At 72.2% G+C, this 56,175-nt stretch carries 50 protein-coding genes and 4 pseudogenes (2 of these 54 cut by a window edge); 26 read left to right on the top strand and 28 right to left on the bottom strand.

Translation table 11 applies throughout. From position 1 onward, the window contains the following. On the bottom strand, window positions 1-1,890 hold the 5' portion of the coding sequence (locus ABZX75_RS10410) for a collagenase (protein WP_355409731.1). It extends 501 nt beyond the left edge of the window; only the first 1,890 of its 2,391 coding nucleotides appear in the window; the start codon lies at window positions 1,888-1,890; its stop codon lies off the left edge, out of view. 186 nt (window positions 1,891-2,076) lie between these two features. Between ABZX75_RS10410 and ABZX75_RS10405 the strand changes: the two genes are divergently transcribed. After that, window positions 2,077-3,456, top strand: coding sequence for an aminopeptidase P family protein (locus ABZX75_RS10405; protein ID WP_355409730.1), 1,380 nt, complete (start codon window positions 2,077-2,079; stop codon window positions 3,454-3,456). A gap of 218 nt (window positions 3,457-3,674) precedes the next feature. On the opposite strand, the gene ABZX75_RS10400 is transcribed toward ABZX75_RS10405, so the two are convergent. Both ABZX75_RS10400 and ABZX75_RS10395 read right to left on the bottom strand, forming a co-directional pair. After that, window positions 3,675-4,073: a RidA family protein gene (locus ABZX75_RS10400; protein ID WP_355409729.1), complete on the bottom strand. Its 399-nt coding sequence runs from the start codon at window positions 4,071-4,073 to the stop codon at window positions 3,675-3,677. Beyond that, window positions 4,070-5,203: an acyl-CoA dehydrogenase family protein gene (locus ABZX75_RS10395; RefSeq protein ID WP_355409728.1), complete on the bottom strand. Its 1,134-nt coding sequence runs from the start codon at window positions 5,201-5,203 to the stop codon at window positions 4,070-4,072. The genes ABZX75_RS10400 and ABZX75_RS10395 overlap by 4 nt, the downstream gene beginning before the upstream one ends. A 166-nt stretch (window positions 5,204-5,369) precedes the next feature. Here ABZX75_RS10395 and ABZX75_RS10390 point away from each other — a divergent pair, with 166 nt between their 5' ends. The 3 genes from ABZX75_RS10390 (at window position 5,370) to ABZX75_RS10380 (ending at window position 8,760) form a co-directional block, all read left to right on the top strand. Next, complete coding sequence (locus ABZX75_RS10390) at window positions 5,370-6,992, top strand: AMP-binding protein (RefSeq protein ID WP_355409727.1); 1,623 nt, start codon at window positions 5,370-5,372, stop codon at window positions 6,990-6,992. 4 nt (window positions 6,993-6,996) lie between these two features. Continuing rightward, on the top strand, window positions 6,997-7,797 hold the full coding sequence (locus ABZX75_RS10385; protein ID WP_355409726.1) for a PaaX family transcriptional regulator C-terminal domain-containing protein: 801 nt from the start codon (window positions 6,997-6,999) through the stop codon (window positions 7,795-7,797). A 123-nt stretch (window positions 7,798-7,920) separates the two neighbouring features. Further along, the gene (locus ABZX75_RS10380; RefSeq protein WP_355409725.1) at window positions 7,921-8,760 is read left to right on the top strand and encodes a GNAT family N-acetyltransferase; all 840 of its coding nucleotides are present in this window, start codon (window positions 7,921-7,923) and stop codon (window positions 8,758-8,760) included. 61 nt (window positions 8,761-8,821) lie between these two features. Here the strand turns inward: ABZX75_RS10380 and ABZX75_RS10375 are convergent, their stop codons facing one another. The 9 genes from ABZX75_RS10375 to ABZX75_RS10335 all read right to left on the bottom strand — a co-directional run bounded on the left by ABZX75_RS10375 (window position 8,822) and on the right by ABZX75_RS10335 (window position 21,341). Further along, window positions 8,822-11,179, bottom strand: coding sequence for a bifunctional salicylyl-CoA 5-hydroxylase/oxidoreductase (locus tag ABZX75_RS10375; RefSeq protein ID WP_355409724.1), 2,358 nt, complete (start codon window positions 11,177-11,179; stop codon window positions 8,822-8,824). A 4-nt stretch (window positions 11,180-11,183) separates the two neighbouring features. Then, complete coding sequence (locus ABZX75_RS10370; protein WP_355409723.1) at window positions 11,184-12,011, bottom strand: enoyl-CoA hydratase family protein; 828 nt, start codon at window positions 12,009-12,011, stop codon at window positions 11,184-11,186. Between the two features lie 149 nt (window positions 12,012-12,160). After that, window positions 12,161-13,180, bottom strand: coding sequence for an ornithine carbamoyltransferase (gene argF / locus ABZX75_RS10365; RefSeq protein WP_355409722.1), 1,020 nt, complete (start codon window positions 13,178-13,180; stop codon window positions 12,161-12,163). A 158-nt stretch (window positions 13,181-13,338) separates the two neighbouring features. After that, window positions 13,339-14,565, bottom strand: coding sequence for an arginine deiminase (locus ABZX75_RS10360; protein ID WP_355409721.1), 1,227 nt, complete (start codon window positions 14,563-14,565; stop codon window positions 13,339-13,341). 56 nt (window positions 14,566-14,621) lie between these two features. Beyond that, window positions 14,622-15,089: a hypothetical protein gene (locus tag ABZX75_RS10355; RefSeq protein WP_355409720.1), complete on the bottom strand. Its 468-nt coding sequence runs from the start codon at window positions 15,087-15,089 to the stop codon at window positions 14,622-14,624. A 208-nt stretch (window positions 15,090-15,297) separates the two neighbouring features. Then, the gene (locus ABZX75_RS10350; RefSeq protein ID WP_355409719.1) at window positions 15,298-17,859 is read right to left on the bottom strand and encodes a polynucleotide kinase-phosphatase; all 2,562 of its coding nucleotides are present in this window, start codon (window positions 17,857-17,859) and stop codon (window positions 15,298-15,300) included. Then, on the bottom strand, window positions 17,856-19,385 hold the full coding sequence (locus tag ABZX75_RS10345; protein WP_355409718.1) for a 3' terminal RNA ribose 2'-O-methyltransferase Hen1: 1,530 nt from the start codon (window positions 19,383-19,385) through the stop codon (window positions 17,856-17,858). Before ABZX75_RS10345 ends, ABZX75_RS10350 begins: the two co-directional genes overlap by 4 nt. 38 nt (window positions 19,386-19,423) lie before the next feature. Further along, window positions 19,424-20,407 (bottom strand): homocysteine S-methyltransferase, encoded by a 984-nt coding sequence (gene mmuM / locus ABZX75_RS10340; RefSeq protein ID WP_355409717.1) that lies wholly within the window; start codon window positions 20,405-20,407, stop codon window positions 19,424-19,426. A gap of 10 nt (window positions 20,408-20,417) precedes the next feature. Beyond that, a complete protein-coding gene (locus ABZX75_RS10335) occupies window positions 20,418-21,341 on the bottom strand; it encodes an LLM class F420-dependent oxidoreductase (protein ID WP_355409716.1) in 924 nt (307 codons plus the stop codon). 289 nt (window positions 21,342-21,630) lie between these two features. Here ABZX75_RS10335 and ABZX75_RS10330 point away from each other — a divergent pair, with 289 nt between their 5' ends. After that, the gene (locus ABZX75_RS10330; protein WP_355409843.1) at window positions 21,631-21,825 is read left to right on the top strand and encodes a hypothetical protein; all 195 of its coding nucleotides are present in this window, start codon (window positions 21,631-21,633) and stop codon (window positions 21,823-21,825) included. 84 nt (window positions 21,826-21,909) lie between these two features. Here ABZX75_RS10330 and ABZX75_RS10325 read toward each other — a convergent pair whose 3' ends face one another. The 4 genes from ABZX75_RS10325 to ABZX75_RS10310 all read right to left on the bottom strand — a co-directional run bounded on the left by ABZX75_RS10325 (window position 21,910) and on the right by ABZX75_RS10310 (window position 24,811). Next, window positions 21,910-22,395 (bottom strand): DUF6099 family protein, encoded by a 486-nt coding sequence (locus ABZX75_RS10325; protein WP_355409715.1) that lies wholly within the window; start codon window positions 22,393-22,395, stop codon window positions 21,910-21,912. Between the two features lie 121 nt (window positions 22,396-22,516). After that, window positions 22,517-22,858 carry a nucleotide pyrophosphohydrolase gene (locus tag ABZX75_RS10320; RefSeq protein ID WP_355409842.1) on the bottom strand — a complete coding sequence of 114 codons (342 nt, stop codon included), beginning with the start codon at window positions 22,856-22,858 and terminating at the stop codon, window positions 22,517-22,519. A gap of 89 nt (window positions 22,859-22,947) precedes the next feature. Beyond that, window positions 22,948-24,078 (bottom strand): ATP-binding protein, encoded by a 1,131-nt coding sequence (locus ABZX75_RS10315; protein WP_355409841.1) that lies wholly within the window; start codon window positions 24,076-24,078, stop codon window positions 22,948-22,950. A 337-nt stretch (window positions 24,079-24,415) separates the two neighbouring features. Further along, window positions 24,416-24,811 carry a cell division protein SepF gene (locus ABZX75_RS10310; protein ID WP_189739116.1) on the bottom strand — a complete coding sequence of 132 codons (396 nt, stop codon included), beginning with the start codon at window positions 24,809-24,811 and terminating at the stop codon, window positions 24,416-24,418. Window positions 24,812-24,968: 157 nt separating this feature from the next. Here ABZX75_RS10310 and ABZX75_RS10305 point away from each other — a divergent pair, with 157 nt between their 5' ends. The 5 genes from ABZX75_RS10305 (at window position 24,969) to meaB (ending at window position 31,917) form a co-directional block, all read left to right on the top strand. Continuing rightward, window positions 24,969-25,703 (top strand): DUF2470 domain-containing protein, encoded by a 735-nt coding sequence (locus ABZX75_RS10305; protein ID WP_355409714.1) that lies wholly within the window; start codon window positions 24,969-24,971, stop codon window positions 25,701-25,703. Between the two features lie 47 nt (window positions 25,704-25,750). Next, window positions 25,751-26,671, top strand: a complete 921-nt coding sequence (locus ABZX75_RS10300; protein WP_355409713.1) for an NADP-dependent oxidoreductase — start codon at window positions 25,751-25,753, stop codon at window positions 26,669-26,671. A 180-nt stretch (window positions 26,672-26,851) separates the two neighbouring features. Continuing rightward, on the top strand, window positions 26,852-28,711 hold the full coding sequence (locus tag ABZX75_RS10295; RefSeq protein ID WP_355409712.1) for a methylmalonyl-CoA mutase family protein: 1,860 nt from the start codon (window positions 26,852-26,854) through the stop codon (window positions 28,709-28,711). Beyond that, window positions 28,708-30,918, top strand: coding sequence for a methylmalonyl-CoA mutase (scpA, locus tag ABZX75_RS10290; protein ID WP_355409711.1), 2,211 nt, complete (start codon window positions 28,708-28,710; stop codon window positions 30,916-30,918). Before ABZX75_RS10295 ends, scpA begins: the two co-directional genes overlap by 4 nt. Before the next feature lie 15 nt (window positions 30,919-30,933). Next, window positions 30,934-31,917 carry a methylmalonyl Co-A mutase-associated GTPase MeaB gene (gene meaB / locus ABZX75_RS10285; RefSeq protein WP_355409710.1) on the top strand — a complete coding sequence of 328 codons (984 nt, stop codon included), beginning with the start codon at window positions 30,934-30,936 and terminating at the stop codon, window positions 31,915-31,917. A 184-nt stretch (window positions 31,918-32,101) separates the two neighbouring features. Here the strand turns inward: meaB and ABZX75_RS10280 are convergent, their stop codons facing one another. Then, entirely contained in the window at window positions 32,102-33,103 is a 1,002-nt protein-coding gene (locus ABZX75_RS10280) for an asparaginase (RefSeq protein ID WP_355409709.1), read from the bottom strand. Window positions 33,104-33,225: 122 nt separating this feature from the next. On the opposite strand from ABZX75_RS10280, the gene ABZX75_RS10275 reads away from it, so the two are divergent. Continuing rightward, window positions 33,226-33,681: an Lrp/AsnC family transcriptional regulator gene (locus ABZX75_RS10275; RefSeq protein ID WP_355409708.1), complete on the top strand. Its 456-nt coding sequence runs from the start codon at window positions 33,226-33,228 to the stop codon at window positions 33,679-33,681. Here ABZX75_RS10275 and ABZX75_RS10270 read toward each other — a convergent pair. Continuing rightward, entirely contained in the window at window positions 33,647-36,586 is a 2,940-nt protein-coding gene (locus ABZX75_RS10270) for an FAD-binding and (Fe-S)-binding domain-containing protein (protein WP_355409840.1), read from the bottom strand. The genes ABZX75_RS10275 and ABZX75_RS10270 overlap by 35 nt on opposite strands. Before the next feature lie 215 nt (window positions 36,587-36,801). Further along, window positions 36,802-36,996 carry a DUF2795 domain-containing protein gene (locus ABZX75_RS10265; protein ID WP_355409707.1) on the bottom strand — a complete coding sequence of 65 codons (195 nt, stop codon included), beginning with the start codon at window positions 36,994-36,996 and terminating at the stop codon, window positions 36,802-36,804. A 192-nt stretch (window positions 36,997-37,188) separates the two neighbouring features. Between ABZX75_RS10265 and ABZX75_RS10260 the strand changes: the two genes are divergently transcribed. The 8 genes from ABZX75_RS10260 (at window position 37,189) to ABZX75_RS10225 (ending at window position 44,306) form a co-directional block, all read left to right on the top strand. Then, window positions 37,189-37,677, top strand: a complete 489-nt coding sequence (locus tag ABZX75_RS10260) for an MSMEG_6728 family protein (protein ID WP_355409706.1) — start codon at window positions 37,189-37,191, stop codon at window positions 37,675-37,677. Between the two features lie 128 nt (window positions 37,678-37,805). Further along, window positions 37,806-39,008 (top strand): spore photoproduct lyase family protein, encoded by a 1,203-nt coding sequence (locus ABZX75_RS10255; protein ID WP_355409705.1) that lies wholly within the window; start codon window positions 37,806-37,808, stop codon window positions 39,006-39,008. Between the two features lie 369 nt (window positions 39,009-39,377). Next, a complete protein-coding gene (locus tag ABZX75_RS10250) occupies window positions 39,378-39,914 on the top strand; it encodes a hypothetical protein (RefSeq protein WP_355409704.1) in 537 nt (178 codons plus the stop codon). A 69-nt stretch (window positions 39,915-39,983) separates the two neighbouring features. After that, on the top strand, window positions 39,984-40,820 hold the full coding sequence (locus ABZX75_RS10245) for a DUF4097 family beta strand repeat-containing protein (RefSeq protein ID WP_355409703.1): 837 nt from the start codon (window positions 39,984-39,986) through the stop codon (window positions 40,818-40,820). Between the two features lie 137 nt (window positions 40,821-40,957). Next, window positions 40,958-41,935, top strand: coding sequence for an ATP-binding cassette domain-containing protein (locus ABZX75_RS10240; protein WP_355409702.1), 978 nt, complete (start codon window positions 40,958-40,960; stop codon window positions 41,933-41,935). After that, window positions 41,932-42,723 carry an ABC transporter permease gene (locus tag ABZX75_RS10235; RefSeq protein ID WP_355409701.1) on the top strand — a complete coding sequence of 264 codons (792 nt, stop codon included), beginning with the start codon at window positions 41,932-41,934 and terminating at the stop codon, window positions 42,721-42,723. The genes ABZX75_RS10240 and ABZX75_RS10235 overlap by 4 nt, the downstream gene beginning before the upstream one ends. Before the next feature lie 91 nt (window positions 42,724-42,814). Continuing rightward, complete coding sequence (locus tag ABZX75_RS10230) at window positions 42,815-44,086, top strand: cytochrome P450 (protein ID WP_355409700.1); 1,272 nt, start codon at window positions 42,815-42,817, stop codon at window positions 44,084-44,086. 4 nt (window positions 44,087-44,090) lie between these two features. Next, window positions 44,091-44,306, top strand: coding sequence for a ferredoxin (locus ABZX75_RS10225; protein WP_355409699.1), 216 nt, complete (start codon window positions 44,091-44,093; stop codon window positions 44,304-44,306). Between the two features lie 514 nt (window positions 44,307-44,820). Here the strand turns inward: ABZX75_RS10225 and ABZX75_RS10220 are convergent. Next, window positions 44,821-45,975, bottom strand: a complete 1,155-nt coding sequence (locus ABZX75_RS10220; RefSeq protein WP_355409698.1) for an aminotransferase class V-fold PLP-dependent enzyme — start codon at window positions 45,973-45,975, stop codon at window positions 44,821-44,823. A 413-nt stretch (window positions 45,976-46,388) separates the two neighbouring features. Here ABZX75_RS10220 and ABZX75_RS10215 point away from each other — a divergent pair. After that, window positions 46,389-46,579 (top strand): annotated as a pseudogene (locus tag ABZX75_RS10215) (MFS transporter); the annotation flags it as partial. A gap of 111 nt (window positions 46,580-46,690) precedes the next feature. On the opposite strand, the gene ABZX75_RS10210 reads toward ABZX75_RS10215, so the two are convergent. Together ABZX75_RS10210 and ABZX75_RS10205 are read right to left on the bottom strand one after the other, a co-directional pair. Then, window positions 46,691-47,230 (bottom strand): hypothetical protein, encoded by a 540-nt coding sequence (locus tag ABZX75_RS10210; RefSeq protein ID WP_355409697.1) that lies wholly within the window; start codon window positions 47,228-47,230, stop codon window positions 46,691-46,693. Beyond that, window positions 47,227-47,376, bottom strand: a complete 150-nt coding sequence (locus ABZX75_RS10205; RefSeq protein WP_355409696.1) for a hypothetical protein — start codon at window positions 47,374-47,376, stop codon at window positions 47,227-47,229. The genes ABZX75_RS10210 and ABZX75_RS10205 overlap by 4 nt, the downstream gene beginning before the upstream one ends. 114 nt (window positions 47,377-47,490) lie before the next feature. Between ABZX75_RS10205 and ABZX75_RS10200 the strand changes: the two genes are divergently transcribed. Further along, window positions 47,491-48,060 carry a TetR/AcrR family transcriptional regulator gene (locus tag ABZX75_RS10200; RefSeq protein ID WP_355409695.1) on the top strand — a complete coding sequence of 190 codons (570 nt, stop codon included), beginning with the start codon at window positions 47,491-47,493 and terminating at the stop codon, window positions 48,058-48,060. Between the two features lie 117 nt (window positions 48,061-48,177). Here ABZX75_RS10200 and ABZX75_RS10195 read toward each other — a convergent pair whose 3' ends face one another. From ABZX75_RS10195 to ABZX75_RS10185, 3 genes and pseudogenes are all read right to left on the bottom strand, one after another. Continuing rightward, the gene (locus ABZX75_RS10195) at window positions 48,178-48,912 is read right to left on the bottom strand and encodes a hypothetical protein (RefSeq protein ID WP_355409694.1); all 735 of its coding nucleotides are present in this window, start codon (window positions 48,910-48,912) and stop codon (window positions 48,178-48,180) included. A gap of 789 nt (window positions 48,913-49,701) precedes the next feature. Further along, window positions 49,702-49,926 (bottom strand): annotated as a pseudogene (locus ABZX75_RS10190) (MFS transporter); the annotation flags it as partial. Beyond that, entirely contained in the window at window positions 49,923-51,275 is a 1,353-nt protein-coding gene (locus tag ABZX75_RS10185; RefSeq protein WP_355409693.1) for an FAD-dependent oxidoreductase, read from the bottom strand. The pseudogene ABZX75_RS10190 and the gene ABZX75_RS10185, both read right to left, overlap by 4 nt. A 115-nt stretch (window positions 51,276-51,390) precedes the next feature. Between ABZX75_RS10185 and ABZX75_RS10180 the strand changes: the two genes are divergently transcribed. Both ABZX75_RS10180 and ABZX75_RS10175 read left to right on the top strand, forming a co-directional pair. After that, entirely contained in the window at window positions 51,391-51,756 is a 366-nt protein-coding gene (locus ABZX75_RS10180) for a metalloregulator ArsR/SmtB family transcription factor (protein WP_355409692.1), read from the top strand. Continuing rightward, window positions 51,753-51,926: pseudogene (locus ABZX75_RS10175) on the top strand (N-acetyltransferase); the annotation flags it as partial. The gene ABZX75_RS10180 and the pseudogene ABZX75_RS10175, both read left to right, overlap by 4 nt. Before the next feature lie 70 nt (window positions 51,927-51,996). On the opposite strand, the gene ABZX75_RS10170 reads toward ABZX75_RS10175, so the two are convergent. Beyond that, entirely contained in the window at window positions 51,997-52,287 is a 291-nt protein-coding gene (locus ABZX75_RS10170) for a hypothetical protein (RefSeq protein WP_355409691.1), read from the bottom strand. A 67-nt stretch (window positions 52,288-52,354) separates the two neighbouring features. Then, window positions 52,355-53,332, bottom strand: a complete 978-nt coding sequence (locus tag ABZX75_RS10165; RefSeq protein ID WP_355409690.1) for an alkylmercury lyase family protein — start codon at window positions 53,330-53,332, stop codon at window positions 52,355-52,357. A gap of 84 nt (window positions 53,333-53,416) precedes the next feature. Between ABZX75_RS10165 and ABZX75_RS10160 the strand changes: the two genes are divergently transcribed. Then, complete coding sequence (locus tag ABZX75_RS10160) at window positions 53,417-53,815, top strand: heavy metal-responsive transcriptional regulator (protein ID WP_355409689.1); 399 nt, start codon at window positions 53,417-53,419, stop codon at window positions 53,813-53,815. Window positions 53,816-53,846: 31 nt separating this feature from the next. On the opposite strand, the pseudogene ABZX75_RS10155 reads toward ABZX75_RS10160, so the two are convergent. Further along, a pseudogene (locus tag ABZX75_RS10155) lies at window positions 53,847-54,050 on the bottom strand (arsenic resistance protein); the annotation flags it as partial. A gap of 77 nt (window positions 54,051-54,127) precedes the next feature. Between ABZX75_RS10155 and ABZX75_RS10150 the strand changes: the two are divergent. After that, complete coding sequence (locus ABZX75_RS10150; protein ID WP_355409688.1) at window positions 54,128-55,618, top strand: hypothetical protein; 1,491 nt, start codon at window positions 54,128-54,130, stop codon at window positions 55,616-55,618. Beyond that, window positions 55,611-56,175 carry the 5' portion of a hypothetical protein gene (locus ABZX75_RS10145; protein WP_355409687.1) on the top strand. It continues 104 nt past the right edge of the window, so 565 of the gene's 669 nt are visible here — the first part of the coding sequence; it begins with the start codon at window positions 55,611-55,613; its stop codon lies beyond the right edge, outside the window. The genes ABZX75_RS10150 and ABZX75_RS10145 overlap by 8 nt, the downstream gene beginning before the upstream one ends.

Genomic DNA, 56,175 nt, shown 5'->3' with positions numbered 1-56,175 from the left:
CGCCGAGGGCTTCTCGGTCCACAGGAACTCGAAGAAGGTGCCCGCGTAGCTGTAGAAGCGGAAGCCGTCCCCGTCGTAGGTGGCGTTCAGCACCTGTTCGACGCTCATGCGCGGGCCGCCGCCGGCCGTGTCGTTGATGATGCTCTTGACCAGGGACTTGCGGACGGCGATGCCGTTGTCGCGGGTGGCGCCGTCGAAGAACTCGGCCGTGCCCTCGTCCATGGCGGTCGTACGGTCGCCCTCATACCAGGGGCCTTCGCCGAAGAAGCCGGGCACGGCGTAGCGGCCGTTGAGGTAGTGCGTGTACTCGTGGCGGAAGAGCTCCTCGAGGGTGAGGGAGGAGTCCTGCGGGACGCGGCGCTGGTAGGTGTAGAAGGTGGCGCCCTTCTCGATGTAGATGCCGCCGTTGTTGGTGTCGTAGCCGGTCAGGATCGGGTGGTAGTTCTCGTAGTCGGCGCGGGAGCCGTAGAGCACGATGTTCAGCGTGGAGTTGGGGTCGCCCGCGAGCGGCTGGTCGGTGCCGAGCACGCGGTGGAACTGCGCCTTGACCTGCTTGCCGGCGTAGTAGAGCTGGTCGACGGTGGCCCGGTCGAGGCCCGTGCGGACCTTGATGGCCCCGTTGTCGTAGGTGTAGGCGTAGGGGAAGATCTGCTTCTCGATGTCTTCCCTGCACACCCCGTACGGCTTGCAGGCCTCGTAGAAGTTGAGCCATGAGACGAGCTTGGCCCACTGCTCACTGCCGTTGCCGAAGGCGGACTTGACGGGCTCCAGCAGGGCGCCGAGGTCCGCGGTGATCGGGTCGCGCAGCCCCGCGACCTGGCCGAAGCGGCCGTACTCGCCGAGCGCGTCGCGCGCCACCCAGGAGTTGGCCGTGCCCTTGAGGTGCGTGTAGCCCGCGAAGGCCTTGAAGGTGGCGCGGTAGGAGGCGTCGGCGCTCACCGCGGCGTGGAAGGCGGCGTCCTGGTTGCCCGGGTAGATGCCCAGGTAGTTGACGGAGAGCGCGGCCAGCGCGGCGCCCGCCCATGCGGAGTCGAGGTGCGTGGCCGGGTGGGCCGGGTCCATGGTGGCCAGGACCTTCTTGATGAGGCCGGGCTGGTGCTGGCGCAGGCCCGGGGCGCTCGCGGCGTAGAGGGCCTCGCGCAGGGTGTTGGCGTTGGTCCGGGTGACGTCGAAGGTGCGGGCGGCGCTGCCGAAGTCGGCGATGGCCTGGCGCATGGCGTTCACGGTCGGGGCGTCGGTGACGTCGATCTCGGAGCGCGAGTGGTCGTGGTAGGCGACCGCGTGCAGGTAGGTGAACATCTCCTCCAGGTGGGAGGTGTTACGGCCGTCGTGGGCGGCGGCCACGCTGGATATCCGGCGCGAGACGGCCTGCACGTGGGCGTCGGACATGACGGGTGTCAGGCGGGCGTCCCAGGTCCAGATGAGGCCGCGCAGGCAGCCGTCGGCGAGCACGGCCGGGTCGGCGAGGAAGTCGGCGAACTGCTCCGGGGTGAGGTTCGTGATCCCGTCGAGGGTGCACGGGACGCCTGCGGCGACGCTCTGCGCGGTGGGCACGGCCTGGGCCGCCCGGCGGCTCTTCTCGCCGCGCTCGGCCGGGACCGCGGCGGCCGTGGCGGGTCCGGAGACCTCTCCCGAGGAGGCCTTCCCGCCGCCGGGCGCCGGGGCGGGGGCCGGGGTGTTGTCCTTCGCGGCGGCGAGGCGGTCGACCTCGTCGAACGGGTTCGGGGCGGGAGCCCCGGACGCGAAGGCGCCGGTCGTCGGACCGGCCGCCGCGGCGGTGAGGGCCCCCGAGTCGGCGGCCCGCGTGACGGCCTGTCCCGCGGTGGCGAGGAGGGTGACGGCGATGGCGGCGGAGAGGAGGGACGTACGCACAGCTCTGTGCTGGGACACCAAAGACTCCTGATCAAGAAGGGAGGTGGGGGAGATGGTGCGTGCGGCGATCGCGTGAACTGCCGTGCTTCACGCGGAGTTTGACGGGCGTTAACATCCCGCGATGTGAGCTGTAACATAGTAATGTGAAATTGCACTGACAAGACCTGTGCGCCCATCAGTTCGCATCCTCTTGAGGGAGCTCCCGTGACCGACACCCCCTCCCGGCTCCACACCGGCAGCCACGACCTGCCGGTGTCCCCGGAGTTGTCCCGCTTCATGGCGGAGAACTGGGCCGCGTCGCCCCTGCCCGACTCCACCCGCGCAGCGGCCTACGCGGTCACCCCCGCCCGCCGCGCCCGGCTCTCGGCGCGCTTCCCGGGCGAGCGGCTGATCATCCCCGCCGGAGAGCTCAAGGTCCGCTCCAACGACTGCGACCACCGCTTCCGCCCGCACAGCGCGTACGCCTGGCTGACGGGCCTGACCGGCGAGGACCAGGTGGGCCACGTCCTGGTCATGGAACCGTCGGGCCCGCACGCCCACGAGGCTGTGCTGTACCTGCGGCCGCGCTCGCCCCGGGCGGACGGCAACGAGGAGTTCTACCGGGACCGCCGCCACGGGGAGTTCTGGGTGGGCCGCAGGGCGGACCTGGCGGAAGCGGAGCGCCTCACCGGCATCCGCTGCGCGCCCCTGGACCGGCTGGGCTCGCCTACGGGCCGCAACGCCGCGTCCGACGCCGAACTGGCCCGCGCGCTCTCGGAGTTGCGCCTCGTGAAGGACGCCTGGGAGGTCGGACAGCTCCAGCTGGCGGTGGACCACACGACGGCGGGCTTCGAAGACGTCGTACGGTCACTGCCGCGGGCCCTGGCCCACCCGCGCGGGGAGCGGTGGATCGAGGGGGTCTTCGGGACGCGCGCACGGGCCGAGGGCAACGGCACCGGGTACGAGACGATCGCCGCGTCGGGCGCCCACGCGTGCGTCCTGCACTGGATCCGCAACGACGGCCGGCTGAACGGCGACGAGCTGCTGCTCCTGGACGCGGGCGTGGAGACGGACACCCTGTACACGGCGGACATCACCCGCACCCTCCCGCTGTCGGGCCGCTTCTCCCCCGTCCAGCGGCAGGTCTACGAACTGGTCCTGGCCGCACAGGAGGCCGGTATCGCGGCGCTGCGCCCGGGCGCGAGCTTCATGGACTTCCACCGGGCCGGAATGCGGGTGATCGCCGAGGGCCTGGCCGAGTGGGGCGTACTCAAGCACGCGGAGGGCGACCTGCACCGGCGCTACACCCTGTGCAGCAGCGGGCACATGCTGGGACTGGACGTCCACGACTGCGCGAAGGCCCGGGCCGGGACGTATCTGGACGGGGTCCTGGAGGAGGGCCAGGTCCTGACGGTCGAACCGGGCCTGTACCTCCAGCCGGACGACGAGACCCTGCCGCTGGAGCTGCGGGGGATCGGCGTCCGCATCGAGGACGACCTGGTCATCACGGCGGACGGCGCCCGCCTGATGTCGGGCGCGCTCCCCCGCACGGTGGCGGGCATCGAGGACTGGATGGCCGGCCTCCTGGACTCCGCGGGGCTGTAGCCGGGGCCGGATCCCGCTGCGGGGAGCCTCCCGGTCTCCGCCCGCACCCGCGCCTCAAACGCCGGCGGGGCGCAAAGACCGGGGCTCCGCCCCGAACCCCCGCGCGGGGTCTGGGGCGGAGCCCCGGCTCGGGGCGGGTCCGGCTCCGCGCCCCCGGCATCCCGCCCACGGCTCACCCCCACCGGCTCCGCGCAGCGGTACCACCCCCCGCCCGCCCCCTACGGCAGCACCGCGACCCCGTCCAGTTCCACCAGCGCCCGGTCGTCCCAGAGGCGGACCACCCCGATGACGGCCATCGCCGGATAGTCCCGCCCCGCCAACCGCCGCCACACCCGCCCCAGTTCCGCGGCATGCGTGCGGTACGACGCCACGTCCACCGCGTACACGGTGACCCTGGCCAGATCCCCGGGCGCACCGCCCGCCGCCGCGAGGGCCGCCAGCAGGTTGGTCAGCGCCCGCTCGAACTGCTCCGGCAGGCTCTCCCCCACCACCTTCCCCTCGGCGTCCAACGCGGTCTGGCCGGCCAGGAACACCAGCCGGGAGCCGGTGGCGGTGACCGCGTGCGAGAAACCCGTCGGCGGTGACAACTCCGCCGGGTTGATCCGGTCGAGGCTCATCGCGCGGCCACCTCCCCGTACAGCTCCTTCGCGATGATCGTGCGCTGCACCTCGCTCGCCCCCTCGTAGATCCTGGGCGCGCGGACCTCCCGGTAGAGGTGTTCCAGCAGGTGGCCCCGCTGGAGGGCGACGGCTCCGTGCAGTTGGACCGCGTGGTCCACCACGTACTGGGCCGTCTCGGTGGCGAGGAGTTTCGCCATCGCCGCCCGCCGGGGGACGTCCGGGGAGCCCCGGTCGTAGGCTCCGGCGGCCGCGTACACCAGCAGCCGCGCGGCCTCGGTGCGGGTGGCCATCTCCGCCACGCGGTGGGCCACGGCCTGGAGGTCGCCCAGCACGCCGCCGAAGGCGGTCCGGCCCGCCGTGTACGCCAGGGTCGCGTCCAGCGCGGCCCGGGCCATGCCCACCGCGAACGCGCCGACGCTGGGGCGGAAGAGGTTCAGGGTGTCCATCGCTACCCGGAATCCCCGCCCGGGCTCGCCCAGCAGGTCTTGCGGGCCGACGGGGACCCCGTCGAAGGCGAGGGAGCCGATGGGGTGCGGGGAGAGCATGTCCAGGGGCTCGCCCGTCAGGCCGGGGCGGTCCGCGGGGACCAGGAAGGCCGATACCCCCTTCGCGCCCGGCCCCTCACCCGTCCGGGCGAAGACGGTGTAGAAATCGGCCTCCGGGGCGTTGGAGATCCAGCATTTCTCTCCGCTGAGCCGCCAGCCGCCTCCTGGATCCGGATCGGGGTCGGCCGCCAGTGCCAGCGCCGCCGCGTCCGAGCCCGCCCCCGGCTCGCTCAGCGCGAAGGCCGCCACGGCCCGGCCCGCGCGCACGCCCGGCAGCCAGCGTTCCCGCTGGGCCGCGCTCCCCGCCCGTAGCACCGGGTACGCCCCCAGCCCTTGCAGGGCGAGCGCCGTCTCGGCCTCCGTGCATCCGTAGGCGAGGGATTCGCGCAGCAGGCACAGTTCCAGCGCGCCCGAGGTGAACACCCGCTCCAGCAGGCCCAGCTCTCCCAGTTCCGCCAGCAGCGGCCGGTTGACCCGGCCCGGCTCCCCCTTCTCGGCCAGCGGCCTCAGCCGCTGCCCCGACAGTGCGCGCAACTGCCCGCACCACTCCTCCTGGTCCGCCCCGAGCGCGAATCCGGTCATCCGAACATCCCCGCATCTATCGCGTCCTGTTGACTGCCGTCACCATCACGATACGCTCGTGTGGCCCCTCCCAGCGGTGGCTGGGAGAGACCGCACGGCCGGATCCACCCGCCCCCAGCTACCGCTGGGAGGCACCCCCGCCGGACTGCCGCCAGGGGGCGACGCCTTGGACCTCAAGCCTTCCGCTCATGTCGACACCTTTGCCCGCGACCACCTACCGCCCGCCGACGCCTGGCCGGAGCTCGTCTTCGAACTGCCCGAACTGGCCTATCCGGACCGCCTGAACTGCGGGGCCGAGCTCCTCGACGCCACGATCGCCCGGTTCGGTTCCGACCGCCCGGCCTTCCGCAGTGGCGCCGGCGAGGTGTGGACGTACGGCGGGCTGCGAGACCGCGTCGACCGCCTCGCCCACGTGCTCACTGTCGATCTCGGCGTCGTTCCCGGCAACCGGGTGCTCCTGCGCGGCCCCACCGGCCCCTGGCTCGCGGCCTGCTGGCTCGCGGTCATGAAGGCGGGCGCGGTGGCCGTCACCGTACTGGCCCAGCAGCGGGCGCAGGAGCTGGCCACGGTCTGCTCGATGGCTCGGGTACGGCACGCCCTGTGCCACGTGAGCGTGCTGGACGACCTCGCCAAGGCCGAGGTGCCGGGGCTGCGGATCACCGCGTACGGGGGCGAGGCACCGGACGATCTGCTGCGGCTCGCCGAGGCCCGGCCTGCGGCCGCCTTCCCCGCCGTCCGGACCTCCGCCGACGACGTCGCGCTCATCGCCTTCACCTCCGGGACCACCGGCCGCCCCAAAGGCTGCATGCACTTCCACCGCGACCTGCTGGCCGTCGCCGACACCTTCTCGCGCAGCGTCCTGCGCCCCCACCCCGACGACGTCTTCGCGGGCAGCCCGCCGCTCGGCTTCACCTTCGGCCTCGGCGGGCTGGTCGTCTTCCCGCTGCGGGCGGGCGCGTGTGCGCTGCTGCTGGAGGAGGCGGGGCCGCGCCGGCTGCTCCCCGCCCTCGCCGAGCACCGGGTGACCGTCCTGTTCACCGCGCCCACCGCCTACCGGGCGATGCTCGACGACCTGGGCCCGTACGACGTGGGCGCCTACGACCTCTCCGCGCTGCGCCGCTGCGTCTCGGCGGGCGAGAACCTGCCGGCCGCCACCTGGCGGGCCTGGTACGAGCGCACCGGTCTACGGATCATCAACGGCATCGGAGCCACCGAGCTGCTGCACATCTTCATCTCCGCCGCCGACGAGGACATCCGGCCCGGTACGACCGGCCGGGTGGTCCCCGGCTGGCAGGCCCGCGTGGTGGACCGGTCGGGCCGGCCGGTCGCCGACAACGAGCCGGGGCTGCTGGCCGTGCGCGGCCCGGTGGGATGCCGCTATCTGGCCGATCCGCGGCAGGGGGAGTACGTACAGGGCGGCTGGAACCTGACCGGTGACACCTACGTGCGCGATCCGGAGGGCTACTTCCGCTACGTCGCCCGCGCCGACGACATGATCGTCTCGGCGGGGTACAACATCGCCGGTCCGGAGGTCGAGGAGGCCCTGCTGCGTCATCCGGACGTGGTGGAGGCGGCGGTGGTGGGCCGCCCGGACGAGCGGCGCGGGCAGATCGTGGTGGCGTACACCGTCACCCGTCAGGGTGTGGTCCTGACGGAGGACACCCTGCGCACCTTCATGCGGGCCGAGCTGGCCCCGCACAAGTGCCCACGCGCCTTCGTCTTCCTCCCTTCGCTGCCCCGGACCGCGACGGGCAAACTGCAACGCTTCCGGCTGCGCGACCTAGAGTGAACCCGTGGTCGAGCAGCACACCCCGCGGTCCCTGATCGTCACCTTCTACGGCGCCTACGGGCGGGCCTTCGAGGGCCCCGTCCCGGTGTCCGCGCTGATCCGCCTGCTGGGCGCGGCCGGCGTGGACGCCCCCTCGGTCCGCTCGTCGGTGTCCCGGCTGAAGCAGCGCGGCTTCCTGCTGCCCGCGCGCACCGCGGGCGGAGCGGCGGCGTACGACCTCTCCGAGGAGGCGCGGCAGCTGCTGGAGGACGGCGACCGCAGGATCTACGGTGCCCGCGCCCCCGTCGGCGCGTGGCTGGTGGCGGTGTTCTCCGTCCCGGAGCAGGAGCGGCACAAGCGGCACCTGCTGCGCTCGCGGCTGGCCCGGCTCGGTTTCGGCACGGTGGCGCCGGGGGTGTGGATCGCCCCGGCCCTGCTGTACGAGGAGACCGCGCACACGCTGGAGCGCCTGCACTTGACGGCGTACGTGGAACTGTTCCGCGGCTCCCACCTCGGTTTCGCGCCGACGGCCGAGGCGGTGGCCCGCTGGTGGGACCTGGCGGCCCTGGCCAAACAGCACGAGGAGTTCCTCGATCTGCACGAACCCGGCCTGCGGGCCCTCCAGTCGGGCCCGGCCCCGTCGCCGGAGGAGGCCTATCGCGGCTACCTCCTCGCCCTGGACACCTGGCGCCGCCTCCCGTACGCCGACCCGGGCCTGCCCCGCGAGCTGCTCCCGGCGGACTGGCCGGGCGACCGCGCGGCGGCGGTCTTCACGGAACTCCACGCGCGGCTGCGGGATGTGGGCGCCCGGTTCGCCGGGGCGTGAGGCGCCGCCGGGCGGCGCTGTGACGGGCGGCGCTGCTAACGGGCGGCCGGGGCCGTGGCAGGAGCGGGGCTCGGCCCGCGTAAACCGGGTGCGCGTGGACGCCGCCCGAAGCGAGGATGGGCCATGACCTGGACCTTCACATCCGACCTGGCGGCCTATCTGGCCGCGGCGGGCCCGGCGGTGGCCGCGCAGCCCGTTTCCAATACCGTCCTGCTGACCACGGCCGACGCGCTGGGGCGGCGTGGGCCCCATGCCTTCGGTCGCGCCGATCCCTTCTTCGGCTGGTGGACCGGAGCCGACGGCGCCGTCGCCGGGGGCCTGCTGTGCACCCCTCCCTACCCGCTGCTGCTCGGGGCGCTGCCCGCGGAAGCGGTGCGGGCACTGGCCGCCGCGCTCTCCACCGAACCCCTGCTCGCCGTGATCAACGGCTTCAATGCCCGCCGGTCCGACGCGGACACGCTGGCGGAGGCCTGGCGGCGGCCGTTCCGGCTCGCCGAGGAGAACCGCCTGTACCGGCTCGCCGGCCTCGTCGCTCCGGATCCCGTCCCGGCCGGGCGGGTACGGCGCGCCGCCGAGGCCGATCTCCCGCTGCTGCTGGAGTGGATCGAGGCCTTCAACCGGGAGAGCGGCCAGCCGGGCGCCGCCTCCCCGGCCGCCCTGCGCGACCGGCTCTCCTACGGCGGGCTGCTGCTGTGGGAGCACGCCGGGCGCCCCGTCTCGCTGGCCTCCTTCTCGCGCCCGATCGGCTCGGCCGCCCGCGTCGGCCCCGTCTACACTCCGCCCGGGGAGCGCGGGCGCGGCTACGCCGCCGGGGTCACGCACGCGGCGAGCGAAGCGGCGTACGCGGCCGGGGCCTCGGAAGTCGTTCTCTTCACCGACCTGGCCAATCCCACCAGCAACGGCATCTACCTGCGCCTCGGCTACACCCCGGTCGAGGACCGCGTCGAGGTGGTCGCGGGGTGACCGGCCGGTGCCGGTGCCGGTGCCGCTGCCGTTGCCGGTGACCGCCGCGCTGCTGCCGGTGTCAGCCGCGGCCCGTCGGCGGTTTGCGGCTGCCCGCGCGGTAGGGGGCAGGCCAGGGGGCGGCCGGGCCTTCGTAGGACTGGTCGGCGGCCGCGTGCAGGGTCCAGTGGGGGTCGTACAGATGGGGGCGGCCGATGGCGCACAGGTCCGCGCGGCCGGCCAGGAGCAGGGAGTTGACGTCGTCCCAGGAGGAGATGGCGCCGACCGCGATGACGGGCACGCCCACGGCGCCGCGGATCCGGTCGGCGTAGGGGGTCTGGTACGAGCGTCCGTACTCGGGGGTCTCGTCCGCGACCACCTGCCCGGTCGAGACGTCGATGGCGTCCGCGCCGTGGGCGGCGAAGGCGGCGGCGATCTCCACCGAGTCCCGGGGCGAGGTGCCGCCCGGCGCCCAGTCGGTCGCCGAGAGGCGGACGGTCATCGGCCGGTCCTCGGGCCAGACGGCGCGGACCGCGTCGAAGACCTCCAGGGGGAAGCGCAGGCGGTTCTCCAGGGGGCCGCCGTAGGCGTCCGTACGGTGATTGGTCAGGGGGGAGAGGAACCCGGACAGCAAGTAGCCGTGGGCGCAGTGCAGTTCCAGCAGGTCGAAGCCGCAGTCGGCGGCGCGGACGGCGGCGGCCGCGAAATCGGATCGGACCGCGTCGAGGTCCGCCGGGGTCAGGGCGCGCGGAAGCGCCGAGACACCCGGCCGGTAGGGCAGCGCCGAGGCGGCCACCACCGGCCAGTTCCCCACCGGCAGCGGCTCGTCCATCCCCTCCCACATCACGCGCGTCGAGCCCTTGCGCCCCGAGTGGCCGAGCTGGACGCCGAGCGCGGTGCCGGGCGCGGAGGTGTGTACGAAGTCGACGATCCGGGTCCAGGCCGTCGCCTGCTCCCGCGTGTACAGGCCGGCGCAGCCGGGGGTGATCCTGCCCTCGGCGCTGACGCAGACCATCTCCGTCATCACCAGCCCGGCACCGCCGAGTGCCCGTGCGCCGAGGTGCACCAGGTGGAAGTCGCCGGGCACGCCCTCCTCGGCCGAGTACATGTCCATCGGGGAGACGACCACCCGGTTGCGCAGGGTCAGCCCGCGCAGCGTGAACGGCGTGAACATCGGCGGGGTCCGCACCTGTGACGGGCCCTCGTCGGGGCAGCCGAAGTCCCGTTCCACCGCCCGCGTGAACCGCTCGTCGCGCAGCCTCAGATTGTCGTGCGTGACCCGCCGGCTGCGGGTGAGCAGGTTGAAGGCGAACTGCCGGGCGGGCTGGCCGACGTATCCGGCGATCTCCTCGAACCACCGCATGCTGGCGGCCGCCGCCCGCTGGGTGCTCGCCACCGCCGGGCGCCGCAGCGCCTCGTACGCCGCGAGCGCGGCCGGTACGTCGGCCCGGGCGCGGGGGGTTTCGGCGCGCACGGCCTCGGTACGCACGGCCTCGGTACGCACGCCTTCGGTACGCACGGCTTCGGCGCGCTCGACCTCGGCGCGCACGGCTTCGGCGAGCGCGAGGGCGTCCTCCACCGCCAGTTTGGTGCCGGACCCGATGGAGAAGTGCGCGGTGTGCGCCGCGTCTCCGAGCAGGGCCACGTTCCCGTGTGACCACCGCTCGTTCACGACCGTGCGGAACTGTGTCCACGCCGAGCGGTTGCCCCGCAGCGGCCGGCCGCGCAGGGCCTCGCTGAAGATCTTGGCGCAGCGGGCCGCCGACTCCGTCTCGTCGCACAGGTCGAAGCCCGCCGCCCGCCACACCTCCTCCCGCATCTCCACGATGACCGTGGAGGCGCCCGCGGAGTACGGGTAGGCGTGCAGCTGCATCACCCCGTGCTCGGTCTCGGCGATCTCGAAGCGGAAGGCGTCGAAGGGGAAGTCGGCGGCCAGCCAGATGTACCGGCACCGCCCGCCCGTCACGGTCGGCCCGAAGTGTTCGGCCCCGCTCTGCCGGATGGCGCTGTGCACCCCGTCCGCCGCTACCACGAGGTCGTACTCGGCCGCGAGCGCCCGCACGTCCGGGGCCTCGGTACGCAGGCGCAGCCGGACGCCCAGCCCGGCGCAGCGCTCGTGCAGGATCTCCAGCATCCTGCGCCGCCCGATGGCCGCGAAGCCGTGGCCGCCGGAGGTCAGCAGGCGTCCCCGGTGCACGATGTCCACGTCGTCCCAGCGCACGAACTCCGCGCTCAGGGCCGCGTAGACGACGGCGTCCGCCTGCTCGATGCCGCCGAGGGTCTCGTCGGAGAGCACCACCCCGAAGCCGAAGGTGTCCTCGGGCGCGCCCCGCTCCCAGACCTCCACGGTGTGGCCCTGCCGGGCCAGCAGCGCGGCGGCGTACAGCCCTCCCGGCCCGCCGCCGACGACGGCGACCCGCAGTGCGCCGGCGACCGTCATGTCGCTACCTGCCCTTCCACTCCGGCGGCCGTTTCCCGGTGAAGGCCGCGTGGAATTCCGCGTAGTCCTCGCCGTTCATCAGCAGGGCCTGGGTGGCCGCGTCCAGCTCCACCGAGGCGGCCAGCGGCATGTCGAGTTCGGCGGTGAGCAGCGCCTTGGTCTGCGCGTAGGCCAGGGCCGGACCGGCGGCCAGGTGCGCCGCGAGCTCCGCGGCCCGTACGTGGGCCTTGCCCTCCTCGGTGACCTCGCTGAGCAGGCCGATCCGCTCGGCCTCGGGCGCCCGTACGGGCTCTCCCAGCATCAGCAGCCGGGTGGCGTGACCGAGGCCGACGACGCGGGGCAGCAGGTACGCGGCGCCCATGTCCCCGCCGGAGAGGCCGACGCGGGTGAAGAGGAAGGCGAAGCGGGCGCTGGGGTCGGCGATCCGGAAGTCGGCGGCGAGGGCGAGGACGGCCCCGGCTCCGGCGGCCATGCCGTGGACGGCCGCGATCACCGGGAAGGGGCATTCGCGGATGGCCCGCACCACCTGTCCGGTCATCCGGTTGAAGTCGAGGAGCTCGGCGGTGTCCATGGCGAGGGTGGCGCCGATGATCTCGTCCACGTCTCCGCCGGAGCAGAAGCCGCGCCCCTCGCCGCCGAGCACGAGGGCGCGTACGGAACGTTCCCGGGACAGTTCGGCGAGCAGGTCGCGCAGGTCGGCGTAGGCGCCGAAGGTGAGCGCGTTCAGCTTCTCGGGGCGGTCGAAGGTGACGGTGGCCACGCCGTCCTGCCGGGTCACCCGGAGGTGGCGCCACCGTTCGGTCGCTGATGTGGAACCGGTGAAGGGGCTCACGCCTCCGACGGTATCACCGGATCGTGACTACCGTCAGAGAAACGCGACACGCGACCTCACGGTGGCGTCACCGCACTCAGGCGAGGGTGCTCGCCCGGCCGGCGTATGACTATGCGCGAGTCCGTGGACGCGAAGGACCGCGCGCGTGGCTACGCGTGGCTCTGCCAGGGCTTGGCGAGCGTGGCGACGAGCACGGCCTTGATGGTGTGCAGCCGGTTCTCGGCCTCGTCGAAGACCACGGAGTGCTCCGACTCGAACACCTCGTCCGTCACCTCCAGCGATTCCAGCCCGTGCCGCTCGTGGATCTCCCGGCCCACCTTGGTGCCGAGGTCGTGGAAGGCCGGCAGGCAGTGCAGGAACTTCACGTCCGGCTTGCCCGTGGCGCGCAGCACGTCCATGGTGACGGCGTACGGGGCCAGGGCCTCGATCCGCTCGTCCCAGACCTCCTTGGGCTCACCCATGGAGACCCACACGTCGGTGGCGATGAAGTCGGCCTGGGCCACGCCCTCGGCGACCTCCTCGGTGAGCGTGATCCGGGCCCCGCTGGCGAGCGCGAGCTCGCGCGCCCGGGCGACCACGCTCTCGGCCGGCCAGTAGGCCTTGGGCGCGACGATCCGTACGTCCATGCCCAGCAGCGCGCCCGTCACCAGGTACGAGTTGCCCATGTTGAAGCGGGCGTCGCCGAGGTAGGCGAAGGCGATCCGGTCCAGCGGCTTGGTGCTGTGCTCGGTCATGGTGAGGACGTCGGCCAGCATCTGGGTGGGGTGCCAGTCGTCGGTGAGGCCGTTGAAGACGGGCACGCCGGAGTGGGCGGCGAGTTCCTCGACGGCGTCCTGGCTGTCACCCCGGTACTCGATCCCGTCGAACATCCGGCCGAGCACGCGGGCGGTGTCCTTGACCGACTCCTTGTGACCCATCTGCGAGCCGGCGGGGTCGAGGTAGGTGGTGCTCGCGCCCTGGTCCGCGGCGGCGACCTCGAAGGCGCAACGGGTGCGCGTCGAGGTCTTCTCGAAGATCAGCGCGATGTTCTTGCCCTGGAGGAGCCGCCGTTCGGTACCGGCCTTCTTGGTGGCCTTGAGCTCAGCGGCCAGCTCGATCAGGCCGAGGAACTCGGCGGCGGTGAAATCGAGCTCCTTGAGGAAACTGCGGCCGACGAGGTTGGTGGCCATGGGATCGCTCCAGCGTCACGGTGACAGGGGATGATGGAAGTATATACGATCTACTGCATTGCTATACAGGGGTTCCTGGACCCGGACCTGTCCTCCGTGCCTCTCCGGCGTCCCCCTTCCCCCTTCCTGCCTTCCTGCCTTCCCGCCCGCCGACCGCCTCAGACCGCGTCCCGCTCGACCGGACAGCTCATGCACCGCGGCCCACCGCGCCCCCGCCCGAGTTCGCTGCCCGGGATCTCGATGACCTCGATGCCCTCCTTGCGCAGGTGGGTGTTGGTCGTCACGTTCCGCTCGTACGCCACCACCACCCCCGGCTCGACGGCCAGCACGTTGCATCCGTCGTCCCACTGCTCGCGCTGCGCCGAGTGGACGTCCTGGGTCGCGGTCAGCACCCGGATCGAGTCCAGTCCGAGCGCCGCCGCTATGGCCCGGTGCATGTGGTCCGGCGCGTGGTCGGTCACCTTCAGCTCGTGCGGGCCCCGGCCGGGCTCGATCGTGTAGGAGCGGAGCATGCCGAGCCCCGCGTACTGGGTGAAGGTGTCCGCGTCGACCATCGTCATCACCGTGTCCAGGTGCATGAAGGCGCGCCGCTTCGGCATGTCGAGGGCGACGATGGTGGTCGCCGACCCGGCGGCGAACAGGCCCCGGGCCAGCATCTCCACGGCCTGCGGCGTGGTCCGCTCGCTCATCCCGATCAGCACGGCGCCGTTGCCGATGACCAGTACGTCCCCGCCCTCGATGGTCGAGGGGTAGTCCGCCTGCCCCTGCGACCAGTAGTGGAAGGCACCGGAGGAGGTGAAGAGCGGGTGGTGCTTGTAGATCGCCTCGAAGTGGACGGTCTCGCGCTGCCGGGCCGGCCAGCGCATCGCGTTGATGGACACCCCGTCGTAGATCCAGGCGGAGGTGTCACGGGTGAAGAGGTGGTTGGGCAACGGCCCCAGCAGGAAGTCGTCCAGCTCCAGGGCGTGGAAGCGCACCGAGACCGGCTCGGCGTGCCGCTCCAGGAACTCCCGCTTGGTCATCCCGCCGACCAGCGCCTCGGCCAGCTCGGCCGAGGTCAGCCCGTCGAACACCGACCGCAGGTGGTCGGTGGCGAGCGGCCCGTACTCCTTCTCGTCGAACACCCGGTCCAGTACGAGGTGTCTCGCCTCCGGAATGGCGAGGGCCTCGGAGAGCAAGTCGCCGAAGAGGTGCACCGCGACGCCCCGGTCGCGCAGCACGTCCGCGAAGCCGTCGTGCTCCTGGCGGGCCCGGCGCACCCACAGCACGTCGTCGAAGAGCAACGCGTCCTTGTTGCTCGGCGTGAGCCGCTTCAGCTCCAGGTCGGGCCGGTGGAGGATGACGCGGCGAAGCCGCCCGGTCTCGGAATCGACATGGAATCCCATGCCGTACACGTTCGCAGACCGGGCGGCCTTTTGAAGTGGCGTCGGCCCCAGCGGACTCAGCGCAGACCGAGAAGCGCCGACGGGGCGCCGATGAGCTCGGGGGCGACCAGGCCCAGCTTGGGGGCGACGACGTCCGGCAGCCCGAAGTTGCCGCCGTTCGGCATCGTCAGCGGGGCGCCGACGATCGCACCCGGGGTCCGGCTGCGCAGGGTGGTGGCCGGCGCGTCCACGATGCCCTCGCCGTCCGTCTCGGGCTTGCCCAGCAGGTTCGGCACGGGTGAGGTGACGAGGGTGTTGCCGAGCTCGGCCCCGATCGGGACGGTCGGGAGCAGTGGAGTGGGGAGCAGGTCTCCCCTGTGGTGGCGGGGCACGTCGGGCGCACCGACGAGCGGCACCGGCACGCCCGTGGCCACCCGGGGGGCGGGCACTCCCAGCGTGGTCTCCACGGCCTCCAGCGGGACACCGACCGGTACCGAGTCGGCCACGGCCGGGGTGGCCGCGCCGGCCGCTGCCAGACAGGTCATGAGGGCCGCAATGCTTCCGCGCGCGGTCATCTTCATAGGTGACGTTCCGTCCTTCCAGGGTCGCGGACATTCCGCTGCCCTGGATGAACGATCCCGCCGGTGACTTTCCCGGAGTTCTCCGGGAAAGTTCCCCCATACGACCTAATTCGCGGCCGTACGGGGGCCGCCGCTTTACGGCGCGCGCCTCGACCGGTGCGGCCGGGCGGAGTCAGAGCCGGGGGTCGACCGGCTCCGACTCCAGGGCGAGCACCGCGAAGACGGCCTCGTGGACCCGCCACAGCGGCTCCTCGGCCGCCAACCGGTCCAGCGCCTCCAGCCCGAGCGCGTACTCGCGCAGGGCGAGCGAGCGCTTGTGGCCGAGGAACCGGTCGCGCAGTCGCTCCAGATGTTCCGGACGCGTGTACTCCGGGCCGTAGATGATCCGCAGGTACTCGCGCCCGCGCACCTTGACGCCGGGCTGCACCAGACGGCCCTTGCCGTCGCGGGCGTACGCCTGGAGCGGCTTGACGACCATGCCCTCGCCGCCGGCGGCCGTCAGCTCCAGCCACCAGCGCGTGCCGGCCCGAACGGACTCCTCGTCCGCGGTGTCCACCAGGATCCGGTCCGTGCGCCGCAGCAGGCCGGTGCCGGCCGCCTCATCGGCCGCCACCAGCCGGTCCAGCCAGAACAGCTGCTCGTCGTGGGGTACGGCGGCCAGCGAACGCCCGGCCGCCGCCAGCAGCTGGAAGGGCGCGAAGCGTACGCCGTCCAGCCCGTCGGTGGTCCAGCAGTAACGGCGGTAGGCGTCGGTGAACTTCGCCGCGTCGGCGGCCCGGTCCCGCTGGCGCTCCAGGAGCGCGCCGGTCTCGATCCCCCGGGCGGCGGCCGCCTCCAGGGCGGCGACGGCGCTGGGGAAGACGGCGCCGGAGGCCGCGCCCACGGCGGCGTACTGGTTGCGCAGCAGGCCGGTGGATTTCAGGGACCAGGGCAGGAGTTCGCCGTCGAGCAGCAGCCAGTCGGTGGCCAGCTCCTCCCAGAGACCCGCTCCGGTGATCGCCGAGCGCAGGCGGGTGAGGACCTCTTCGGTGACCTCGGGGTCGCTGAAGAACGGCCGCCCGGTGCGGGTGTAGACGCTGCCGGTCGGGCCGTCGACCCCGAACCGCTCGCGGGCCGTGTCGGCGTCCTTGCAGACCAGGACGGTGGCGCGGGAGCCCATGTGCTTCTCCTCGCACACGACCTGGGCGACGCCGTCCTTGCGGTACTGCGCGAAGGCCTCGGCGGGGTGCTCCAGGAAGTGCTCGTCGCCGTCCGCGCCGCGGGCCTCCCCGCCCGAAGTCGCCGTCGGCGCCATCGTCGGCGGCAGGTACGGCATCAGCCGCGGGTCCACCGCGAAGCGGCTCATGACCTCCAGGGCCGCTGCCGCGTTCTCCTCGCGCACGTTCACACGGCCCAGGTGCCGCGTCTCCACGATCCGGCGCCCGTGGACGTCGGCCAGGTCGAGCGGGCGCCCATCGTGGCCGCCCGGCACTTCGGTGGCCAGCGGGCGCGTGGGCTCGTACCAGACCTTCTCGGCCGGTACGTCGACCAGTTCGCGCTCGGGCCAGCGCAGGGCGGTCATCTTTCCGCCGAAGACCGCGCCGGTGTCAAGGCAGATGGTGTTGTTGATCCAGGTGGTGTTCGGGACCGGGGTGTGGCCGTAGACCACGACGGCCTTGCCGCGGTAGTCCTCGGCCCACGGGTAGCGCACGGGCAGGCCGAACTCGTCCGTCTCGCCGGTGGTGTCCCCGTACAGGGCGTGCGAGCGGACCCGGCCCGACGTGCGGCCGTGGTACTTCTCGGGCAGTCCGGCGTGGCAGACCACCAGCTTGCCGCCGTCGAGGAGGTAGTGGCTGACGAGGCCGGCGATGAACTCCCGGACCTCCTCCACGAACTCCGGCGACTCGCCGGCGAGCTGCTCGATGGTCTCGGCGAGGCCGTGGGTCTGCTGGACCTTGGAGCCCATGAGATAACGGCCGAGCTTGTTCTCGTGGTTCCCGGGCACGCACAGGGCGTTGCCGGACTTCACCATGGCCATGACGCGGCGCAGGACGCCGGGACTGTCCGGGCCGCGGTCGACGAGGTCGCCGACGAAGACGGCCGTACGGCCCTCGGGGTGGACGCCGTCCTCGTACCCGAGCTTGGCGAGCAGGGTCTCCAGCTCGGAGGCGCAGCCGTGGACGTCGCCGACGATGTCGAAGGGGCCGGTGAGGTGCGTGAGGTCGTTGAAGCGCTTCTCCAGGACCACTTCCGCGGTCTCGGCCTCCTCGACGGAGCGCAGGACGTGCACCTTGCGGAAGCCCTCGCGCTCCAGGCCGCGCAGCGAGCGCCGCAGGTCACGGCGGTGGCGCTGGATGACCTGGCGGGGCACGGCGGCCCGCTCGGGACGGGCGGCGTTGCGCTCGGCGCAGACCTCCTCGGGCATGTCGAGCACGATGGCGATGGGCAGCACGTCGTACTGGCGGGCGAGCTGGACGAGCTGGCGCCGGGCATCGGTCTGGACGCTGGTGGCGTCCACGACGGTGAGGCGGCCGGCGGCCAGACGCTTGCCCGCGATGTAGTGGACGACGTCGAAGGCGTCCTTGCTGGCGCTCTGGTCGTTCTCGTCGTCGCGGACCAGGCCCCGGCAGTAGTCGGAGGAGATGACCTCGGTGGGCTTGAAGTGCTTGCGGGCGAAGGTGGACTTGCCGGAACCGGTGGCTCCGATCAGGACGACGAGGGACAGGTCGGTGACGGGAAGTACGCGGTGGGTCATGCTGCCTCGCCCTCCTTCGGGGTAGCGGGGGTGGTCGTGGCGGTCCCGCGGGCCCCGGTGGCCGCGCCGGTCCCGGTGGTCGCGGTGTCGGTCCGGGTGAAGACCGCCATCTGGGTGGGCGGCCCGACCTCGGGGTCGTCCTCGCCGACGGGCGCGAACGCGACGCCGTACCCGTGCCGCTCCGCCACGCGGCCGGCCCAGGCCCGGAACTCCGCGCGGGTCCACTCGAAGCGGTGGTCGCCGTGGCGGACCCGCCCGGCGGGCAGGCTCTCCCAGCGGACGTTGTACTCGACGTTCGGCGTGGTGACGAGGACCGTGCGGGGACGGGCCGAGCCGAACACCGCGTACTCCAGGGCGGGCAGCCGCGGCAGGTCGACGTGCTCGATGACCTCGCTCAGCACGGCCGCGTCGTAGCCGGCCAGCCGCTTGTCGGTGTAGGCGAGCGAGCCCTGGAGGAGCCGGACGCGTTCGCTCTGGCGCTCCCCCATCCGCTCCAGCCGCAGCCGCTTGGCCGCCAGGTGCAGGGCCCGCATGGACACGTCCACGCCGACGATCTCCGTGTACGCCGGGTCCCCCAGCAGCGCCTGCACGAGCTGGCCCTGCCCGCAGCCCAGGTCGAGGACGCGGGCGGCGCCGGCGGCGCGCAGGGCGGTGAGGATCGCGTCGCGTCGCCGCACCGCGAGCGGAACGGGCCGCTCCTGCGTGTCCCGGTTCTCGTCGACGGCGTTGTCGAGCTCCTCGACCTCGCTGCCGTCGGCCTCGGCGAGGCGGACCAGCTCCAGGCGCTCGATGGCGTCCCGGGTCAGCCCCTTCTGGCGGGCGAGGTAGCGCGAGCTGATCGTCGCGTTCTCGGGGTGTGCGGCGAGCCAGCCGTCTCCGGCACGGAGCAGCTTGTCCACCTCGTCGGGGGCGACCCAGTAGTGCTTGGCGTCGTCGAGCACGGGCAGCAGGACGTACAGCTGGCGCAGGGCGTCGGCGAGGTTCACCTCCCCCTCCAGTACGAGCCGTACGTAGCGCGAGTCGCCCCACTGCGGGAACTGCTCGTCGAGCGGTACGGGATCGGCCTGTACGAGGTCCCAGCCGAGCGGGTCGAACAGCCTGTGCACCAGCTCCGTCCCGCCCCGCGCGGGCAGCGCGGGGATCTCGATCCGCAGCGGGCGCGCCTGCGCCGGGAGCTCCGGGCGGGCGGTGCACCGGCCCTTCAGGGCACTGCGGAACACCCCGCCGAGTGCGACGGCGAGCAGTGAGGAGGCGGCGTACGGGCGGTCGTTGACGTACTGCGCGAGCGCGGCGTCCGGCGCCCCGCCACGGCCCTTGCCCTGGCCGCGCCGCACGAGCGCGACGGGATCCACCTCCAGGAGCAGGGCCGCCGTGCACCGTTCGGCCGTGGCCTCGGGGTAGAACACGTGGGCGGTGCCGTGGGAGGTGGAGAACGCCTGCGTCTTCCCGGGATGCTTGTGCAGCAGGTAGCCCAGGTCGGTGGCGGGGCGTTCAGGGGAGCCGGTGGTGGAGATCGTCAGGAACACACGGCCGATTGTTGCTGGTCAGCTGCCCGGCCCGCGCCCTATTTTCCGGGGGCCGAGCGGGGGGCCGAGCGGGGGGCCGAGCCTGAATGCGGGCCGGGATGCGGACCGGAATGCAGGCCGGAACGCAGGCTGCCGGCGAGGGCCGCGATCCGGTCGGGGCCGATGCGGCAGCAGCCGCCGATGAGGCGGGCGCCGGCGGCCTGCCACGCGGCGGTGGGCCAGGGTGCGGGGGTTTCGGGGGCGTGCCAGGTGCGGGTGGCGGCGTCCCAGCGGGACCCGTCGTTGGGGTAGGCCAGCAGCGGCTTACGGGTGACCGTGGCCGCCGCTTCGAGGGCGGGCAGGACCTCCGCCGGGTCGCAGCAGTTGACGCCGAGCGCGATGATCTGCGGGGCTTCGGCCGCGAGGGCGAAGGCTTCGGGAAGGGACCCGCCGGAGCGGGTGCGTCCGTCGGCGACGGTGTAGCTCAGCCAGGCCGCGGCGCCCGTCTGCGCGAGGACGGTGAGCAGGGCCTCGGCCTCGTCGGGGTCGGGGACGGTCTCCAGGGCCAGCACATCGGGGCCCGCGGCCAGCACCGCCTCGATGCGGGGGCGGTGGAAGGCGGCGAGCTCGCGCACGCTCAGGCCGTACCGGCCTCGGTACTCGGAGCCGTCCGCGAGCACCGCGCCGTACGGGCCCACCGAGGCGGCCACCCACACCTCGTGGTCGGCGGCCTCGGCCGCGCGGGCCGCGAGGGCGACGCTGCGGTGCAGCAGGGCGGTGGTCGCGGCGCGGTCGTAGCCGTGGGCGGCGAAGGCCGCGTAGCCGACCTGGTAGCCGGCCGTGATCAGGACCTCGGCGCCGGCCCGCGCGTACGCCACGTGGGCGGCCTCCACCTGGTCCGGCCGCTCGGCGAGCACCCGGCCCGACCAGAGGGCGCCGGACAGGTCGCAGCCCTGGGCGGCGAGCTGGTTGCTCAGCCCGCCGTCCAGGAGCACGGCCTTGCGGGTCAGGGCTTCGGCGAGCGGGCCCGCGGCGCGTGACATCGGGCCTCCCTCAGCCGATCTGCGAGAGCACCTGGGAGGAGATCAGCTCCAGGTGGTCGAGGTCGTCGAGGTCGAGGAGCTGGAGGTAGGCGCGGGAGGAGCCGATGGCGGCGTAGGCGCCGAGCTTCTCCACGACCTCGTCCGGAGAACCGGCCAGTCCGTTGGCCTTGAGCTCGTCCACCTCACGGCCGATGGCGGCGGCCCGGCGGGCGACCTCGGCGTCGTCCTTGCCCACGCACACCACGAGGGCGTTGGAGTAGACGAGATCGGAGGACTTGCGCCCGGCCTCTTCGGCGGCCTGTCGGACCCGGCCGAACTGCCGCTCGCTGTCCGCGACCGACGCGAAGGGCATGTTGAACTCGTCCGCGTAGCGTGCGGCGAGCCGCGGCGTGCGCTTCGCGCCGTGGCCGCCGATCAGGACGGGCACCTTGGCCTGCGCGGGCTTGGGGAGCGCGGGCGACTTCTCCACCTGGTAGTGGCTGCCCGCGTAGTCGAAGGTTTGGCCGATCTCGGTGGCCCACAGGCCGGTGACGATGGCCAGCTGCTCCTCCAGCCGGGCCATCCGGTCGGCCGGGAAGGGGATTCCGTAGGCCTTGTGCTCCTCCTCGAACCACCCCGCGCCCAGGCCCAGTTCCACGCGGCCGCCGGACATCTGGTCGACCTGGGCCACCTGGATGGCGAGCACGCCGGGGAGCCGGAAGGTGCCGGCCGTCATGAGCGTGCCCAGCCGGATCCGCCGGGTCTCGCGGGCCAGGCCCGCGAGGGTGATCCAGGCGTCGGTGGGTCCGGGCAGACCGTCGGCGGAGCCCATCCGCAGGTAGTGGTCGGAGCGGAAGAACGCGTCGAAGCCCAGGTCCTCGGCGGCCTTGGCGACGGTCAGGAGGGTGTCGTAGCTCGCGCCCTGCTGGGGCTCGGTGAAGATGCGAAGGTCCATGGACCCATCCTGCCCTTCCCTCCCCGGCAGGGTGAATCTGCGTCAACCGGCCGGTCCACCCCCGGGCCCGCCAGTGACCGGCACGGAGGAGGATCGTTGGCTCGGACGGAGCCGGACCGCCCGGCCCGCGCGCCGGCGGCCTCTCGCCGGTGCGTCCACCGCCCCCTTCCGCATGGGAAGGGCCAGGGCCGAGGAGGCCGCCATGTCCCACGAGTCCGTGCCGGAGACCCACCGACAGAACGGACGGAACGGACAGGCAGCACACGACCACACCCGCCGGGAATCCGCGGTGGCCGCCCCGGGCGGCGCACCGAAGGGCCTGCTGCAGCAGATGGAAGAGCTGATGGCGGCGCTGAACGCCGACCTTTCGCAGCTCGACGCCGACCTCCAGTCCTCCGCGGACCGCACGCCCGACAGCCTCGGCGTCCCCGGCACGTCACTGACTCCGGGCAGCCGCACGCCTGAGAGCGAGCGCCCCTCCTAGTAGTGCCTGGCTAGCCCTCCTGGCGGTCGTTTTGACCGTGCGGGTCCCGTCGCGCGCGACGGGACCCCACCAGGCGGAACCCGGTCAGGCGACTCCCGAGGCGGATCCCCGCTCGCGGACCGTCAGGCGACGCAGGATCGCCCGTACCCGGTCGCTCGACTCGTCAGCCGCGTCGATCGACTCTATGCACTGCCAGTACAGACCTTCCTCGTCCGTCCCGCAGGCGACTCCGACGAGCGCTATCCCCACTTCGCCCAGCAGCGCCTGGAGCCCGAGCAGCGCCTGCCGGACATCCGCCACCCCGGTCAACCGCGCCGCCCGCGGCGGGTGGTCGGGCGCGATGCCCTCTCCGTGCAGGGCCGCCCGGTCGAGCACCCCGCAGCCTCTGCCCCCCGCTTCACCCAGTCCCCGTGCCTCCGCTCTCAGCTCCGGCGGCCCGGTGACCGCCAGCCAGCTCCCTATTCCCTGCGCGAGCGCCTGGACCTGCCAGGCCTCGCCCACGATGTCCCACGCGGCCCCACTCTGCGCCAGCGCGTGCCGGCCGGCCGCGATGAGCCTTACCGCATCCATATGCCGTCCCCCGTTCGCACGACATCCCGCCGTTTTCCACTACCCAGAGTGAGGGCAATGGGCCAGTAAAGCCAGGGGTATTCGGAAATCTATGGACACAACAGGGTTGCGGACGGCGCCATCACTCCGAAGAGTGACGATTCGGTGTCGAACCACCCGGCGCCGGGAAGCGGAGTTCGTTCCTCTCGATCTTCGCGGCGAGGGCGTCCAGCGCATCCACCCCGAGAACCTCACAGAATTGCAGCAGGTACGCGAGCACGTCGGCCACCTCATCGGCCACCCGGTGCGCGGTCCCCGGGTCTTCCATGACCCTCGCCGACTGTTCCGGCGTCAGCCACTGGAAGATCTCGACCAGTTCGGCCGCTTCCACGCTCAGCGCCGCCGCCAGGTTCTTGGGCGTGTGGTACGGCTGCCACCCGCGGGCCGCCGCGAAGCCGGCGAGCCGGCGCTGCAACCGGTCCAGCCGCTCGTCGGGACGCCGTTCGCGGTGCGGCTCGCCCGTGTCGTGCGGCTCCCCCGTGTCGTGCGCGTCGTGCGTGTCGTGCGTGTCGTTCATGCCGTCAGGTCTACCACCGTGACGCCCGGGAGCCGACGGGCGACGGACGCGCACTCCTCGCCGACCGCCGCCACCAGCCGGACGTGTCCGCGGCCGCAGGACAGCAGGGCCAGGCGCAGAAGTTCGGCGCTCTGGCGCCGGTCCAGGCCGCGGTCGAAGCCGTCGGCGAGCACGGTCAGCGCCTGCTGCGCGGAGAGCAGTTCGGCGGCCGGGTCCATGGCGAGGACCCCCGGCCCGGTCAGCAGGACCAGGGCCAGCGCGAGGAAGCGGAGCTCGCCCGCTCCGAGGCGGCCGAGTTCGGTGGCGGGCCGGGCGGGACCGCGGTCCAGCAGCGCGGTGACGGAGCCGTCCGCGGGAGCCCGCACGTCCAGTGCCGCGACGAGGCCGGCGCATCCGGCCCGGGCCGCCTGGGTCAGCAGCGTATGGCGGGTGCCGCATTCGTGGCGGGTCCGGCGCAGTACGTCGGCCAGGTTGGCGCAGTCGCCCAGCAGCCGGCCCGCCCCCGGCGGGACCGGCGCGCGCATCCGCTCGGGGCGGGGGTCGCAGGGGAACACAGCGCGCAGGGCGACCACCACTTGCTCGGCGGCGGCCAGAACCTGCCGCTGGCCGGCCGTGGCCCCGGCCACGCGAAGCGGGAGGAGGGCGGTGCCGAGCCGGTCGTCGGGCAGCGGGGCCTTGGTGACCCCGGTGGCGCCGCCGGTCAGCCAGGCGGCCTGCACGGAGCGCCGGCCCGGATCGCGCAGGGCGGTGCTGAGCAGGATCTGCCCGTCCTGCGAGAGCCGTTCGCCGACGATCCGCAGCGCGGGTTCGGCCTGCACGGCGAGGTCGAGCCGGACCGGCCCGGCGGGTCCGTCGACCGTGCAGCCGATCCGGAACCCGCGCCGGAGCTGGGCGTCGGGGACCGCCAGGTCCGGGATGCGGGCGCCCGGGTCCGGGAAGGCCTCCTCGAGGGCGGCGCCGGAAGCCAGCGCGGCCAGGGACGCGTAGGCGGCCAGGGCTTGGGACTTGCCGCTGCCGCTCGGCCCCGCGAAGAGGGTGACGGGCCCGAGCGGGAAGGCCGCGGCGCGGTGCGAGCCGAAGGCGGAGAGCCGCAACTCGGTGATCACGGGCCGCGGATGCGCGGGCATGGTAGGCGCGGTGGGAACGGCGGGAGCGGTGGGAACGGCGGGAACGGTGGGAACGGCGGGAGCGGCGGGCTTGACGGGCCCGCCGGGCCGGACTCGGCGGGCGGGCCGGGCGCCGACCGGGCCGGTACCGGCGGGTCCGGCGGTGACGGGTTCGGCGGCAACCGGCCGGGCCTGGGCGGGTACGACGGGGGCGTCGGCTAACGCGACGGCTGCTGCGGAGACTGCGGGAGCGGGAGCGGAGGGATCCGTCGCGTCCGGGGTGGTGTCCATGCGCCGGACGGTACGGGTCGCCGGGCCCCTCGCAGGCCCGCCGAACCGTTCCGCCGCCACGACCTTCCTACGATCGGGGGACGGCCGCCGCCGCGATCCCCTCGACCTCGGTGCCGACGGGCGCGAGCAGGAAGACGTTGCGGTCGACGCGGTGCATCCCGCTGCCCAGCCCGAAGACCACACCACTGCTGAAGTCCAGGATGCGCTTGGCCACTTCGCTGTCCGCGCCGGTGAGGTCGAGCAGCACGGGGATCTGCGCGATCAGGTATTCGGCCACCTCCCGCGCGTCCGCGAAGATCTGAACCCGTATCACCACGAAGCGCCGCTGTTCCGCCGCGGACGCTCCGGGCGCCTTGGGGATGGTGCGGTGGTCCACCCGGGAGGGCCATTCATTGCGACTGCGCAGGGGTACCACCTGCGCGAGCCCCTCCCACTGTTCGTCGGTGACGTCGTACCTGCTCACCGGGCCGCCTCGGCCGCTCGCTTCATGTGCATCCGCCCATCCTCTCTCGTTTCACCCGTTCAGCCCAACACCGACACGGGGGACACCGGGTACCCCCCGAGGGCCGAATAGGTTAGGTTAGGCATACCTAACCAATCGGGATGATGGAGAGATCCGCATGCGCATGTCCGGTGTCCCCGCCGCCCCCGCCGACCGGCCCACCGACGCCGAGCGGGTCCGGTCGGTCCTGACCGCCGCCCACTCCATGACGGTGATCGCCGACGGGATCCGCACCGAGGTCCGCCACCTCGACGGCACGGACGTCCTGAGCCGCCTGCACCTCCATCCCACCGCACCCGCCGCCGGGAACCCGCCCCCGCCCCGGCACGACGACCGGCCCGCGATCCGGCTGGAGTTCACCGACGTCGCGCCCACGCCCGTACGCGACCGGGTGCGCGCCCGCGTCACTATCCTGGGTCACCTGCTCAGTCCGTACGCGGACGGGGGCGACGACTCCACCGACTGCACCTGCATGGAATTCGGGCAGGCGATCCTGGAGACCGGGGACGGCATCTCGTACGTTGGCCTCGAAGAGCTGGACGCGGCCCGCCCCGACCCGCTCGCCCCGTACGAGGCCGGCATGCTCACCCACCTCCTCGACGACCACCCCGACCTCGTCACCCTGCTGCTGCGCCTGGTCCAGCCGCTGCCCGCGGCCGCGGTCCTGCGCGCCCTCCCGGTCGCCATGGACCGGTACGGGATCACCCTGCGGCTGGAGGAGCGGCGCGGCCACCGTGACGTACGGCTGCCCTTCCCCTCGCCGCTGGACGACGTCGAGCAGTCCGGTGCGCAGATCCAGGCGCTCTTCAGCGCGGCCCGGCGGCGCTCGCACCGCAACACCCTTCCGGCCTGAGCCCGTCGGGGGGAATAGGGACCCGCGGCGCCCCGTTGGTGGAGATCATGAAGGCCATCACTTACAGCACTTACGGAACTCCCGCCCGCCTCAACGTCGTTGACGTACCGCAGCCCAAGGTCGGCCCGGACGAGGTCCTCATCCGCGTCAAGGCCGCCGGGGTCAATCCGGTGGACTGGAAGCTCGCCGCGGGATACCTCGACCCCATCCTCGAAGTCCGCCACCCCGTGATACCCGGCTGGGACGTCGCCGGTGTCGTCGAGGCGGTCGGCGCCGACACCTTCGACTACGCCGTCGGTGACGAGGTGTACGGCTACGTCCGCAAGGAGTGGGTCGAGCTCGGTACGTACGCCGAGCTCGTCAGCGCGCCCGTCCGCACCCTCGCCCGCAAGCCCCGCGAGCTGACCTTCGAGCAGGCCGCCGGAATCCCGCTGGCCGGCCTCACCGCCTACCAGTCGCTCACCCGCGCGAACCTCACGGCCGGCGAAACCGTCGTCATTCACTCCGCGGCGGGCGGCACCGGTTCCTTCGGCGTGCAGATCGCCGTCGCCCTCGGCCTGCGGGTCATCGGCACGGCCGGCGCCCACAACCACGACTACCTGCGCTCGCTCGGCGCCGAGCCGGTCCTGTACGGGGACGGGATGGCCGACCGCATCCGCGAGCTGGCACCCGAAGGCGTCGACGCCGGCCTTGACTTCTACGGGGACGGCGCCATCGAGATCCTCCAGTCGCTGGTCAAGGAGCGCGACCGGGTGGTCTCCATCGCCGACCCCGAGGCCGCGGCCCGGGGCGCCCACGCGCTGTGGGTCCGCCCCGACACCGCCGGCCTCACCTTCCTGGCCGACCTCGCGGACGCGGGCCGGCTCACGGTCAACGTCGAACACGCCCTGCCGCTCACGGACGCCGCCAAGGCCTGGGAGCTGAGCGCCGCGGGCCGCACCCGGGGCAAGATCGTGCTGACCGTCTGAGGCGCCGCCCGGGAACCGCGCCCGGCTGCCCGCGCCCGCTTGCCGCGCCGGCTGCCGTGGCCGGGCGCGCGGGCGGGAAACCGGCCCGCTCTTTCGTGACCCCTCCCGTCTCACATGAGAGGGCGAGATCACATCCGGTGGTTATGGTCGTTCCCCAGGCACCCCCCTAGCATTCGAGCCATGACGGTCCTGCCTGATGACGGGCTCTCCTTGGCCGCCGAGTTCCCTGACGCGACGCATGAGCAGTGGCAGCGCCTGGTAGAGGGCGTGCTGCGCAAGTCGGGCAAGGAAGCATCCGGCGAGGCAGCGGAAGACGCGTTGTCCACCACGCTTCAGGACGGGCTCACCACCCGTCCGCTGTACACCGCGCCCGAGACGGCCGCCGACACCGGCTTCCCGGGGTTCGCTCCCTTCGTGCGGGGAGGCAGGGCCGAAGGGAACGCCCCGAACGGCTGGGACGTGCGCCAGCGGCACCTGGGCACCGATCCCGTACGGGTGAACGAGGGCGTACTCGCCGACCTGGAGAACGGGGTCACCTCCATCTGGCTCACCCTGGGCCGCGGCGGGATCCCGGTCGAGGGGCTGGCCCGCGCCCTGGACGGGGTGTACCTCGACCTCGCGCCCGTCTCCCTGGACGCGGGCGCCCAATACGCCGACGCCGGCCGCGCCCTGCTGCGCCTGTACGCCGAGCGCGGGGTGGCCCCCGAGGCCGCCCGCGCCTGTCTCGGCGCCGACCCGCTGGGCCACGAGGCCCGTACGGGCGAGGCGCTGGACCTCGACGAGGCCGCCGCACTCGCCCGCGAGAGCGCCGACGGCTGGCCGGGAGTGCGCGCGTTGGCCGTGGACGCGCTGGCGTACCACGAGGCCGGCGGCTCGGCCGCCGAGGAGCTGGGCCTGTCGTTGGCCACCGGCGTCGCGTACCTGCGCGCCCTCACCGCCGCCGGGCTGAGCACCGAAGCGGCGCTGGGCCAGCTGGAGTTCCGCTACGCCGCGACCGCCGACCAGTTCCTGACCATCTCGAAGCTGCGCGCCGCCCGCCGCCTGTGGGCCCGTGTCGCCGAGGCCTGCGGGGCCGCGGACGCGGGCGCCCAGCGGCAGCACGTGGTGACCTCGCCGGTGATGATGACCCGTCGCGACCCGTGGGTGAACATGCTGCGCACCACCGTGGCCTGCATGGCCGCGGGCGTGGGCGGCGCGGACTCCGTCACCGTGCTGCCCTTCGACCACGAGCTGGGCCTGCCGGACGCCTTCGCGCGGCGGATCGCCCGCAACACCTCCACCATCCTGCTGGAGGAGTCGCACCTGGCCCGCGTGATCGACCCGGCCGGCGGCTCGTACTACGTCGAGCGGCTCACCGACGACCTCGCGCACGCCGCCTGGGAGTTCTTCCGGACCCTCGAGAAGGCGGGCGGCCAGGCCGCCGCCCTGCGCTCCGGGCTGGTCGCCGACCGGCTCGCCGCCACCTGGGCCGAGCGGTCCGCGAAGCTGGCCCGGCGCCGCGAACCGATCACCGGGGTCAGCGAGTTCCCGCTGCTGTCGGAGAAGCCGGTCGTACGCGAACCCGCGCCCGCGGGAGCCACCGGCGGACTGCCCCGGGTACGGCGTGACGAGGCCTACGAGGCCCTGCGCGCCCGCAGTGACGCGCATCTGGCGGCGACCGGCGCGCGGCCGAGGATCTTCCTCGCCGCGCTGGGCCCGGCGGCCGCGCACACCGCGCGGGCCACCTTCGCCTCGAACCTGTTCCAGGCGGGCGGCATCGAACCCGTCCACGACCCCGTCTCCGTGGACCCGGCGACGGCCGCCGGGGCTTACGCCGCGAGCGGCGCCGACGGCATGGCCGTGCTGTGCTCCAGCGACGCGCTGTACGAGGAGCAGGCCGAGGCGGTCGCCGAGGCCCTGCGCTCGGCGGGCGCGACGACCGTGTTCCTCGCCGGCAAGCCGGGCACCGCCGAAGCGGCCGTGGACGCGTACGTCTTCGCCGGCTGCGACGCGGTCGCCGTGCTGTCCTCCGTACTCGACCGGATGGGAGTCGCGTCTTGAGCGGCACCGGAATCCCCGATTTCTCCGAACTCGCGCTGGGCGCCGCAGGCGCCCCGGCCGGCTCCGAGGACCAGTGGCGCGCCGCGGTGAAGGAGTCCACCGGAACCGCCCCGGGCGACCTGCTGTGGGAGACCCCCGAGGGCATCGGCGTGCAGCCGCTGTACACCGGGCGGGATTTGGAGGGCCTGGACTTCCTGGCGACGTACCCGGGCGTGGCCCCGTACCTGCGCGGCCCGTACCCGACGATGTACGTCAACCAGCCGTGGACGATCCGCCAGTACGCGGGCTTCTCGACGGCCGAGGAGTCGAACGCCTTCTACCGGCGCAATCTCGCCTCCGGCCAGAAGGGGCTGTCGGTCGCCTTCGACCTGCCCACGCACCGCGGCTACGACAGCGACCACCCGCGCGTGACCGGCGACGTCGGCATGGCGGGCGTGGCGATCGACTCGATCTACGACATGCGGCAGCTGTTCGACGGGATCCCGTTGGACAAGATGTCGGTGTCGATGACGATGAACGGCGCGGTCCTGCCCGTCCTCGCGCTGTACATCGTCGCGGCGGAGGAGCAGGGCGTCTCCCCCGACAAGCTCGCCGGGACCATCCAGAACGACATCCTCAAAGAGTTCATGGTCCGCAACACCTACATCTATCCGCCGAAGCCCTCGATGCGGATCATCTCCGACATCTTCTCCTTCACCTCGCAGAAGATGCCGCGGTACAACTCGATCTCGATCTCGGGCTACCACATCCAGGAGGCCGGAGCGACGGCCGACCTGGAGCTGGCGTACACCCTCGCGGACGGCGTGGAGTACCTGCGGGCCGGGCAGGCCGTCGGGCTGAACGTGGACGCGTTCGCACCGCGGCTGTCGTTCTTCTGGGCGATCGGCATGAACTTCTTCATGGAGGTCGCGAAACTGCGCGCCGCCCGTCTGCTGTGGGCACGCCTGGTCAAGCAGTTCGACCCGCAGAACGCCAAGTCGCTCTCGCTGCGCACCCATTCGCAGACCTCGGGCTGGTCGCTGACGGCCCAGGACGTCTTCAACAACGTCACGCGCACCTGCATCGAGGCGATGGCGGCGACCCAGGGCCACACCCAGTCGCTCCACACCAACGCCCTCGACGAGGCCCTCGCCCTGCCGACGGACTTCTCGGCGCGGATCGCCCGCAACACCCAGCTGCTGCTCCAGCAGGAGTCCGGGACCTGCCGGTCGATCGACCCCTGGGGCGGCAGCGCGTACGTCGAGAAGCTGACCTACGACCTCGCGCGGCGGGCCTGGCAGCACATCCAGGAGGTGGAGGCGGCCGGCGGCATGGCGCAGGCCATCGACGCCGGCATCCCGAAGCTGCGCGTGGAGGAGGCCGCGGCCCGTACGCAGGCGCGGATCGACTCCGGCCGGCAGCCGGTGATCGGCGTCAACAAGTACCGTGTGGAGACCGACGAGCAGATCGACGTGCTCAAGGTCGACAACTCCTCGGTGCGCTCGCAGCAGATCGCCAAGCTGCGGCGGCTGCGCGAGGAGCGCGACGAGGCACTCACGCAGGACGCGCTGCGGGCGCTGACGAACGCCGCCGAGCGCGGCGCCGGGCAGGGCATGGAGGGCAATCTGCTCGCCCTGGCGGTGGATGCGGCCCGGGCCAAGGCCACGGTCGGTGAGATCTCGGACGCACTGGAGAAGGTGTACGGGCGGCACGCGAGCCAGATCCGTACGATCTCGGGTGTGTACCGCACCGAAGCAGGCGAATCCCCGTCAGTGGAGCGCACGCGCGCGCTCGTCGACCGGTTCGAGGAGGCCGAGGGCCGCCGTCCGCGCATCCTGGTCGCCAAGATGGGCCAGGACGGGCACGACCGCGGCCAGAAGGTCATCGCCACCGCCTTCGCCGACCTCGGCTTCGACGTGGACGTCGGCCCGCTGTTCCAGACGCCCGCGGAGGTGGCCCGCCAGGCCGTCGAGGCGGACGTCCACGTGGTGGGCGTCTCGTCGCTGGCGGCCGGCCACCTGACCCTCGTACCGGCGCTGCGGGAGCAGCTCGCGGAGGAGGGACGCGAGGACATCATGATCGTGGTGGGCGGCGTGATCCCGCCGGCCGACGTCCCGACGCTGCTGGAGATGGGCGCGACCGCCGTCTTCCCGCCCGGAACGGTCATCCCGGACGCGGCCCACGACCTGGTGACGCGGCTGGCCGCGGACCTGGGCCACGAGCTGTAGGGCGGGCCGGGGGAAATGCCGCCGAAGATCGACATCGACGTGTACGTGAAGGGCGTACTCGACGGGAAGCGCGCGCAGGTCGCCCGCGCGATCACCCTCGTCGAGTCCACCCGGGCGGACCACCGGACCCTGGCCCAACGGCTGCTGACCGAGCTGCTGCCGCATGCGGGCAACGCGCGCCGGATCGGCGTCAGCGGGGTTCCGGGCGTCGGGAAGTCCACCTTCATCGACGCGTTCGGCACGATGCTGACGGGCCTGGGCCACCGGGTCGCCGTGCTGGCCGTGGACCCGTCCTCCACCCGCACCGGCGGCTCCATCCTCGGCGACAAGACGCGGATGGAGCGCCTCGCCGTCGACCCGGCGGCCTTCGTCCGCCCCTCGCCCTCGGCGGGGACGCTGGGCGGGGTCGCCAAGGCCACCCGTGAGTCGATGATCGTGATGGAGGCGGCGGGCTACGACGTGGTCCTCGTCGAGACGGTCGGCGTCGGCCAGTCGGAGACCACGGTCGCGGGGATGGTCGACTCCTTCCTCCTGCTCTCCCTGGCCCGTACCGGCGACCAGTTGCAGGGCATCAAGAAGGGCGTCCTGGAGCTGGCCGACGTCCTGGCGGTGAACAAGGCGGACGGCCCGCACGAGCGCGACGCGAAGGCCGCCGCCCGCGAACTGTCGGGCGCGCTGCGGCTGATGCACCCCGCCGACGCGGCGTGGACTCCGCCCGTGCTGACGTGCAGCGCACGGGAGTCGGCCGGGCTGGACGAGGTGTGGAACCGACTGGAGCAGCACCGGACCCTGCTGGAGGCGGGGGGCCGGCTGGCGGCGAAGCGGGCGGCCCAGCAGGTGGAGTGGACCTGGTCGATGGTCCGCGACGAACTGCTGGAACGCCTGCGTTCGGACCCGGCGGTACGGGAGCTCGCGCCGTCCCTCGAAGCATCGGTCCGCGCGGGCTCGGTCACCGCCACCTCGGCGGCGGACCAGATCCTGGCGGCCTTCAGGTCATAGCCGCACACTCAGCCTCGCCGGCGTTTGAGGCGCGGGGGTCCGGGGGCAGCGCCCCCGGCAACGGCGCCGCACCTGCGGCCCGGCCGGCGCCACACTCGGCCCCGCCAGGGCCTGGCCACTTCAGCCCCGCCGGCGATTGAGGCGCGGGGCCCGCCGGGGCAGCCCCCGGCAGCCGGCCGCAGGGCTACGCGTCGACCAGGACCGATCCCGTCGAGGACAGCACCTCGCGCAGCACGCGGGTCCCCTCCACCGGATCGGCGCAGGACAGCAACGCCGCCAGCACGGCGATCCGCGCCTGCCCCGCCCGCAGCGTCCCCGCCGGCACGGCCCCCGCGGCGACCAGATCCACCGCGCCGCCGTGCGTGTAGATCTCGGTGACCGGTCCGGCCATGACCCGCGTGGTCAGGGCGACCAGCACCCCGCGCCCGACGGCGGCCTCGACGGCGTCCACGATCTCCGGGGTCGCGTTGCCCGCGCCCGTGCCGACGAGGACGATGCCCCGCGCTCCGGCCTCGACCGCGGCGTTCAGCAGGAGCGGGTCGCCGTCCGCGTGGTGCATCACCATGTCCACGCGCGGCGGGGCCTCCGGCATGGCCGGCAAGGCCAGGGGCACGGGCCGCTGCGGCTCGCGCAGGATGGTGATCTTGCCGAAGCCCACCTTCCCGAGCAGTTCCTGCGAGGGGTCGGCGAACGCGTCCAGGGCCACCGCCTGGGTCTTCACGGTGCCGCGGGCGGCGTGCACCCGGCCGGCGAAGGCGATCAGCACGCCGAGCCCGCGCGTGGTCGCGGCGGTGAGCAGCGCGTCGTACAGGTTCCCCGGCCCGTCCCCGTCCGCGCTGCCCATCGGCAGCTGGGAGCCGGTGAACACGACGGAGCGGGGGTCGTGGTGGTGCAGGTCGACGAGGAACGCCGATTCTTCGAGGGTGTCGGTCCCGTGCGTGACGACGATGCCGTCCACTCCGGGGTCGGCGAGCACCTCGTGCACGGTGCGCAGCAGGGTCAGCTGGTGGGCGGTGGTCAGGCGGGGGCTGTTCACGCTGAACAGGTCCACCAGCTCGACGGTGATGCCCTCGGGCAGCGGCGCGGTGGCCATGACCTCGCGCCCGTCGGCGTCCGCCGCGAAGCCGGAGCCCTGCCAACGGCTGGCTATGGTCCCGCCGGTGCTGATGACGACGATCCGTCCCATGGCCGTTGGCCCGCCCTCTCCTCGTACACGTGTGCTGAAAGCAGCAATGATAGAGAGATATGCGCGCAATGTGATTGCTTCTTCGGCCCCACCCGTCACACAGGGTGCGTGATAATTGCGCAATGGACGCCATTGACCGTGAAATCTTGCGCGAGCTCCAGGCCGACGGTCGCCTCAGCAACCAGGAGCTGGCCCAGCGGGTGGGCCTGACCCCCTCCCCCTGCATGCGCCGGGTCCGCCAACTGGAACAGGACGGGGTGATCCAGGGCTACCGCGCGGTGATCTCCCCCGAGGCGGTGGGCCGCGGTTTCGAAGTGCTGGTCTCGGTCGAGGTACGCCGCGACCGGGAGGCGGTCGAGGCGTTCGAGGCGGCCTTGCAGGACATCCCCGACGTGGTCGAGGCCTACCGCCTGTTCGGCAGCCCCGGCTGCCTGCTGCGGATCGCCGTCGCGGACCTGCGTGCGTACGAGCGCCTGTGGATCGAGAAGCTGACCGCGCTCTCCGGGGTCACCGAGGTCAACTCGCAGATCATCATGAAGCGCATCAAGGAGCCGACCGGCCTGCCGGTCGAGCGCTGACGCCAGGCGCCGGGGGCAGGGCGCCGGCGATGAGCTGCGCGAGGTGCGTGCCCGTACGGTCCGTCCGCTGCTCGATCTGGGTCCGGCAGCTGAAGCCGTCGGCGAGGACGTGCGTGTCGGGGGAGGCCGCGCGCACGGCGGGAAGCAGGACCTGTTCACCCGCCGCGACCGACACCTCGTAGTGGTCGCGCTCGAAGCCGAAATTGCCCGCGAGGCCGCAACAGCCGGATCTCAGCGTGGTGTTGTCCACGCCCATCCGGCGCAACAGCGTGCTGTCGGCGCCGAACCCGGAGGTCGCGTGCTGGTGGCAGTGGGTCTGGCTGATCGAGCGGGCGTCGATCCTCGGGGGCTGCCAGTCGGGCGCGTGGTGGAGGAGCAGTTCGGCGAGGGTGACGGTGGCACCCGCGACCGCCGATGCGTCCTCGCCCCGGTCCAGGAGCTCGGGCAGGTCGCTCCTCAGGGCCGCGGTGCAGCTGGGCTCCAGGCCGACGACGGGCATGCCCGCGCGGACCGCGGGGGCCAGGGCGGCGGTGGCGCGCCGGGCGACGCGGCGGGCCACGCCGAGTTGCCCGGTGGTGATCCACGTCAGTGCGCAGCACTGGGTGCCGCCCGGCACCCGCACGGCGAAGCCGGCGGCCTCCAGCACGGCCACCCCGGCCTTGAGCACGTCCGGGGTGAAGTGGTTGTTGAAGGAGTCGACCCACAGCATCACCGCCCCCCGGCGGCCGTCGCCTCCGGGGGTACGCGTACGGAACCAGGCGAGGAAGGTCTCGTCCGCGAAGCGCGGCACCTCCCGCTGCGCGGCGATGCCGCCGAGGCGTTTGATCACGGGCGCGAGCCGCGACGAGGTGAGCGCGTTGACGAGGCCCGGCATCCGGGCCGCACCCCGGGACAGCAGGGGCAGCCAGCCCATGGAGTAGTGCGAGGCCGGCCGGATGCGCCCCTTGTAGTGGTGATGGAGGAACTCCGACTTGTAGGTGGCCACGTCCACCCCGACCGGGCAGTCGACACTGCACCCCTTGCAGGACAGGCACAGGTCGAGGACGTCGAGGACTTCGGGGGACCGCCAGCCGTCGCCGATCACCTCGCCCTGGGTCATCTCGTAGAGCAGGCGCGCGCGGCCGCGTGTGGAGTCCTTCTCGTCCAGGGTGACCCGGTAGCTGGGGCACATGACGTCTCCGGTGTGGCCGGCGGAGCGGCATCTGCCCACTCCGACGCATCGACGGGTGGCCTTGGCGAAGTCGCCGCCGTCGGCGTGGAAGGCGAAGACGGTGGACAGGGGAATCGCGGCGCGCTGCGGACTCACGCGCAGGTTCGAGTCGACGGGCCTCGGCCGCACGATGATGCCGGGGTTGAGGCCGTTGTCGGGGTCCCAGATGTTCTTGAACTCCTCGAACAGGGCGATGACCTCCGGCCCGTACATCAGCGGCAGCAGCTCGGAGCGGGCCTGCCCGTCGCCGTGTTCACCGGAGAGCGAGCCGCCGTATTCGGCGACGAGCCGTGCGGCCTCGGTGACGAAGGCGCGGAAGGCGGCGGTGCCTCGGCCGGTGCCGAAGTCGAAGTCGAGCCGCACGTGGAGGCATCCCTCGCCGAAATGCCCGTAGACCGCGCCCTTGAGCTGGTAGCGGCCCATCAGGGCGTCGAAGCTGCGCAGGTAGGCGCCCAGCCGTCCGGGCGGCACCGCCGAGTCCTCCCAGCCGGGCCATGCCTCGGACCCGTCGGGCTGCCGGGTGGCCAGCCCCGCCCCGTCCTCGCGGATCCGCCACAGCCGGCGCGCGTGCGCGGGGTCGCCGATGATCCGGCTGCCGGTGAAGCCGACGGCTCCGCGCGCGGTCGCGGCGAGTGCCCGGGCCCGCTCGGGCAGTTGCGCCGCGTCACCGCCCAGCTCCGCGAACAGCCAGGCGCGCCCGGCGGGCAGGGTGTCGACGGCCGCGCGGGTCTCGGGCCGCGTCACCACGTCCGTGAGTGCCTGGTCGAGTCCCTCCAGCGCCAGCGGCTCGTGGTCGAGCAGGGCGACGACCGCGTCGGCCGCGGCGTAGGTGTCCGCGAAGCCGAGTACGACCAGGGCCCGCGCGGGCGGTGCGGAGATGAGCCGGACGGTCGCCGAGAGGACCAGCGCGAGCGTGCCCTCGCTGCCCACGAAGGCCTTGGCGAGGTTGAAGCGGTGCTCGGGCAGGAGGTGTTCCAGCGCATAGCCCGAGACCTGTCGCGGGAACCGCCCCAGCTCGGTGCGGAGCGCCGCCAGGTTGCCCTGCGCCAGCCGGTGCAGGGATCCGATCAGCCGCCCGCGGTCGTCACCCACGGCGACGGCCCGGTCGATGTCGTCCCGGGTCATCTCGCCGAGGCGGACGACGGTGCCCCGGTAGGTGACCACTTCCAGCTCGACCACGTTGTCGGCGGTACGGCCCCATGCGAGGGAGCGCGTACCGCAGGCGTTGTTGCCGATCATGCCGCCCAGCGTGCAGCGGCTGTGGGTGGACGGATCCGCGCCGAAGAGCAGCCCGTGCCCGGCCGCGGCGCTCTGCAGAGCGTCCAGTACGAGGCCCGGCTCCACCGTCGCGGTGCGCGCCCGCGGATCCAGCGCGATCAGCCGGTTGAAGAAGCGGGAGAAGTCGAGCACCACGCCCGCGCCGACCGCCTGACCGGAGGTGCTCGTACCCCCTCCGCGTGCCGTGACGGGCACTCCCAGGCGGCGGCACACGGAGAGTGCGTTGAGTACGTGCCGCCGCTCACGGGGAAAGACCACGGCCTGAGGAACCAGCCGGTAGTTGGAGGCGTCGGCCGAGTACTGCGCCCGCCGCCCGGCGTCCCCGGCGACCTCACCGCAGTCCCCCGCACGGAGCGCCCGGACGAGGCCCGCCCCGGCGGGGTCTGCGGGCCCGGCGGGGCCCCGCGACGTGGTGATCACTGTCTACGTTTAACCACCCGCCGCCCGATCAAACGCCCGGGGCACCCGCGGTGCGCCACTTCCGGCGGCCGCGCGTGGCACGTCCGACGCGGGAAGGCGCGGGCCCGCCCTGGAGACGCGGCTGTGGCGCTGGGGGAGGCCCAGCGCCACTCGGCAGCGCGGCGGTAATTGGGCTCACAGCGGCAGCCCAGAGTTCCACCGTTCTTTCGAGGTCATTCGCTCCCGAACACGGTCTTCTGTACTTCGCTCGGACCGTCGAACTTCTTGCTGCCGGAGTGGGACAGCTTCTCGACGATCTGCTGGTCCGCCCCGTTCTTCTTGGCCAGGGAGACGAGGTCGTCGCGGCTGGCTGGATAGTCGGCGCCCTTGAGTGCCTTCTGAACGTCGATCGGACTGATGCTCGCCATGGTGCTCTCCTCAACTCTTCCGCCTGGTGGTTTCACCCCTCCCCGCCCAGCGGCTGCCCGGCCGCCCACCACGCAAACCCGGCCATTTCATGACACCGGCGGCACGGTTCCAAGGCGACGTACCCGCTCGCGCGCGGCCGGCCGTACCGGAGCGCGCCTGCGAAGGCACAGGAAAGCGGGTAGAGAGGACCTGTGCAGACATTTCTCCCTGTCGCGGTGTTCCGGGAATCGGCTCGGCTGCTGGACGCGCGCCGGCTCGGGAAGCAGCGGGTGGAAGCCCTCCAGGTGCTGCGCGGGCTGATCGTGCCGGGGTACGGCTGGCGACGGCATCCCGCGGTGCGGATGTGGGCCGGGTACGAGGAGGCTCTGGTCCGGTACGGCCTGGAAACCTGCCGGGTCTGGACGGCGGCGGGACGCGCCGACACCTGCGCCGCCACTCTCGTCGCGGACCTGCGGGCGTGGCTGCCGGAAGCGACCGTACGGACACAGGAGGAGCTCGCCGGGGACGGGGACCTCCCACCCTGGCTCGGGACCCCGGACTTCCACCGCAGCCACCAGTCCGCGCTGATACGCAAAGACCCCGCGTTCTACCGCGACCACTTCCCCGGCGTCCCCGACGACCTGCCGTACGTCTGGCCCCGGTCCGACCGGGACCCGGACGCTGCCACGTCGCCCGGATGACGCGGCCGGATCCCTGAGCCCGCGCCAGGCGTCGTGCGCTCCCCGTACAGTGGACAGACCCCCCACCGCCGTGAAGCGGCTCCCGGGGCGCAGGGGGCGTTCCCCGCGCGACGCACTACGGAGCAGACATGGTCAGCCCCCAGCCATCCGGCGGCCCCCAGCGATCAAGCGAACAGGAACATGTCGCGGACGGACTGTTCCCCCTGGAGGAGATCGAACCCGCTCGCCGGCCCCCGGCGTCCTCCCGGCCTCTGTTCCGCGACTCCCCCGCCGCGCGCAGGCTGCTCTCGGTACGGGAGATCCACGCCGAGCCCGGCGCGGCGTCCTCGCCCCGAGGGCGGGAGATCCTCGCACGGTTTCCGCAGGCGGAGGTCATCCCCGCGGAGTCGCACTGGCGCATCCCCGCACTCCACGGCAACGAGGGAAACCTCGAACGCTGGGTCCGGATCAAGGGCGAAGTCCTCGTCCTGGGAGAGAAGAAGACGCTCACGACTCGGCCCAACGGGCGCTCGGCCGACTGGATCGCCCCGGGCGCTGCGAACGGGTGCGCCATGGCCTGTGCGTACTGCTACGTCCCGCGCCGCAAGGGTTACGCCAACCCGATCACCGTCTTCACGAACATCGACCGCATCATCGCCCACCTCGCCCGGCACGTCGCCCGTCAGGGGCCCAAGCGGGAGCCGAACCAGTGCGACCCGCAGGCGTGGGTCTACGACATCGGTGAGAACAACGACTGCTCGGTCGATGCGCTGATCAGCGAGAACATCGCGGATCTTGTGCACGCTTTCAGCCGGTGGCCCCATGCCAAGGCCTCCTTCGCGACGAAGTTCGTCAACCCGGACCTTCTCCTCCTGGATCCGCGCGGACGCACGCGGGTGCGGTTCTCCGTGATGCCTCAGGAAGACTCCAGACTGCTGGACCTCCGCACCAGCCCCGTGGAGCGCCGCATCGCGGCGGCCGCGGACTTCGTGGAGGCGGGCTACGAAGTGCACTTCAACCTCTCCCCCGTCGTCATCCGGCCCGGCTGGGAGCAGGCCTGGGCAGACCTGCTCACGCAGATGGACGACGTATTGCCACAGCGGGTCAAGGACCAGGCGGCGGCAGAGGTGATCATGCTGACGCACAACAGAGATCTGCACGAGCTGAACCTCGCCTGGCACCCACGTGCCGAGGACACCATCTGGCGTCCCGACCTCCAGCAGCCCAAACGCTCCGAGAACGGCAGCTGGAACGTGCGCTACCGCAACACCCCGAAGGCCGAGGCCGTCGCAACGATCCGCCACCTCACGGCCACCCACGCCCCCTGGCTGAGAATCCGCTACGCCTTCTGACCGCCCGAGCCCCCCTCTCCCCGAGCCGCCCCGTACTCGCACTCCGCCTCCCGAGCCCCACGCCGCACCCGCAGAGGCCCCGTCATTCGGACGGGAGGTGTCAGCGCACCGGACGTGATCAGGACGGCCATCTGGTTGGACCCTTCAAGCCCGGTCCGTCCAGACCGTGCGGGCACCTTGGGCCCTGCCGAGCGCACCTGCCGCCATCCTGACGCCGTACGGCACAGTCCGTACGCGCCCGTGTCGCCACGCCCTTGGCCTTCAGGCTGGCGCCCCGAGGCGCACCATGCGGGGCCACGAGGCGCCCTTAGGTGCCATCTGGCGCCACAATGACTTGCGATGGCGCCATTATGGTGCCACTATCTCTCCATGGACCTGACCCCCTACGTCGACCACCTCCGCCGTGAGCTCGCGGTCGCCGCGAACGCCGGCGGGGACGAAGCACGCGCCCTGGCCGAGCGGCTGACCGCCCCCCTGGAATCGGCCGCCCGCCTGACGCTCCTGAACGCGCTGTCCGCCGCCTCGGACGAGATCACCCGCGAGTTGGCCCCGGGCTCGGTGGACGTGAGGCTGCGGGGGCTGGACCCCGAGTTCGTGGTGACGGCGCCGCCGGCCCCGGAGAGCCCCGGCGACGGCGCTCCCGACGCGGCGGCGCCGATGGCGCCACCTGTGGCACCGGTGGCGCCACCGACTGCGGACGGCGACGAGGGCGCGACGGCCCGGATCAACTTCCGGCTCCCGGGGCACCTCAAGACCCGAGTGGAGAGCGCCGCCGGCCAGGAGGGGCTGTCCGTCAACGCCTGGCTCGTACGGGCAGTGGCCATTGCCCTGGAGCCCGGCGGACCGGCCCAGCCCGCCGCACGCGCCACCCGACAAGGCCAGAGTTACCGGGGTTGGGTCCGCTAGCCGGAGCACCACCGCATCACCTGCGCCACCTGCGCCAACACACACCAGAGCCAAGAGGACGGGACAGCCATGCCTTCTTTCGAAACCCCCCAACCCATCACCGCGACCCTCGAATTCGACATCGGCAACGTGCGGGTCACCGCGAGCAAGCGCACGGACACGGTCGTCGAGGTGCTGCCGAGCAACGGCGCCGACGAGGCCGACGTACGGGCGGTGCAGCAGACCAAGGTCACCTACGCCAACGGCACCCTGACGGTGAAGGGGCCGAAGAAGCGCTCCCTGTTCGGCAAGAGCGGATCGATCGACGTGACCGTCGAACTGCCCGCCGGCTCGCACCTCCGGGGCACCTCCCCCATGGGGGACTACACCTGCGAGGGGCCGCTCGGGGAGTGCCGCGTCAAGACCTCGCTGGGCGACATCCTGCTCGCCGAGGCGGGTATCACGAACCTGCGTACCGACCATGGCGACATCCGCGTCGACCGTGCCGTGGGCGACGCCGAGATCCACGGGGCCGGGCGGATCGAGATCGGCGAGATCGCGGGCGCGGCGACGGTCAAGAACGGCAACGGCGAGACCGCGATCGGCGAGATCACCGGTGACCTGAAAGCCAACTCCTCCAACGGCCGCATCACGGTCGGTACCGCCCACGCCTCCGTGGAGGCCAGGTCCGCCAACGGCGCCATCCGCCTTGAAGAGGTGGCCCGAGGTGTGATCCGGCTCCAGACCGCCGCCGGCGATGTGGAGATCGGCATCCGCGCGTCAACGGCGGCCTGGCTGGACGTCAACTCCCGCATCGGCACGGTCCGCAACGCGCTCGGCAGCGCCGAGGGCCCCGACACGTCCGAGGAGACCGTCGAGATCCATGCCCGTACCGGAATCGGCGACATCGTGATTCGTCGCGCCTGAGCTTCCCCGGACCGCCGGGAGACGCCCAAAGGCATCCAAGACACCCCTGGCGTGCATAGCCATCCTGTGACGGCGACCAAGTCGGCCAACCATGTCACACGTGAAATGTCACATCTCACATCTCGGAGGCGGACTGTATGACCGCGACATCTCTCCCCACGGCTCCCCCGGCGATCTCCGCCCTCGGGCTGCGCAAGTCCTATGGGGAAAAGGCCGTCCTGGACGGCATCGACCTGACCATCGCCGAAGGCACGGTCTTCGCCCTGCTCGGCCCCAACGGCGCCGGCAAGACCACCACCGTCCAGATCCTCTCCACGCTCATCGCCCCCGACGCCGGCCGCGCCCAGGTCGCCGGCCACGACCTCGCCCAGCGGCCCGACGGCATCCGTGCCGCCATCGGGGTCACCGGCCAGTTCTCCGCCGTCGACAACCTGCTCACCGCCGAGGAGAACCTGCTCCTCATGGCCGACCTCCAGCACCTGCCCCGCCGCGAGGGCAGGCGGCGCGCCGCCGATCTGCTGCAGCGGTTCGACCTGACCGAAGCCGCCCGCACACCCGTCAGCACCTTCTCCGGCGGCATGCGCCGCAAGCTCGACCTCGCGATGACGCTGGTCGGAGACCCGAGGATCATCTTCCTCGACGAACCGACCACCGGGCTCGATCCCCGCAGCCGCCGCACCACGTGGGAGATCATCCGCGCACTGGTCGCCGATGACGGCGTCACCGTCTTCCTCACCACCCAGTACCTGGAGGAGGCCGACCAGCTCGCCGACCGCATCGCCGTCCTCGACCGGGGCCGGCTGGTCGCCGAGGGCACCTCCGACGAGCTCAAGCGCCTCATCCCCGGCGGCCATATCCGCCTCCGGTTCGCCGGCCCCGGCGAACTCGAAACGGCCGCCCGCCACTTCGGCTCGGCCGCACCCGACCTCGAAGAGCTCACGCTGCGCATCCCGAGCGACGGCGGCATACCGGCCCTGCGGACCGTACTCGACGTCCTGGACGACGCGGCGGTACGGGCCGAGTCGCTGACCGTGCACACCCCCGACCTCGACGACGTCTTCCTCACCCTCACCGGTCACGGCACCCTCGGCACCGCTACGGAGATGACCCGATGAGCACCCTCACGTACGCCCTCAGCGACTCGATGACCATGCTGCGGCGCAACCTCAAGCACGCCCTGCGCTACCCCTCGATGACCGTCTCCGTCGTCGCCATGCCGGTGATGATGCTCCTGCTGTTCAACTACGCCTTCGGCGGCGCCCTAGGCGCCGGCATTTCCGGCGCCCCCACCGGCGGCGGGAAGTACATCGACTACATCGCGCCCGGCATCATCCTCATGGCCGCGACCGCCGGGGCGGTGGCCACGGCGGTCGGCGTCTGCGTCGACATGACCGAGGGCATCGTCAACCGGTTCCGTACGATGTCGATCTCCCGCGCCGCTTTCCTCACCGGGCACGTCGTCGGCAGCGCCATCCAGACTCTGGTCGCCATCGCCCTGGTCATCGGCGTCGCGCTCGCCATCGGATTCCGCCCCGACGCCACCGCCGTCGAATGGATCGCCGCGCTCGGCCTCCTCACGCTGTTGACCCTGGCACTGACCTGGCTGTCCGCCGGCATGGGCCTGGTCGCCAAAACCCCCGAGTCCGCGAGCAACACGCCCCTGCCGCTGACCTTCCTGCCCTTCCTCGGCAGCGCCATCGTCCCGACCGACTCGATGCCGACCGGACTGCGCTGGTTCGCCGAGTACCAGCCCTTCACCCCCGTCATCGAGACTCTACGCGGCCTGCTGATGGGCACCGGGATCGGCAACAGCGGATACATCGCGCTCGCCTGGTGCGTCGGCCTCACACTGGTCGGCTACTTCTGGGCGCGGTCCGCCTTCGGCCGCACCGCCAAGCGGTAAGCCCCGGTCGCCTCAAGCCACTTCACACCAGCCACCTCCAGGTGCAACCGCACGTCACAGTTCCCGCACGTCGCTCTCCACGGAGGACACCATGCAGCACGAACCGTCGGCCCGCCCCGAGACCACCGAGACCACCGAGCCCCCCGAGACCACGGAGTTCCCCGAGTTCCCCGAGCCCGTCACGCTCCCCACGCAGCGCGCCGCCGGCTGCCCCTTCGACCCGCCCGTCGGACTGGCGCAGCTGCGCGAGGAGAGCCCGCTGACCCGGATGACGTACCCCGACGGGCACGTCGGCTGGCTGGCCACCGGCTACTCCACGGTCCGCTCCATCATGGGCGACCCCCGCTTCAGCTCGCGGTACGAGCTGATGCACTACCCCTTCCCCGGGGGGCCCGAGGGCCCGCTGCCCCCCGCCCCGGTCGGTGACATGACCGGGATGGACGCGCCCGAGCACACCCGCTTCCGGCGGCTCCTGACGGGCAAGTTCACCGTCCGCCGGATGCGGCAACTCTCCGACCGGGTCGCGCAGATCACCGACGAGCACCTGGACGCGATGGAGCGCCGCGGCCCGGGCACAGACCTGGTCGAGGCGTTCGCCCGCCCTCTCCCCGCGCTGGTGATCTGCGAGCTTCTCGGCGTGCCCTACGCCGACCGTGAGCGTTTCCAGGACAACGCCCGCACGATCATGTCCATGGACGCGACGCCCGAGGACCAGTACGCCGCCTTCACCGGACTCCAGGAGTACATGGCCGAGTTGGTCGCCGCCAAGCGTGCCGCACCGTGCGACGACCTGCTCGGCGACCTGGCCCGGGACTCCGACCTCACCGACGAGGAGCTGATCGGCGTCGGGGGCTTCCTGCTCGCCGCCGGGCTCGACACCACCGCCAACGTGATCGCCCACGGGACGTTCGCGCTCCTCACCCACCCGGCCCAGGCCGACGCCCTGCGTACGGACCCGGACCTGGCCCCCCAGGCCGTCGAAGAGCTGATGCGCTACCTGACCATCGCCCACACCAGCGTGAAATCCGCGCTGGAGGACGTCGAGCTGGAGGGCCGGCTCATCAAGGCGGGCGAGAGCGTCACCCTCTCGCTGGAAGCCGCCAACCGGGACCCGGAGCGGTTCCCCGACCCCGACCTCCTCGACCTGCACCGCAAGGCCACGGGACACCTGGGTTTCGGACACGGCATCCACCAGTGCCTCGGCCAGCAACTGGCCCGCGTCGAAATGACGGTGGCCCTGCCCGCGCTGCTGAGGCGGTTCCCCACTCTGCGGCTGGACGTGTCGGCCGAGGAGGTGCCCCTGCGGACGAACATGAACATCTACGGCGTGCACCGGCTGCCGGTCACCTGGGACGAGAACTGATCCCATGGACGTCCATGTCGACCGCGACCGCTGCCTCGGTGCCGGAATGTGCGCCCTGACCGTCCCTCAGGTCTTCGGCCAGGACGAGGACGAGGGCCTGGTCCTCCTGCTGAACGCCCGGCCGCCGCAGCAGCAGCACGCGGCAGTCCGCGTCGCCGCCGGGGTCTGCCCGGCCTCGGCCATCACGGTCACGGAGCGGCGCTCCTCCCCCGCGTCGTAACCGCGGCGGCCCCTCCACACCGGGCCGCGTCACCTTCCGACGGCGGGCCTGGTCCCCCTCCTGTGACTCCTGGCCCGGCGCGCGCCGGCCGGGAACCCGACGGCACGGAGGCCGCCGGCCCCGGCGCGCGGCCAACCGACCGAAACCGCAGGTCAGACGTCCTTCCTCACCGCTCCAGGATCGCCACGCACTCCACGTGGTGCGTCATCGAAAATCGAAATAAGAAGCCGCCTCCGTCGTCGGCCAGCCACACCTCTTCGGTCATTCGGCACAGAACCCCTACCGGGCAGCGGGGATCAGGCCGGAGTCCGGCTGCGCTCCCACCGGTGTGCGCCCGCCTTCCGGTGACCTGGCACACCGAGTGACGCTCGCTCCCACCGCCCAAGCGGGCGCTTGGGCCTCAGGCCGGGGACATGCGGGTTCGCCGCCCCGCGCTCCACGGAACCATCTCCCGCCCGTCGCCGGGCCCCGTGCCGAACGCCCCAGCCACGCCCCGGGGAGAGCAGAACGGCTTTCAGCGGGTGAGATCAGCCAGGCTGTTGAGTGCGGTGTCGATCTCTGCTGGAGTGTTGATGACGGCGGTGCCGATGCGGGTGTAGGTCGAGGTGGACAGCCGCACGCGGTGGGCGGCCGCGTGGTCGACGACCTGCTGATGGGTGTGGCCTGCCACGCTGAAACAGGTGATGCCCGCTGACAGTTCCGCGTCGGCAGGAGTGTGCACGGTGACCCCGCGGATTCGGCTCAGTCCTTGTTTCGCCCGGGTCGACAGCTGTGTGATACGGGTCGCAACGCGTGCTCGGCCCAGCTGCTCATGCAGCGCCACCGCCACCGGCAGGGCGAAGGCATGCTCGAACGCCAGAAACCCGCCGGGCGACAGGGACGCTGCTCCCCCGCCGCTGATGAAGCTCACGAACGTGGGCCGCAGCTGCTCGAGGACGTCCGGCGCCACCCAGACCAGCCCCGTCCCCCTTGGACCGAACAGCCATTTGTGCGTTCCGGCGATCACCACGTCCGCGCCCAGGCCGGCGGCATCCTCGTCGACTGCCGCCAGCCCGTGCACGCCGTCGACGACCAGCAGGCACCGGTCGGCAGGACTGCGCCCTTCATTGGCCCGGCGCACCACCTCGGCCACCGCACGCACCGGCATCCGAAGCCCCGTGCTGGACTGCACCCAGGTGATCCCCACGACTCTCGTGTTCGGGCGGATCGCCTCGCCGACTGCCGCTGCGATGCCGTCCGCCGTCGCGGTGGCCGGATCGGCGAACCAGGAGCCCAGCCGCACCGTGTTGCCATGCTTGTCGGCGGCCAACCGGGCGGCGGTGCGGTGGGAGATGTGGTCGTGCTCCGTCAACAGGAACTCTTGTCCCGGACGGGTCACGACGCCGTTGTAGACGGCACCCAGCCCGATACTCGTGCTCGCCGTCATCGCGATGTCCTCGGCCCGGCCTCCCAGATAGGCGGCGAGCGCCTGGCGTACCCGGGGCCATCCGGTCGGACCGTCGGGCAGCGCCATTCCCGTAGGCACCGACAGAGGATTGGCGTCGACCTGTGCACTCAGATGATCCACCGCATCCCGCACCACCTTCGGATGCGAGGCCAGGTAGAACAACGCGAGGTTCACCCATCCCGGCTCTAGACGAAACTGCGCCCGCAAGGCGTCCCAGTCCACGCGCCCGTCGACCGTAGTGACCGGCCGCGCCCGTGGTGTGTTCACCCTTGCCGCGCCGGAGCTGGGCACGAGGGTGACCGCCACCGCTCCCGCAGATCTCGCCAGCAGACGGCGCCGACTCGTCATCGACATCCAGCACCCCTTTGCACCGCGACCGGTGGAGCGGTGGCGGAATAGCTGTCGGTGCCCTTCTGGTAACGAGATTACGCGAGGTGGCCGCGGGTGCCACGGCACCATCACCCAAACGGCCTCGGTCCGTGAAGCGATGCCAAGTCAGACACTTTTCCTCCGGCGGATCGCTCTCGCTGTCCAGGACATGGCGAGTCGTGTCGAGCATCTGGTGCCGGACGAGTGCTGGGAGCTGTTCCGGCGGGTGGTACCACTGACGGAGGTCATCCCGCAGGGTGGAGGCCGGCCTCACCACCGGAGCCGCGACCGGGCGCCTCCCGGCGGTCGGCAAGCACCGGGGTGCCGTGGACGTCCTGGGCGCGCCGCCGTCACCACCGGCCTCGCGCTCGCCGTCTTCGCCATCGTCCGCGCCCCCGATGCCGGATGGACCAGCGCACAGACCCTGCTCGAACTCGGCGGCGCCGCAGTCCTCCTGGTGCGACGCAGGAACCGGCCGCGGAGGACGAGCGCGTCGCCAAATGACGTACGCAGGAAACCCAGGAGGGGCCACCGGACGGCAATCCGGTGGCCCCTCCTCGCGTGCGGGTCAGTACGCGGTCTGTCGAGGCCGCGTGCTCTGCTCACGCTGCCGACGGCGCCCATAACGGGTCACCCCACGTGGCTTGAACACCGACAACGCGGCGGCCGTGAGCAGCACCACCAAGGCGGCGGCCGCGTCTGCGATCAGCTGGATGCGCATGCCCTCCAGCTCGCCACCGGCGAGCGCGGCCTGGGCCGCAGCGTCAGCGAGGTGGCCGACCGGTTGCATGTGCACCAGGAGAAGGAGGGTGGCGAACACGGTGATCAGCAGTTTCGCGATCACCCAGTAGTGACGCACCAGCCCCCACACCGTGCCCAGTGACTGCACCACCCCGGTCACGAGCGAGGCGACGCTGAACGGCACGATGACGAACCAGCCCACCAGTTCCATCGCCAGATAGGAGCCGCGGACCGTCTCGGGCGAGCTGCTGGTCAGGCCGGCGACGGCAAGGGCCAGGAACGCGGCGACCGCGCCGAGCCAGCCGACGGAGGCGGTGACATGTGCGGTCAGTGTCAGCTTGCGCAGCTGCGGGCCGAACGGCGTCATGGCGTGTGCCCGACCATGCCGCCACCGGCCAGGTGCACGATGACGAATACCGCGATCAGGACGACCGTGACCGTCGCGGACACCTTCACCCAGCGCGGCGCCCCGCCCTCATCGGGGTCATGGGAGCGATTCGGTGAACCGGCCATGGCGTCCTCCACGAGTTCCGTACGGCAGGCAAACAACCGCAAACACTTTTACGAGACACAGTGTCTCTCTCCCGACGGAGTGTATCCAGTCGAGGACGTCCGTATCCTGGGTGGGTGCCCAAGCTGTGGAACGAGACGATCGACGCGCACCGCCACGCGGTGCGCGAGGCCATCCTGGACACCACCGCACAGCTGGTGATGGCCGGTGGCCTGCGGTCGGTGACCATGTCCCAGATCGCCGAGCACGCCGGCATCGGCCGCGCCACGCTCTACAAGTACTTCTCCGACGTCGAAGCCGTCCTCCTCGCCTGGCACGAACGACAGATCACCGCCCACCTCCACCAGCTGGCGGAAGTCCGCGACCGCCCCGGCAGCGCACAACAACGCCTGCACGCCGTGCTCACCGCGTACGCGACCATCGCCCGCCAGCGCCACGGCGGAGAACTCGCCGCCCTCCTGCACCAGGGCGAACACGTCACCCACGCCGAAAGGCACCTGGCCGGCATCATCGAAGACCTCGTGGCCGAGGGCGCACGGGAAGGCGACCTGCGCGGTGACATCCCGCCCGCCGAACTCGCGCAGTACTGCCTCCACGCCCTGACCGCCGCCGCCTCCCTGAGCTCCAAGGCTGCCGTCCAGCGGCTCGTCGAGGTCACCCTCGCCGGCCTGCGGCCGGTTCCCTGACACCTCCGAGACCGGGCCCGGCGGCCATGACGGCTCCCGACGGGCGCACCCGCCCGGCCCCCTGACGTCATCGGCGACCGCCTGCGCCCTCGCCGCTGTTCACTGGCCGGGCTCAGCTCAATGCTGGTGGCCGTCGTCGTGGGCGGGCTCCTTGCTGGGTCGGGTGTCGTTCGTGGGCGCGGAGGGCTCGGTCGGCTGGGGGGTCGCTGCGGGTGTGCCGCTGCCGTGGTCGGCGTCATGCCCTCCGTCGCTGTCCTTCTCGGTCACGGGACCGTTGTGGCTGTGTCCTCCTCCCTGTTCGGCCACGGTCGGGGCAATGTGGCGCAGGCCGGCGAAGGTGAGGGCCGCGACCACGAGGACTGCCAGGCCCATCAGGCTGAAGATCCGGCGCCATGGCGTCTTGTCGTCCTTCAGGAAGTAGGCGACGAAGGACAGGACGATGCCCAGCGGTATCAGGACGGCACAGCGGGAAGGCAGGTCTGCGAAATGCTGCATGCCGCCACTGAGCATGCCGAGGCCGAACGAGAGCATCGTCGAGGCGCCGAGCACCCTGACCATGCGGGACAGGGCAGGCCTCTCGGACGCCAGGATGAACTCGTTGAGGACGGTGGCGACCAGGAAGACCAGCACGCCGACGGCGGCAATCATCGTGTAGCGGGTTGGATCCATGGGGTGGTGAACGACCGCGCCACTGATGAGCCCCGCCCCCACGTAGTAGCCGACGTAGCCGAGGTACCGCCACCCCGCCAGCGGGGTGCCCTGTCGCTCTCGCCTCCGAGCCGAACGGCGGTGGCTGGAGGGCTGCAACGGGGAAGAGGACGGGCTGGTGGCGAGACCGGATGAGGATGACACGAGCTGGCCTTTCACGGTGAAGGTGCGGTGGGGCAGGGGTGGGGCAGGGGTGGGCCGGTCGACCTTGGACACGCCAACGAGGCAAGAGGCAACAGACGGGCTGGCTGATGACCTGAGGGCAGGTTTCCGGACACAGCGGAGCCAGGCCGGCCCGTACTGCGCGCCGGCTCGTGCATGCAGGCAGCAGCGCGTGGTGCCACGAGGCATGGTCGGGTTGCCGCGAATGTTCAGGTGAACGCGCGGTGAGGTAGTGCCCGACGAGTCGTCGACCGTTGTCGGAGGCGCGAAGCGCTATATCCGGAGAACCGTGAAATCCGTGAAGGGGGGCGACGCCCAGGGAGCGACAGCGGGTTGGGCGGCGGTCTCACCGTACGAGTGCGGAGGTCGAATCGCCTCGAGCGCGGACTCGCACGGGGCGGACAGCAGGGCACCCTGCTCCGGCTGACCGGAGACACAATGGTGAGCCGCATGATCCGGCGCCGGGGCATCTTCACGGTTGCCGGGCAGCTCATCAAGCCGTGAGCCCGGCTCATCGTGGCTGTGCTCGCCCGCAGCGGATTCTTCCGTGTGCAGGGCGGCCAGGCTGGAAGGCCCGGGGTGCGCATGGCCTGCGGCGCTCTCTGCGCTGACACCATGCGTGTACATCACTGCAAGGAGTAGCGCGGCCAGTACGCAGATCCGCAGCGGGCCCGCCGAACGAGAGCGGGACCGCGGCACCCTGAGGACCGGCCGGGTCGCAACCATGCCGGGGAGCATAGCCGTACCTCGGGGAGAGGGCCTACCCGTCTCAGCGGCGGCGATGACGAGGAGTGCGAGGGAGAAAGCGGCCGTCGCGGCATTGACGGACCAGCCGGTGGCGGCTGTCAGTCGCGGGAGCAGGACGGGGAAGGCGTAGCAGACGATGCCCCAGCTGGTGATCTGTGTGGCGCAGAGCGCGGGCAGCGCGGCGCGGGGCCGCGGCCGGTCCCCCGTTCCGGTCGCGGCCCCGCTGCGTTGAAGGTCACCGTGGGTCAGCAGCCGCCGGAGGAGGCCGGGGTGCCGATGGTGAGTGTGGCGGGGGCCGCGCAGCAGCCGCCGCCCGTGCTCTCCTCGGCTTGGGGCTGGTCGAAGAGGCCGGCGCCGCCGCAGACCCCGGTTTCGGGGAGGGTGAGTTCGACGCGCTCGGCGGCTTCCTGGTCGCCGGCGAGGGAGGCGGCGATGGAGCGGACCTGCTCGTAGCCGGTCATGGCGAGGAAGGTGGGGGCGCGGCCGTAGGACTTCATTCCGACGAGGTAGACGTCCTTCTCCGGGTGGGAGAGCTCGTTGACTCCGTGGGGGTAGACGGTGCCGCAGGAGTGCTGGTTGGGGTCGATGAGCGGGGCGAGTGCGACGGGGGCCTGGAGGCGCTCGTCGAGGCTGAGGCGGAGCTCGTTCAGGAAGGAGTGGTCGGGGCGCAGGCCGGTGAGGACGATGACCTCGTCTACGGGGTCGAGGCGGCGGCCGTCCTCGGAGATGAGGACCAGTTGGTCGCCCGTCTTCTCGACGCGGCCGGTGCGGAAGCCGGTGACGGCGTCGGCGTGGCCCTGGTCGACGGCGGCCTTGGCGGCGAGGCCCAGGGCGCCGCGGGCGGGGAGCTGGTCGGCGGTGCCGCCGCCGAAGGTGGAGCCGCTGATACCGCGGCGCAGGATCCACACGGCGTGGGTGGCGGACTCCTCCTTGGCGAGGTCGGCCAGGTAGGCCAGGGCGGTGAAGGCGGAGGCGCCGGAGCCGATGACGGCGGTGCGCTTGCCGGCGTAGCGGGCGCGGACGGCCAGGTCCTTGAGGTCGGGGATGCGGTAGGAGACGCGGTCGGCCGCGGCCGGCTCCCCGAGGGCGGGGAGGCCGTCGCCGCCGATGGGGCTGGGGGTGGACCAGGTCCCGGAGGCGTCGATGACCGCGCGGGCCAGCAGGCGCTCCTCGGTGCCGTCGGCGTTCAGGACGCGGAGGGTGAAGGGCTGCTGCTCGCGTTCGGCGTCCACGATCCGGTCGCGGCCGAGGCGGGAGACGCCGGTCACGGTGGCGCCGTAGCGGACCTTGCCGCCGAGGACGTCGGCGAGGGGCTGGAGGTACTGCTCCGCCCAGTCCGCGCCCGAGGGATAGGTCGAGCCGTCGGGGGCGGTCCAGCCGGTGGGCGCGAGGAGCTTCTCGGCTGCCGGGTCGACGACCTCGGACCAGGTGGAGAAGAGCCGTACGTGACCCCACTCGCGCACCGCACTGCCGGCGACGGGCCCGGCTTCCAGGACCAGGGCGTCGATGCCGCGCTCGGTGAGGTGCGCGGCGGCGGCCAGGCCGGCCGGGCCTGCTCCGATCACGACGACGGGCAGGGCTTCGGTGGATACGTTCACGACGGGCTCCCCAGTTGATTCGACATCTGTCGATGTCCTGACGACTCAAGAGTGACACCGTTAATCGACGTCCGTCAACATAGACAGCTATCGAAGTTTCTCGGATGATGGAGGCATGTCCACTGTGAACGTGTTGCCGCTGCTGGAGCCGGAGGCCGTGGCCCCGTGCTGCCCGCCCCTGACCGAGCGCCCGCTGACGGCTGCGGAGGCCGAGCGGACCGCGGTGATGTTCAAGGCGCTCGGGGATCCGGTGCGCCTGCGCCTGTTCTCCGCCATCGCCTCGCACGAGGGCGGCGAGGCGTGCGTCTGCGACATCTCCGATGTCGGCGTCTCCCAGCCGACGGTCTCCCATCACCTGAAGAAGCTCAAGGACGCCGGACTGCTCTCCTCGGAACGCCGCGGCACCTGGGTGTACTACCGGGTCGAGCCGGCCGTACTGGCCGCCATGGGCCAGCTCCTGACGCGGGCAGCCGCCGTCTGAGCGTCACCATCGCGCCACTGACCCGGGCGCACGCGGACGAGGTCTTGGAGATCTACCAAGCGGGCATCGACGAGGGCAACGCCACCTTCGAGACCGCCGCACCGACTTGGGCCGAGTTCGACACGGCGAAGCTCCCCGAGCACCGCTTCGCCGCACTCGGCACCGACGGCAGCTGCTCGGCTGGGTGGCCACCACCAGGACCGACGTAGTTGATCCAGTCGGACGGTACGGTCCCCGCGTTCAGCAGGCGGGCGAACGCCTTTCCGACGCCCGGGGGAGCCGGCCGAAGACGCGGACCAGGACCAGGACCAGGACCAGGAGAGCGCGGACGACCATGTACCCGAACAGCATGTGCCACAGCAGCTGCTCGTTGGTCCACTTGGTGCCGCGCGTGGGCCTTGCCAAGTCCGTCTTGGAGGCCGAGTCCAGCAGTTGGTGGAAGGTGCGGCGGGCGCGCTCGTAGTCCTCGTTCACGGCCTGCCGGTCCATCGGGTCGGTGTGCGCCATGGCCTCCCAGCTTTCGGTCGGCACTCGGGACAGCGCCCGTCGCTTCCGATGATGGCGGCTTCCGAGAACCGCTACCAGCGTGCGGCGCCGGTCAGCCGTCCTGGAGGAGCGGGCCGAAGATCTGCTGCCCGATCTCCACGGCACGGGCCTGGCTGACGATCTGCCCTTTCAGCTCCGGATGTTCCTGCTGCCACTGCTCGGCCGAGGCGTGGCCGGTGAAGAAGTTCAGCGCGTCGCAGCAGAGGGTGGCGGCGGGCCCCGTGCCTTCGCGGCGGCCGACGAACACGACCGCCGCCACCGGCTCCCACACCGTCGTGCCGCTGGTGAAGGTCACCGTCACCGGCCGGCCGTCGACCGGGTCCGAGGAGGAGATCACCAGGTCCTGGCCCAGCATGGCGCAGAGGCCGAGGGCGTCGATGGCGCACATCGGCCACACCTCCACTCCGCTTGCCAGCCGTACCCGGTGCCGGGTCTTCACCGCCGAGAACGGGTACGCCGCTCGGATCCGGCCCCCTTCGTCCAGGGCCAGGAAATCCTCCCGGTCCAGCTCGGCGAGCACCTCGGCGGCGGTCCTCCCGGCCTGCGCGGCAACGGCTTCGAGCACCGGCATGTCCGGCGCGAGCCCTGTCTCGGCGAAGTGCCGCAGCACCGCCTGCTGCACGGCCCGCAGGCCTCGCCCAACGGGGGCTCGGCGGCCTCGTCCGGCCCGGCCGATCGGATCCAGGACATCCGTCTGACAGCACTCCTGGCCGGCCTCGGCCGAGGAAAGGCTCACGCCGGACAGGGCCTGGCGCAGGGCGTGGACGCTCGGCGCCCCCTCGGTGCGGCCGTCGGTGTCCCGGTAGAGGCGGCAGGACACGCTCGCCGGGGCGCCGGGCGCCGCGAAGGGGTCGACGCCGTCGAGCAGCACGGTCGGCGAGCCCGTCATGCCCAAACGCTCGGCTTCCGCTTCCTCGCGCACCTCGATCAGTTCGACCTGGGCGGTACGCGGGCCGAGCGCGGCGGTGATCCGCTCCCGTACGACCGGCACGTTCGGGCAGTTGGGCACCGTCAGGATCGTGATCCGCATCCCGCTGTCCTCCGTGGTGGTGTGGTCCTCGGACCGACGGTAGACCTTCCAGTGCGCTGGAAGGTCAAGGCGTAGCGTGGGGTTATGCGCATCGGTGAGCTCGCGGCATCCGGGCAGGTGACGGCCAAGACCATCCGTTTCTACGAGCAGGCCGGCCTGCTGCCCGCCCCGCCCCGCACAACGGGTGGCTATCGCGAGTACCCGCCGGAGGCTGCGATGCGGCTGGCGTTCATCCGCGACGCCCAGGGCGCCGGTCTGACCCTTGCCGAGGTCCGGTCCGTCCTGGACATCCGCGACAGCGGCGAAGCACCGTGCGGCCACGTCGCGGCGCTGATCGACCAGCGCCTGGCGGACATCGAGCGGCGCATGGCGGAACTCCGCCAGACCCGCACCGCACTGCGTGAGCTCGCCCGACGGGCCGCCGCCACCGACCCGGACACCTGCTCGGAAGGCGAGATCTGCACGATCCTCACGCGGCCGTGACCGGCTCCCGTTCCGGGACGAGGCGGGGGACGAGGCGGGCGACAACCCGTCCGACGAAGGCCATGACCACCAGGAACGCGGCGCAGAAGGGCATCACGGCGGCCATCACGGCGGCCACGTCGCCGAGGCTGCCGCCGAGCGTGGGGACCTGCGTGGCGACCACGGTGACGAGGGTGGCGGCCATCAGCGGAATCATCGTCGTCGTCGTGGCCGCAGCCGACACCTTCTGCCCGGCTGCGACGTGACCCGAAAGGGACGACCTGGTCATGGGCCCCAGGAACCTCAGGAGCCTCGCCATACGTCGTACCCGGCATGATCGTCATACCTGATGCCCGGACGGCCGAGTTGTACGCGCAGTGGTCCCGCGCCGGTGCCCGCACCGACCCGGCCGAGGCCGAGCCGCTCGCGCTCGACTGTGTGCGCCGACTTGCCGCCGATCCCGGCGGTGAGTCGGCGCACGTGTGGGTGGCGGGGCTCGCGAAGATGGTCCGCTATCTCGCCTGGCGGCCGCGGCCCGAGACGGCGCGCGCCGCTGTCGCCGCGCTCGTGGCCGCCGCGTCGGCGCTGGACGCGACGGACTGCGGACACGAGGCGCATCCGTACGAGGAGGAGCTGGAGCACCTCTCCGAGGACTCCTGGGGATCGGTGGGAGCCGCCGCCGACTACCTGATCGGGGAGCACCCCGAACACCCCCGGTTGGAGGACGAGTTGTGCCCGGGCAATGTCGCGGGCATCGCACGCGTCACGGCCGATGTGATCGCGCCGTTCTCGGCATCCGGGATACCCGAGGCGGTGCCGTCGGACCATGCGCAGTCGGTGCGGGATCTGAAGGAGATCCTCAACGACTACCCCGTCATCGATCCCGCTCCCGACATCGAGTCCAACACGGGTTACCTGTCCGACCGTCCCACCCGGGGCGCGCTCGCGGGGTACGTCCTCACGCAGCATGTGACGGTTCCGTACGCCGTCCACCGGATCACCCTGCGTCCGGTCTTCGACGCGATGATCGAGGGTCTGGAGCGGGCGCTCGGGCTGCTCGGCGATGCGGGTGGCTGTGCGCACGCGGACGGCGAGCACCCGGACGAGGACGACCTGTACTACGAGTCGGTGGCCGAGATCGGCTTCCATGTGCGCAGCCCCGGCGGGCGGGCCGAGCTCGCCGGATGGCTGGACGAGCCGGCCGACGTATGGGTGTGCCCGGACTATCTGCGGGGCCTCGCCGAGGAGGCGCTGGGTGAACTGAGTTCCGCGCACCAGGAATTGTTCGGCGTACGCGACACCAGCGGCCTGGACGCCTCGTTCGTACGGCCCGACGGGCACCTCGACATCGGTGCGCTGACGCAGACGGTCGTCGACGCCGACGACCTCGACAACTCCGATGCCGCGGGCCAGAACGCCGGCCTGTGGGCGGCACGCCGGCACGCGGAGGCCACCGACCCGCACGAGCGCCTCGTTCTGCTTCACCTCTCCCTGTGGGCTGCCTCGGTCTTCGACCTGCCGTACGGCGTGGGGCGCGAGGTGCGCACCCTGCTGCGAGGTGTCGACCCCGAGCCGCCCGGCCATGACTGCCCGTACGGCGACGGCCATCCGGACGCGGATCTGCGGGAGTCCGGGCACCGGCGCAAGGTGTTCAAGGCGCACCTCGATCACCTCTACGCCCCGGCGGAGTTCGCGGCGCCGGAAGGCGCGTACCCCGTCGGAGTATGGGCCTGTGCGAGCCTGCTCGCCGACTGGGCGCGGGACCCGATCGTCGCGATGGACGAGCGGTACGAGGAGATGGACGAGGAGGACGACGATGCCTGATCGATCCTCCGCTGAGCGGGCAGGCGAACTGACCGCCGCCTGGGACGAGATGAGGGAGGACGTCGACCACGAACCGCAGGCGTACGAGCGCCTCGTCGTCGAGTGCGCCCGTGAACTGGCCGCCGATCCGGGCGGGCCGCTCGCGTACAGCTGGACGCTGGGTCTGGTCCTTGCGCTTCCGTACTCCGATGCGGAGAGGGCTTTGACGTATACCGAGGGGGAGGACCGGGCGGGCCGTATGATCACGGCCGCGGCTCTGACCTGGTGGGCCGGGACCGCCGAAAGCTCCGAGGAGGCGTACGACGCCTTGGTACAGGACTTCGAAGCGGTGCTCGCCGCTGGAGCCGCTGCTGTGCCCGGCGTTCACGGCTTCGGTCGCCCGGGACTCTTTGGCCCGACTGCGCGCGCTGCGAGCCGAGCCGGAGCAAGGAGGGACGGAGGAAGCCCCCGAACCTCGCGCCGACGACCTGCAGCCGTTCCTGCATGGCTGGAGGGCGTACAGCCCCGGCTGAGCGAGCCCCCGCTGGTCACAGAACGCGTTTCGGAGAGGAAAGGTC

This window comes from Streptomyces sp. NPDC003038 (genome assembly GCF_040611115.1).
Classification (GTDB): domain Bacteria; phylum Actinomycetota; class Actinomycetes; order Streptomycetales; family Streptomycetaceae; genus Streptomyces.
This window is presented reverse-complemented; position numbering and strand designations above follow the sequence as displayed.

What these genes read in the sequence shown, in the direction of transcription:
- ABZX75_RS10180 (WP_355409692.1), top strand. Translation starts at nt 51,391, where the DNA reads ATGTCCACTGTGAACGTGTTGCCGCTGCTGGAGCCGGAGGCCGTGGCC.
- argF (WP_355409722.1), bottom strand. Translation starts at nt 13,180, where the DNA reads ATGGCCACCAACCTCGTCGGCCGCAGTTTCCTCAAGGAGCTCGATTTC.
- ABZX75_RS10400 (WP_355409729.1), bottom strand. Translation starts at nt 4,073, where the DNA reads ATGAGCCTCGACCGGATCAACCCGGCGGAGTTGTCACCGCCGACGGGT.
- ABZX75_RS10160 (WP_355409689.1), top strand. Translation starts at nt 53,417, where the DNA reads ATGCGCATCGGTGAGCTCGCGGCATCCGGGCAGGTGACGGCCAAGACC.
- ABZX75_RS10305 (WP_355409714.1), top strand. Translation starts at nt 24,969, where the DNA reads ATGCGCATGTCCGGTGTCCCCGCCGCCCCCGCCGACCGGCCCACCGAC.
- ABZX75_RS10225 (WP_355409699.1), top strand. Translation starts at nt 44,091, where the DNA reads ATGGACGTCCATGTCGACCGCGACCGCTGCCTCGGTGCCGGAATGTGC.
- ABZX75_RS10255 (WP_355409705.1), top strand. Translation starts at nt 37,806, where the DNA reads ATGGTCAGCCCCCAGCCATCCGGCGGCCCCCAGCGATCAAGCGAACAG.
- ABZX75_RS10350 (WP_355409719.1), bottom strand. Translation starts at nt 17,859, where the DNA reads ATGACCCACCGCGTACTTCCCGTCACCGACCTGTCCCTCGTCGTCCTG.
- ABZX75_RS10245 (WP_355409703.1), top strand. Translation starts at nt 39,984, where the DNA reads ATGCCTTCTTTCGAAACCCCCCAACCCATCACCGCGACCCTCGAATTC.
- ABZX75_RS10335 (WP_355409716.1), bottom strand. Translation starts at nt 21,341, where the DNA reads ATGGACCTTCGCATCTTCACCGAGCCCCAGCAGGGCGCGAGCTACGAC.
- ABZX75_RS10240 (WP_355409702.1), top strand. Translation starts at nt 40,958, where the DNA reads ATGACCGCGACATCTCTCCCCACGGCTCCCCCGGCGATCTCCGCCCTC.
- ABZX75_RS10360 (WP_355409721.1), bottom strand. Translation starts at nt 14,565, where the DNA reads ATGGGATTCCATGTCGATTCCGAGACCGGGCGGCTTCGCCGCGTCATC.
- ABZX75_RS10150 (WP_355409688.1), top strand. Translation starts at nt 54,128, where the DNA reads ATGATCGTCATACCTGATGCCCGGACGGCCGAGTTGTACGCGCAGTGG.
- ABZX75_RS10380 (WP_355409725.1), top strand. Translation starts at nt 7,921, where the DNA reads ATGACCTGGACCTTCACATCCGACCTGGCGGCCTATCTGGCCGCGGCG.
- ABZX75_RS10265 (WP_355409707.1), bottom strand. Translation starts at nt 36,996, where the DNA reads ATGGCGAGCATCAGTCCGATCGACGTTCAGAAGGCACTCAAGGGCGCC.
- ABZX75_RS10250 (WP_355409704.1), top strand. Translation starts at nt 39,378, where the DNA reads ATGGACCTGACCCCCTACGTCGACCACCTCCGCCGTGAGCTCGCGGTC.
- ABZX75_RS10165 (WP_355409690.1), bottom strand. Translation starts at nt 53,332, where the DNA reads ATGCGGATCACGATCCTGACGGTGCCCAACTGCCCGAACGTGCCGGTC.
- meaB (WP_355409710.1), top strand. Translation starts at nt 30,934, where the DNA reads ATGCCGCCGAAGATCGACATCGACGTGTACGTGAAGGGCGTACTCGAC.
- mmuM (WP_355409717.1), bottom strand. Translation starts at nt 20,407, where the DNA reads ATGTCACGCGCCGCGGGCCCGCTCGCCGAAGCCCTGACCCGCAAGGCC.
- ABZX75_RS10295 (WP_355409712.1), top strand. Translation starts at nt 26,852, where the DNA reads ATGACGGTCCTGCCTGATGACGGGCTCTCCTTGGCCGCCGAGTTCCCT.
- ABZX75_RS10355 (WP_355409720.1), bottom strand. Translation starts at nt 15,089, where the DNA reads ATGACCTGTCTGGCAGCGGCCGGCGCGGCCACCCCGGCCGTGGCCGAC.
- ABZX75_RS10235 (WP_355409701.1), top strand. Translation starts at nt 41,932, where the DNA reads ATGAGCACCCTCACGTACGCCCTCAGCGACTCGATGACCATGCTGCGG.
- ABZX75_RS10210 (WP_355409697.1), bottom strand. Translation starts at nt 47,230, where the DNA reads ATGACGCCGTTCGGCCCGCAGCTGCGCAAGCTGACACTGACCGCACAT.
- ABZX75_RS10280 (WP_355409709.1), bottom strand. Translation starts at nt 33,103, where the DNA reads ATGGGACGGATCGTCGTCATCAGCACCGGCGGGACCATAGCCAGCCGT.
- ABZX75_RS10395 (WP_355409728.1), bottom strand. Translation starts at nt 5,203, where the DNA reads ATGACCGGATTCGCGCTCGGGGCGGACCAGGAGGAGTGGTGCGGGCAG.
- ABZX75_RS10300 (WP_355409713.1), top strand. Translation starts at nt 25,751, where the DNA reads ATGAAGGCCATCACTTACAGCACTTACGGAACTCCCGCCCGCCTCAAC.
- ABZX75_RS10230 (WP_355409700.1), top strand. Translation starts at nt 42,815, where the DNA reads ATGCAGCACGAACCGTCGGCCCGCCCCGAGACCACCGAGACCACCGAG.
- ABZX75_RS10315 (WP_355409841.1), bottom strand. Translation starts at nt 24,078, where the DNA reads ATGCCCGCGCATCCGCGGCCCGTGATCACCGAGTTGCGGCTCTCCGCC.
- ABZX75_RS10275 (WP_355409708.1), top strand. Translation starts at nt 33,226, where the DNA reads ATGGACGCCATTGACCGTGAAATCTTGCGCGAGCTCCAGGCCGACGGT.
- ABZX75_RS10375 (WP_355409724.1), bottom strand. Translation starts at nt 11,179, where the DNA reads ATGACGGTCGCCGGCGCACTGCGGGTCGCCGTCGTCGGCGGCGGGCCG.
- ABZX75_RS10325 (WP_355409715.1), bottom strand. Translation starts at nt 22,395, where the DNA reads ATGGATGCGGTAAGGCTCATCGCGGCCGGCCGGCACGCGCTGGCGCAG.
- ABZX75_RS10205 (WP_355409696.1), bottom strand. Translation starts at nt 47,376, where the DNA reads ATGGCCGGTTCACCGAATCGCTCCCATGACCCCGATGAGGGCGGGGCG.